At 41.5% G+C, this 56458-nt stretch carries 71 protein-coding genes (2 of these 71 running past the window's edge); 12 read left to right on the plus strand and 59 right to left on the minus strand.

Annotated features, from left to right (window positions below):
• The 3 genes from htpG to fba all read right to left on the minus strand — a co-directional run.
• On the minus strand, positions 1-540 hold the beginning of the coding sequence (gene htpG / locus KGF34_RS07095) for a molecular chaperone HtpG (protein WP_186935494.1). It extends 1344 nt beyond the left edge of the window; 540 of the gene's 1884 nt are visible here — the first part of the coding sequence; the start codon lies at positions 538-540; its stop codon lies beyond the left edge, outside the window.
• A 175-nt stretch (positions 541-715) separates the two neighbouring features.
• The gene (locus KGF34_RS07100; protein ID WP_252558569.1) at positions 716-2158 is read right to left on the minus strand and encodes a CAP domain-containing protein; all 1443 of its coding nucleotides are present in this window, start codon (positions 2156-2158) and stop codon (positions 716-718) included.
• A 226-nt stretch (positions 2159-2384) separates the two neighbouring features.
• A complete protein-coding gene (fba, locus tag KGF34_RS07105) occupies positions 2385-3251 on the minus strand; it encodes a class II fructose-1,6-bisphosphate aldolase (RefSeq protein ID WP_022235575.1) in 867 nt (288 codons plus the stop codon).
• A 336-nt stretch (positions 3252-3587) separates the two neighbouring features.
• Here fba and KGF34_RS07110 point away from each other — a divergent pair, with 336 nt between their 5' ends.
• Positions 3588-5411, plus strand: a complete 1824-nt coding sequence (locus KGF34_RS07110) for a trypsin-like peptidase domain-containing protein (protein ID WP_252558570.1) — start codon at positions 3588-3590, stop codon at positions 5409-5411.
• A 540-nt stretch (positions 5412-5951) separates the two neighbouring features.
• Here the strand turns inward: KGF34_RS07110 and KGF34_RS11760 are convergent.
• The 33 genes from KGF34_RS11760 to rpsJ form a co-directional block, all read right to left on the minus strand.
• Positions 5952-6074 (minus strand): hypothetical protein, encoded by a 123-nt coding sequence (locus KGF34_RS11760; protein ID WP_271229675.1) that lies wholly within the window; start codon positions 6072-6074, stop codon positions 5952-5954.
• Between the two features lie 194 nt (positions 6075-6268).
• On the minus strand, positions 6269-6610 hold the full coding sequence (gene rplQ, locus KGF34_RS07115) for a 50S ribosomal protein L17 (RefSeq protein ID WP_178586622.1): 342 nt from the start codon (positions 6608-6610) through the stop codon (positions 6269-6271).
• A 36-nt stretch (positions 6611-6646) separates the two neighbouring features.
• Positions 6647-7600, minus strand: a complete 954-nt coding sequence (locus KGF34_RS07120) for a DNA-directed RNA polymerase subunit alpha (protein ID WP_022234127.1) — start codon at positions 7598-7600, stop codon at positions 6647-6649.
• Between the two features lie 75 nt (positions 7601-7675).
• Positions 7676-8272, minus strand: a complete 597-nt coding sequence (rpsD, locus tag KGF34_RS07125; protein ID WP_022234126.1) for a 30S ribosomal protein S4 — start codon at positions 8270-8272, stop codon at positions 7676-7678.
• A 32-nt stretch (positions 8273-8304) separates the two neighbouring features.
• Positions 8305-8706 (minus strand): 30S ribosomal protein S11, encoded by a 402-nt coding sequence (gene rpsK / locus KGF34_RS07130; protein WP_022234125.1) that lies wholly within the window; start codon positions 8704-8706, stop codon positions 8305-8307.
• A gap of 15 nt (positions 8707-8721) precedes the next feature.
• Positions 8722-9090, minus strand: coding sequence for a 30S ribosomal protein S13 (rpsM, locus tag KGF34_RS07135; protein ID WP_022234124.1), 369 nt, complete (start codon positions 9088-9090; stop codon positions 8722-8724).
• A gap of 68 nt (positions 9091-9158) precedes the next feature.
• On the minus strand, positions 9159-9272 hold the full coding sequence (gene rpmJ / locus KGF34_RS07140; protein ID WP_015523208.1) for a 50S ribosomal protein L36: 114 nt from the start codon (positions 9270-9272) through the stop codon (positions 9159-9161).
• Positions 9273-9312: 40 nt separating this feature from the next.
• Positions 9313-9531, minus strand: coding sequence for a translation initiation factor IF-1 (gene infA, locus KGF34_RS07145; protein WP_022234123.1), 219 nt, complete (start codon positions 9529-9531; stop codon positions 9313-9315).
• A 14-nt stretch (positions 9532-9545) separates the two neighbouring features.
• Positions 9546-9785, minus strand: coding sequence for a KOW domain-containing RNA-binding protein (locus tag KGF34_RS07150; protein WP_022234122.1), 240 nt, complete (start codon positions 9783-9785; stop codon positions 9546-9548).
• Between the two features lie 9 nt (positions 9786-9794).
• Positions 9795-10547 carry a type I methionyl aminopeptidase gene (gene map, locus KGF34_RS07155; protein ID WP_022234121.1) on the minus strand — a complete coding sequence of 251 codons (753 nt, stop codon included), beginning with the start codon at positions 10545-10547 and terminating at the stop codon, positions 9795-9797.
• A gap of 2 nt (positions 10548-10549) precedes the next feature.
• Positions 10550-11182: an adenylate kinase gene (locus KGF34_RS07160; RefSeq protein ID WP_117705185.1), complete on the minus strand. Its 633-nt coding sequence runs from the start codon at positions 11180-11182 to the stop codon at positions 10550-10552.
• A 36-nt stretch (positions 11183-11218) separates the two neighbouring features.
• Positions 11219-12523, minus strand: a complete 1305-nt coding sequence (gene secY / locus KGF34_RS07165; RefSeq protein WP_022234119.1) for a preprotein translocase subunit SecY — start codon at positions 12521-12523, stop codon at positions 11219-11221.
• The gene (rplO, locus tag KGF34_RS07170) at positions 12524-12967 is read right to left on the minus strand and encodes a 50S ribosomal protein L15 (protein ID WP_252558571.1); all 444 of its coding nucleotides are present in this window, start codon (positions 12965-12967) and stop codon (positions 12524-12526) included.
• Between the two features lie 18 nt (positions 12968-12985).
• Entirely contained in the window at positions 12986-13156 is a 171-nt protein-coding gene (rpmD, locus tag KGF34_RS07175) for a 50S ribosomal protein L30 (RefSeq protein ID WP_022234117.1), read from the minus strand.
• A 17-nt stretch (positions 13157-13173) separates the two neighbouring features.
• Complete coding sequence (rpsE, locus tag KGF34_RS07180) at positions 13174-13671, minus strand: 30S ribosomal protein S5 (RefSeq protein ID WP_022234116.1); 498 nt, start codon at positions 13669-13671, stop codon at positions 13174-13176.
• 17 nt (positions 13672-13688) lie between these two features.
• Positions 13689-14048 (minus strand): 50S ribosomal protein L18, encoded by a 360-nt coding sequence (gene rplR / locus KGF34_RS07185; protein WP_022234115.1) that lies wholly within the window; start codon positions 14046-14048, stop codon positions 13689-13691.
• A 17-nt stretch (positions 14049-14065) separates the two neighbouring features.
• On the minus strand, positions 14066-14608 hold the full coding sequence (gene rplF / locus KGF34_RS07190) for a 50S ribosomal protein L6 (protein ID WP_022234114.1): 543 nt from the start codon (positions 14606-14608) through the stop codon (positions 14066-14068).
• A 13-nt stretch (positions 14609-14621) separates the two neighbouring features.
• A complete protein-coding gene (gene rpsH / locus KGF34_RS07195; RefSeq protein ID WP_022234113.1) occupies positions 14622-15020 on the minus strand; it encodes a 30S ribosomal protein S8 in 399 nt (132 codons plus the stop codon).
• A gap of 21 nt (positions 15021-15041) precedes the next feature.
• Positions 15042-15227, minus strand: coding sequence for a type Z 30S ribosomal protein S14 (locus KGF34_RS07200; RefSeq protein WP_022234112.1), 186 nt, complete (start codon positions 15225-15227; stop codon positions 15042-15044).
• Positions 15228-15239: 12 nt separating this feature from the next.
• On the minus strand, positions 15240-15779 hold the full coding sequence (gene rplE / locus KGF34_RS07205; protein ID WP_022234111.1) for a 50S ribosomal protein L5: 540 nt from the start codon (positions 15777-15779) through the stop codon (positions 15240-15242).
• A 14-nt stretch (positions 15780-15793) separates the two neighbouring features.
• Positions 15794-16111, minus strand: coding sequence for a 50S ribosomal protein L24 (gene rplX / locus KGF34_RS07210; protein ID WP_022234110.1), 318 nt, complete (start codon positions 16109-16111; stop codon positions 15794-15796).
• A 16-nt stretch (positions 16112-16127) separates the two neighbouring features.
• A complete protein-coding gene (gene rplN, locus KGF34_RS07215) occupies positions 16128-16496 on the minus strand; it encodes a 50S ribosomal protein L14 (protein ID WP_022234109.1) in 369 nt (122 codons plus the stop codon).
• A gap of 32 nt (positions 16497-16528) precedes the next feature.
• The gene (gene rpsQ, locus KGF34_RS07220; RefSeq protein WP_022234108.1) at positions 16529-16786 is read right to left on the minus strand and encodes a 30S ribosomal protein S17; all 258 of its coding nucleotides are present in this window, start codon (positions 16784-16786) and stop codon (positions 16529-16531) included.
• Between the two features lie 17 nt (positions 16787-16803).
• The gene (rpmC, locus tag KGF34_RS07225) at positions 16804-17007 is read right to left on the minus strand and encodes a 50S ribosomal protein L29 (RefSeq protein ID WP_022234107.1); all 204 of its coding nucleotides are present in this window, start codon (positions 17005-17007) and stop codon (positions 16804-16806) included.
• Complete coding sequence (rplP, locus tag KGF34_RS07230; RefSeq protein WP_015523195.1) at positions 17007-17426, minus strand: 50S ribosomal protein L16; 420 nt, start codon at positions 17424-17426, stop codon at positions 17007-17009. Before rplP ends, rpmC begins: the two co-directional genes overlap by 1 nt.
• Positions 17426-18097, minus strand: a complete 672-nt coding sequence (gene rpsC / locus KGF34_RS07235) for a 30S ribosomal protein S3 (RefSeq protein WP_022234106.1) — start codon at positions 18095-18097, stop codon at positions 17426-17428. The genes rplP and rpsC overlap by 1 nt, the downstream gene beginning before the upstream one ends.
• 14 nt (positions 18098-18111) lie before the next feature.
• Positions 18112-18450, minus strand: a complete 339-nt coding sequence (rplV, locus tag KGF34_RS07240) for a 50S ribosomal protein L22 (RefSeq protein ID WP_022234105.1) — start codon at positions 18448-18450, stop codon at positions 18112-18114.
• Positions 18451-18470: 20 nt separating this feature from the next.
• Positions 18471-18743 carry a 30S ribosomal protein S19 gene (rpsS, locus tag KGF34_RS07245; RefSeq protein ID WP_022234104.1) on the minus strand — a complete coding sequence of 91 codons (273 nt, stop codon included), beginning with the start codon at positions 18741-18743 and terminating at the stop codon, positions 18471-18473.
• A gap of 22 nt (positions 18744-18765) precedes the next feature.
• Positions 18766-19599, minus strand: a complete 834-nt coding sequence (gene rplB, locus KGF34_RS07250; RefSeq protein WP_022234103.1) for a 50S ribosomal protein L2 — start codon at positions 19597-19599, stop codon at positions 18766-18768.
• Between the two features lie 78 nt (positions 19600-19677).
• A complete protein-coding gene (gene rplW / locus KGF34_RS07255; protein WP_252558572.1) occupies positions 19678-19971 on the minus strand; it encodes a 50S ribosomal protein L23 in 294 nt (97 codons plus the stop codon).
• A complete protein-coding gene (gene rplD, locus KGF34_RS07260; RefSeq protein WP_022234101.1) occupies positions 19968-20591 on the minus strand; it encodes a 50S ribosomal protein L4 in 624 nt (207 codons plus the stop codon). The genes rplW and rplD overlap by 4 nt, the downstream gene beginning before the upstream one ends.
• Before the next feature lie 16 nt (positions 20592-20607).
• Positions 20608-21240, minus strand: coding sequence for a 50S ribosomal protein L3 (gene rplC, locus KGF34_RS07265; RefSeq protein ID WP_252558573.1), 633 nt, complete (start codon positions 21238-21240; stop codon positions 20608-20610).
• A gap of 75 nt (positions 21241-21315) precedes the next feature.
• Positions 21316-21627, minus strand: a complete 312-nt coding sequence (gene rpsJ / locus KGF34_RS07270) for a 30S ribosomal protein S10 (protein ID WP_022234099.1) — start codon at positions 21625-21627, stop codon at positions 21316-21318.
• Between the two features lie 487 nt (positions 21628-22114).
• Between rpsJ and KGF34_RS07275 the strand changes: the two genes are divergently transcribed.
• Positions 22115-22630, plus strand: coding sequence for a cob(I)yrinic acid a,c-diamide adenosyltransferase (locus tag KGF34_RS07275; protein ID WP_178586379.1), 516 nt, complete (start codon positions 22115-22117; stop codon positions 22628-22630).
• A 181-nt stretch (positions 22631-22811) separates the two neighbouring features.
• Positions 22812-23630 (plus strand): hypothetical protein, encoded by an 819-nt coding sequence (locus KGF34_RS07280; RefSeq protein WP_252558574.1) that lies wholly within the window; start codon positions 22812-22814, stop codon positions 23628-23630.
• 116 nt (positions 23631-23746) lie between these two features.
• On the opposite strand, the gene KGF34_RS07285 is transcribed toward KGF34_RS07280, so the two are convergent.
• The 4 genes from KGF34_RS07285 to KGF34_RS07300 form a co-directional block, all read right to left on the minus strand.
• A complete protein-coding gene (locus KGF34_RS07285) occupies positions 23747-24763 on the minus strand; it encodes a type II CAAX endopeptidase family protein (RefSeq protein WP_252558575.1) in 1017 nt (338 codons plus the stop codon).
• A 210-nt stretch (positions 24764-24973) separates the two neighbouring features.
• On the minus strand, positions 24974-25561 hold the full coding sequence (gene thiT, locus KGF34_RS07290) for an energy-coupled thiamine transporter ThiT (protein WP_252558576.1): 588 nt from the start codon (positions 25559-25561) through the stop codon (positions 24974-24976).
• 34 nt (positions 25562-25595) lie between these two features.
• On the minus strand, positions 25596-26438 hold the full coding sequence (gene nadC / locus KGF34_RS07295) for a carboxylating nicotinate-nucleotide diphosphorylase (protein WP_252558577.1): 843 nt from the start codon (positions 26436-26438) through the stop codon (positions 25596-25598).
• The gene (locus KGF34_RS07300; RefSeq protein WP_252558578.1) at positions 26438-27901 is read right to left on the minus strand and encodes an FAD-binding protein; all 1464 of its coding nucleotides are present in this window, start codon (positions 27899-27901) and stop codon (positions 26438-26440) included. Before KGF34_RS07300 ends, nadC begins: the two co-directional genes overlap by 1 nt.
• Before the next feature lie 164 nt (positions 27902-28065).
• On the opposite strand from KGF34_RS07300, the gene hflX reads away from it, so the two are divergent.
• From hflX to KGF34_RS07320, 4 genes are all read left to right on the plus strand, one after another.
• Positions 28066-29316 (plus strand): GTPase HflX, encoded by a 1251-nt coding sequence (hflX, locus tag KGF34_RS07305; protein WP_252558579.1) that lies wholly within the window; start codon positions 28066-28068, stop codon positions 29314-29316.
• 85 nt (positions 29317-29401) lie between these two features.
• Entirely contained in the window at positions 29402-29980 is a 579-nt protein-coding gene (locus KGF34_RS07310; protein ID WP_252558580.1) for a phosphatase PAP2 family protein, read from the plus strand.
• Positions 29977-30195 carry a hypothetical protein gene (locus KGF34_RS07315; protein ID WP_022234089.1) on the plus strand — a complete coding sequence of 73 codons (219 nt, stop codon included), beginning with the start codon at positions 29977-29979 and terminating at the stop codon, positions 30193-30195. The genes KGF34_RS07310 and KGF34_RS07315 overlap by 4 nt, the downstream gene beginning before the upstream one ends.
• A 32-nt stretch (positions 30196-30227) precedes the next feature.
• Positions 30228-30896, plus strand: a complete 669-nt coding sequence (locus KGF34_RS07320) for a hypothetical protein (protein WP_022234088.1) — start codon at positions 30228-30230, stop codon at positions 30894-30896.
• A 381-nt stretch (positions 30897-31277) separates the two neighbouring features.
• Here KGF34_RS07320 and KGF34_RS07325 read toward each other — a convergent pair whose 3' ends face one another.
• From KGF34_RS07325 to trxA, 4 genes are read right to left on the minus strand one after another with little or no spacing between them, the layout of a single operon-like run.
• Complete coding sequence (locus KGF34_RS07325) at positions 31278-32738, minus strand: alanine/glycine:cation symporter family protein (protein WP_252558581.1); 1461 nt, start codon at positions 32736-32738, stop codon at positions 31278-31280.
• Between the two features lie 41 nt (positions 32739-32779).
• A complete protein-coding gene (locus KGF34_RS07330) occupies positions 32780-33451 on the minus strand; it encodes an HAD family phosphatase (RefSeq protein WP_249376982.1) in 672 nt (223 codons plus the stop codon).
• On the minus strand, positions 33448-34365 hold the full coding sequence (locus KGF34_RS07335; protein ID WP_252558582.1) for a DMT family transporter: 918 nt from the start codon (positions 34363-34365) through the stop codon (positions 33448-33450). The genes KGF34_RS07330 and KGF34_RS07335 overlap by 4 nt, the downstream gene beginning before the upstream one ends.
• Positions 34365-34685, minus strand: coding sequence for a thioredoxin (gene trxA, locus KGF34_RS07340; protein ID WP_022234084.1), 321 nt, complete (start codon positions 34683-34685; stop codon positions 34365-34367). The genes KGF34_RS07335 and trxA overlap by 1 nt, the downstream gene beginning before the upstream one ends.
• Before the next feature lie 218 nt (positions 34686-34903).
• Here trxA and KGF34_RS07345 point away from each other — a divergent pair, with 218 nt between their 5' ends.
• Positions 34904-35530, plus strand: a complete 627-nt coding sequence (locus KGF34_RS07345; RefSeq protein ID WP_252558583.1) for a superoxide dismutase — start codon at positions 34904-34906, stop codon at positions 35528-35530.
• 304 nt (positions 35531-35834) lie between these two features.
• Here the strand turns inward: KGF34_RS07345 and KGF34_RS07350 are convergent, their stop codons facing one another.
• The 15 genes from KGF34_RS07350 to hrcA form a co-directional block, all read right to left on the minus strand.
• Positions 35835-37313: a solute carrier family 23 protein gene (locus tag KGF34_RS07350; RefSeq protein ID WP_252558584.1), complete on the minus strand. Its 1479-nt coding sequence runs from the start codon at positions 37311-37313 to the stop codon at positions 35835-35837.
• A gap of 473 nt (positions 37314-37786) precedes the next feature.
• The gene (tuf, locus tag KGF34_RS07355; protein WP_186935510.1) at positions 37787-38989 is read right to left on the minus strand and encodes an elongation factor Tu; all 1203 of its coding nucleotides are present in this window, start codon (positions 38987-38989) and stop codon (positions 37787-37789) included.
• Between the two features lie 135 nt (positions 38990-39124).
• Positions 39125-41224 carry an elongation factor G gene (fusA, locus tag KGF34_RS07360; protein ID WP_022234080.1) on the minus strand — a complete coding sequence of 700 codons (2100 nt, stop codon included), beginning with the start codon at positions 41222-41224 and terminating at the stop codon, positions 39125-39127.
• A gap of 36 nt (positions 41225-41260) precedes the next feature.
• Positions 41261-41731 carry a 30S ribosomal protein S7 gene (gene rpsG / locus KGF34_RS07365; protein ID WP_022234079.1) on the minus strand — a complete coding sequence of 157 codons (471 nt, stop codon included), beginning with the start codon at positions 41729-41731 and terminating at the stop codon, positions 41261-41263.
• Between the two features lie 150 nt (positions 41732-41881).
• On the minus strand, positions 41882-42301 hold the full coding sequence (rpsL, locus tag KGF34_RS07370) for a 30S ribosomal protein S12 (RefSeq protein ID WP_022234078.1): 420 nt from the start codon (positions 42299-42301) through the stop codon (positions 41882-41884).
• 304 nt (positions 42302-42605) lie between these two features.
• Entirely contained in the window at positions 42606-43796 is a 1191-nt protein-coding gene (locus tag KGF34_RS07375) for a leucine-rich repeat protein (RefSeq protein WP_252558585.1), read from the minus strand.
• Between the two features lie 258 nt (positions 43797-44054).
• The gene (locus tag KGF34_RS07380) at positions 44055-45164 is read right to left on the minus strand and encodes a leucine-rich repeat protein (protein WP_252558587.1); all 1110 of its coding nucleotides are present in this window, start codon (positions 45162-45164) and stop codon (positions 44055-44057) included.
• Between the two features lie 254 nt (positions 45165-45418).
• Positions 45419-46243 (minus strand): Mrp/NBP35 family ATP-binding protein, encoded by an 825-nt coding sequence (locus KGF34_RS07385; protein WP_022234075.1) that lies wholly within the window; start codon positions 46241-46243, stop codon positions 45419-45421.
• A gap of 18 nt (positions 46244-46261) precedes the next feature.
• Positions 46262-47113, minus strand: a complete 852-nt coding sequence (locus KGF34_RS07390) for a hypothetical protein (RefSeq protein WP_252558588.1) — start codon at positions 47111-47113, stop codon at positions 46262-46264.
• Between the two features lie 282 nt (positions 47114-47395).
• Positions 47396-47941: a hypothetical protein gene (locus KGF34_RS07395; RefSeq protein WP_022234073.1), complete on the minus strand. Its 546-nt coding sequence runs from the start codon at positions 47939-47941 to the stop codon at positions 47396-47398.
• 105 nt (positions 47942-48046) lie between these two features.
• Positions 48047-48970 (minus strand): 50S ribosomal protein L11 methyltransferase, encoded by a 924-nt coding sequence (gene prmA, locus KGF34_RS07400; protein ID WP_252558590.1) that lies wholly within the window; start codon positions 48968-48970, stop codon positions 48047-48049.
• 32 nt (positions 48971-49002) lie between these two features.
• Positions 49003-50145, minus strand: a complete 1143-nt coding sequence (gene dnaJ / locus KGF34_RS07405; protein WP_117705249.1) for a molecular chaperone DnaJ — start codon at positions 50143-50145, stop codon at positions 49003-49005.
• 177 nt (positions 50146-50322) lie between these two features.
• On the minus strand, positions 50323-52173 hold the full coding sequence (gene dnaK, locus KGF34_RS07410) for a molecular chaperone DnaK (protein ID WP_195410688.1): 1851 nt from the start codon (positions 52171-52173) through the stop codon (positions 50323-50325).
• Positions 52174-52233: 60 nt separating this feature from the next.
• Positions 52234-52782 carry a nucleotide exchange factor GrpE gene (grpE, locus tag KGF34_RS07415; RefSeq protein WP_022234069.1) on the minus strand — a complete coding sequence of 183 codons (549 nt, stop codon included), beginning with the start codon at positions 52780-52782 and terminating at the stop codon, positions 52234-52236.
• A gap of 30 nt (positions 52783-52812) precedes the next feature.
• Positions 52813-53841 carry a heat-inducible transcriptional repressor HrcA gene (gene hrcA, locus KGF34_RS07420; RefSeq protein ID WP_022234068.1) on the minus strand — a complete coding sequence of 343 codons (1029 nt, stop codon included), beginning with the start codon at positions 53839-53841 and terminating at the stop codon, positions 52813-52815.
• Positions 53842-54122: 281 nt separating this feature from the next.
• On the opposite strand from hrcA, the gene KGF34_RS07425 reads away from it, so the two are divergent.
• From KGF34_RS07425 to KGF34_RS07440, 4 genes are all read left to right on the plus strand, one after another.
• Positions 54123-55145 (plus strand): sugar-transfer associated ATP-grasp domain-containing protein, encoded by a 1023-nt coding sequence (locus KGF34_RS07425; protein ID WP_252558591.1) that lies wholly within the window; start codon positions 54123-54125, stop codon positions 55143-55145.
• A 35-nt stretch (positions 55146-55180) separates the two neighbouring features.
• A complete protein-coding gene (locus KGF34_RS07430; RefSeq protein WP_022234066.1) occupies positions 55181-55447 on the plus strand; it encodes a hypothetical protein in 267 nt (88 codons plus the stop codon).
• Between the two features lie 224 nt (positions 55448-55671).
• The gene (locus KGF34_RS07435; protein WP_022234065.1) at positions 55672-56394 is read left to right on the plus strand and encodes an ABC transporter ATP-binding protein; all 723 of its coding nucleotides are present in this window, start codon (positions 55672-55674) and stop codon (positions 56392-56394) included.
• Positions 56387-56458, plus strand: partial view of a hypothetical protein gene (locus tag KGF34_RS07440; RefSeq protein ID WP_252558592.1) — the 5' end (the start) only. 1620 nt of this gene lie beyond the right edge of the window; 72 of the gene's 1692 nt are visible here — the first part of the coding sequence; the start codon lies at positions 56387-56389; the stop codon falls past the right edge of the window. Before KGF34_RS07435 ends, KGF34_RS07440 begins: the two co-directional genes overlap by 8 nt.

Here is a 56458-nt window from a genome sequence, read left to right on the forward strand (position 1 = left end):
TTCCTCTGTATTGTCCTTAATTTCAAGTACAATTGTTGTACCGATTTCGTCCCTCTCTGTTTCGGTGATTTCGTAACCGTCTGCACCGTCCGATTCCCACTTGTAAGCTGTGTCACAGCCGTATTTCTTAGTAACAACGGTAATTTTCTTTGCTACCATAAAAGCGGAGTAAAAGCCGACGCCGAACTGACCGATAATGTCAATATCGTCCTGCTTTTCGCTCATTTCCTGCTTAAACTTGTATGAACCCGAAGATGCGATTGTGCCAAGGTTGTTTTCAAGGTCGTCTTTATCCATACCGATACCGTTATCGGTAATTGTAAGTGTACGGTTTTCCTTGTCGGGCTTTATAAAAATCTTAAAATCATCTCTGCTCATATTAAGCTTATCGTCTGTAAGTGCAATAAAGCAAAGCTTATCAATAGCATCGCTTGCATTTGAAATAAGCTCTCTAAGGAAAATCTCCTTATGAGTATAAATTGAATTAATCATCAGGTCGAGAAGTCTTTTTGACTCTGATTTAAATTCTTTCTTAGCCATAAAATTACTTCCTTTTTAATTAATAATGCGTACTACATTCTTTCGTACTAATATTATATTATACATCATTTTGGTTAAATTTTCAATAGATAAAGTATTGGTTATGTGTAGCATAAATAAAAAGCAATACCGTACATATCATACAGTATTGCTTTTATATTCGTCATATTGCTTTTTAGTCCTTTATAAACAACTGATCCCAATAATATTTATATTTAGAATTATTATCGATATAGCAAGAAACACCGATTTTTTCATAAGTTTTGCTCATAATACTTGCTCTGTGACCTTCCGAATTCATCCATGCATTCACAACATCCTCCGGTGTTGAATATCCTGATGCAATATTCTCAGCCGCATTAGTGTAAGATACATTGTTTTCCTTAAGAATTGTTGACCATTTTGTACCGTTAGGTCGTTTATGATCAAATAAAGTAACTGTTTCTTTTGCACGAATATCAGAAAGACCGTTAAGTGTATCATCTTTTTTCAGCGGTTTCAGTCCCTCTTTGGCACGCTCAATATTTACAAGTTCAATAACCCTGTCAGCAAATTCTCTGTTATAGCTTGTTGTAGGTTCAGGCTCAGGCTCTGGCTCAGGATCGGGCGTGGGATTCGGTTTAACCGGTACAGTTACTTCTGAAATAATCATTTGCGCTTTCGTTACATCCTGAACATCAATTTTGCCGTCGTTGTTATAATCGGCAATTTCTTTCTGCGTATCGTTAAACTGATTTTTTCCCGAAATGCCTAACTGCAAATATGTAACATCCTGTACATCAAACTTACCGTCAAGGTTTATATCATACTCGTCCGAATCGGAAATATCTTGGTAAGCGGTATTAATAACATCAAGAATAGTATTCAGCTTTTTTTCTGCTTCATCATCGTTAAGATAATCAGCTTTTTGTTTATTAATTTTTACTTTAACGCTGTCGATAAGGTCATTTTTCTTAACATTAAGTATTTTTGCAAGGTTGCCTGTTTCTTGGGGATCGACTTCTTCGTAAAAGTATACACATAAATACTCTGCCAAAAGATCGGCATCGGTCACACCGTCAGGTAAAGCAGAACCTATTACCCTGCTTGTTGAAGTAATTGCTTTTACAGGACCACACTCGGGATGATTCTTCCATGCCGCCTCTGTACATGTTTTCCAACTGTCTGCAGGATTTTCCAATAAATTACCTGTAACATAGCAGGTATCGCCAAGGCAGTTGCCGTTCATAATTGTGTTATATGTCTGCATACCTGTGTCTGCACTGAAAATTACGCAATAGTAATTGTGGTCGCCCGACTGCACGATTTCGTCGGCATTGCCAGTTTTTGCAACATCATAGGAGTATAAACCGTTATCTTCTTTAGTGCATATTTCTTTCCTTGTTTGCCAATTTGTCCATTCTCCCGTACCGTCAGCTCTCCAGATATGGCAATAAATCGTAGTATAGTTTTCCCAACCTGTTGAGTCAATATCAAAGTAAATCTTTGTGCCTTCGCCTACATTTTCATCGGTGCTTGCTGCCGACACTGCCAATCCGCCCATAGCAAGCATTGACATAGGCACTGTAAGTGCAAGTGCGGAAGCAGTAATACCTTTTAATAATTTATTATATTTCACATTATCAACCTCTTTGTAATTTTGATTTAATATTCCGCATTTTCTCAAAATATTATATTAATATGTTACAACAGTTAATAATATATGTCAATATTAATTCAAAATTTCACCAACGAAATTTTGTGCATTATTTTGTTGAAAATATGTGAGCAACAAAGTGTGCAGCACAAAAAAGGCTCCGTCAAAAGACGAAGCCTTAAATTTGTGAAAATATTAAGCTATACGATTAAGCCTTACCAACTGAACCGAAGAGTTCCATTTTCTCTTTAACAGTAGCCTTGATAGCCTCTGCACCCGGAGCAAGGAGCTTTCTTGGGTCAAAGCCCTTACCCTCTAAGTCCTTACCTGCCTCAACATACTTTCTTGTAGCATCGGCAAATGCAAGCTGGCACTCTGTATTTACATTGATCTTTGAAACACCGAGTGAAATAGCCTTCTTGATCATATCAGCAGGGATGCCTGTACCGCCGTGGAGAACGAGTGGCATATCGCCTGTAAGCTGCTGAATCGCATCAAGAGTTTCAAAGCTAAGGCCCTTCCAGTTTGCAGGATACTTACCGTGAATGTTACCGATACCTGCAGCGAGCATTGTTACGCCGAGGTCAGCAACCATTTTACATTCCTTAGGATCTGCGCACTCGCCCATACCGATAACGCCGTCTTCCTCACCTCCGATTGAACCAACTTCAGCCTCAAGTGAAAGACCGAGAATGTTACAAGCAGCTACGAGTTCCTTAGTCTTAGCAATGTTCTCTTCGATTGGGTAGTGAGAACCGTCAAACATAATTGAGCTGAAACCTGCCTTAATGCAAGCCTTAGCGCCTTCGTATGAACCGTGATCAAGGTGGAGAGCAACCGGAACAGTAATGTTAAGCTCTTCGAGCATACCGTTTACCATACCAACGACTGTCTTGTAACCGCACATATATTTACCTGCGCCCTCAGATACACCGAGAATTACAGGTGAGTTAAGCTCCTGAGCAGTTAAAAGAATTGACTTTGTCCACTCAAGGTTATTGATGTTGAACTGACCAACTGCATAGTGGCCTGCTTTTGCTTTTGTAAGCATTTCTTTAGCGTTTACTAATGGCATATTAATCTTCCTTTGTAGTAAATTTTCGGAACAAAAAATATAGTCGCTCCGAGTTACTTTTATTATACAATAAATCATTTCAAATATAAAGTCTTTTGCAAAAGTTTTTTGGTTTTTTGAAGAAATTACAGGAAAAATCTTGTAAAATCACCTAATTTTCAATATATACTCACATAAGCGTGATATAATTTTGTTGCTTTTAAAACAATAAAGATATATAATACTTATGAAAGCTATAAATTAGTAATTCATAATTAAAAAGTTTGCAACATATAAGTTTGACTTAATTATTTTATACAAGTACGAATTATGCATTACTAATAAGGAGATATTTTTATGGATAATAATTTCAATTCTAATAATCAGTTTGAACCTGAAAAGCCTTTTACCGAAAAACCGACCGAGCCGCAGACTGCGCCTGTTTTTGAAACCGAAAATTCAGAAAACAACGCAGAAACGACTAACGAACAATCGGTAACACCGCAGTATCGAAATTTTGAGCCTGAAAAACCGTTTGAAAATGGATTTTCTCAACCTCAGCAACCGCAAAATGACTTTGCTCCTCAAACACCGAATTTTGAACAGCCGCAGCAAAACGGATATTATCAAAACAACGGCTGCAACGGACAATACAACCCAAACTTTAATCAGCAGTATAATCCGAATCCGCAATATCAACAGCCGTTTAATCCGCAACCGCCTCAATATCAGCCGTACGGCAATCCGCAGGCTGGCGGCAGACCTGTGTATCAGCCTCAGTATGGACAATACGCTAATACACAGCAGCAATATTCTCAACCGTACGCACCTCAGTATCAACAATATCAACCGCAGTACGGACAGCAGAATTATCAACAGCCAAACTTTAATCAGCAGCCATACGGACAGCCTTATGTACCGCAGCAAAAGCCGCCTGTTGATTATTCAAATACATACGCACAACCGCCAATGCCGAATATGCCACGCAAAAAGATGACACCCGGCATAATTGTAATAATAGTTGTGCTGTCATTGCTTTGTGTAGGCAGTATCTGCGGAATGATTGCCTATGTTGCGTCAAATTCAAACGACAACAAAAATAATACAAATAACAGCTATACATTTACATTACCGAGTGACAGTCCGTACTTTAACAATGATAGTTCAAGCACTCAAGAGCATAATGAATCCGATTACAGCAACAAGACAAATTCTTCTTATGATGGAATTGACTTAAAAGCTAAACCGAGCGATGCCAAAGATTCCAAATACAACACCGAATATGCAAGCAACGAAGTAACAGATTCTATTGTCGGCGTTCTTTGCTATTCAGACGAAATCACAGATGATTCACAGTGCACTTCGCAGGGCAGCGGAATTATAATTACATCAGACGGTTATGTGATTACAAATGCTCATGTAGTCGGCAACAGCAAAACTCTCTACCTTATACAGGTCGTTACTTCCGACGGCAAGCAGTACAAAGCAGGTGTTGTTGGTTACGATACACGCACAGACCTTGCTCTTTTGAAAATGGACGATGCAAGCGGACTTAAGGTCGCAAACTTCGGTAACTCCAAAGATGTTTCACTTGGTGAAAGTGTAATAGCTATAGGTAATCCCGGCGGAGTTAAGTATAACAACTCAATCACTCAGGGTATTGTATCTGCAGTTGACAGACAGAGCAGTATTACGACAAATGTAAAATTCATTCAGACAGATGCAGCCATTAACCCCGGCAATTCCGGCGGCGCTCTTGTAAATATGTACGGTCAGGTAATCGGAGTTTCATCCGCAAAAATCGCCGCTACAGATTATGAGGGTATGGGCTTTGCAATTCCTTCTGCCACAGTAAAAGATGTTATTGATGACATTATGAAATACGGCTATGTGCAGGGCAGAGTAAAAATTGGCGTTACAGGTGAAAATGTACAGAGCAGTGGAAACACGCCTGCGGGCATTGCGATTTACAGCATTGACGAGGACGGTCCTTGCGCAAACACAGACCTTAAAGAAAACGATATTATCACAGGTGCCGACGGTAAAAAGGTAAGCAACTTCGCCGAGTTTTATGATATACTCGAAAGCCATAAAGCAGGCGATACAATTGAGCTTGAATATTACCGCAGCTCAAACGGCAGTACAGATAAAGTTACCATAACTTTGCAGGAAAGCAAGTAATAAAATTATATAATCATAATGACCGCTGTCCGATAATGACAGCGGTCGTTTTTTAAATTATATAACAAGTGGCTTTTCTTGTTGCTGTCGCATTTAAAGGGTAACACCGTTGTGTTTAGGCTGCCAAACAGCTTGCCGTTTGGCTATCGTTAGATTGTGTAAACGCAAAGTATTTGTGGGCTTTACCCACACCAACAACCGTTGAAAAGGTTGACTAAACTTTTATAATTAATTGGCAAAGCAATGGTTAAACCGTAATTTACCAAACCTTTAATAAAAATGGTTCTTTATCAAAAGTTGGGGTAAATTGTGGTTTAGCGGAGTGTCGGTTGGGCATTGAAATTTAGCTAACGCTAAATTATCCTCCTAAAAGCAAAAAAGTTTACTCAATTTTTTCAAAAATTGCGGGTTTGGGCAGCGCCCATAAAATCTTTCGGTATAACAATTTATCAGGCGCAAACAGCCACGCTGTTTGCGTGTTAAGACTTAGTTTGTTAAAACAGGCGACAGCCATTATAAACAGAAACGCTAAAAACATAGTCAACGCATTGCGTTGACTATGAAAAATGAAGTGTATTTTCTTTTGTTGCTCTCGCAAAGGCTTTCGCCTGTTTGGCTATCGTTAGATTGTGTAAACGCAAAGTATTTGTAGGCTTTGCCCACACCCACGACCTTTGAAAAGGTCGACCAAACTTTTATAATTGCCTTGTGAAGTATTCCGCTAAACCATAATTTATTATTGTTACCCCAACATTTAGAACAAAACCATAAAAATCTAAGCATAACATTAAAGCAAACGCAAAAACGCTCTCAACCGAAGTTGAGAGCGTATATCAGCAAATATTATTACCGAAAAATCAGATTAACTCGATAACAGCCATCTCTGCACCGTCACCACGACGAGGACCGATCTTTGTTACTCTTGTATAACCGCCGTTTCTGTCAGCATACTTTGGAGCGATTTCAGTAAAGAGCTTTACTGTAACCTCTTCCTTAGTAACAAAACCTAAAACGAGTCTTCTGTTGTGAAGGTTATCTTCTTTTGCTGTAGTAATCATCTTCTCTGCCATAGCCTGAACTTCCTTGGCACGAGTAAGAGTTGTTTCGATTTTGCCGTTTTCGAGAAGGAATGTAACCATTGCACGGAGCATAGCTGTTCTCTGAGCAGTTGTTCTTCCTAATTTTCTTGTACCTGGCATTGTGTTCACTCCTTTACCGTTGGGTTTTTAAAGTGTTTATTCGTCTTCCTTCTGAAGACTAAATCCGAGAGAATTGAGTTTCTGGATTACTTCCTCGAGAGATTTTCTGCCGAGGTTTCTTACCTTCATCATATCCTCTTCTGACTTGTTGATCAAATCTTCTACCGTATTAATACCGGCACGCTTTAAGCAGTTGAAAGAACGAACTGACAAATCGAGATCCTCAATTGTCATTTCAAGGATTTTCTCCTTGCCCTTATCGTCTTTTTCAACCATAACCTCTGCGCTTGAAGCCTTATCCGAAAGGTTTACAAAGAGGTTTAAGTGCTCGGTAAGCACCTTAGCTGCAAGTGAAACAGCCTCCTGTGCATTGATAACACCGTTTGTCCAAACATCAAGTGTGAGTTTGTCATAGTCAGTAATCTGACCTACACGAGTGTTGTCAACTGTGTAATTTACCTTTAATACGGGAGTATAAATAGAATCAATAGGTAAAACGCCAATAACATTATTGCCGCTAATAAGCTTGTTGCGTTCAGCAGGGATGTATCCTCTGCCCTTGTCAATGGTGATTTCCATATTGAGCTTTGCATCCTCACCGAGAGTTGCAATGTGCTGCTCAGGATTGAGAATCTCAACCTCGCTGTCACATTTAATATCTCCGGCAGTTACTACGCAAGGACCCTGTGCTGAGATTTCAACAACCTTTGGGCTTGTTTCGTAAAGCTTTGCAACAACGCTTTTCATATTAAGAACAATTTCCGTAACGTCTTCCTTTACGCCGGGAATAGTTGAAAATTCGTGAAGAACTCCGTCAATCTTGATAGATGTAACGGCACAGCCTTCAAGAGAAGAAAGCAAAACTCTGCGCAGGCTGTTGCCCAATGTGTTGCCAAAGCCACGCTCGAGCGGTTCAACAACAAATCTGCCGTGCTTTCCATCCTCGGTTAATTCCTCGGTTTCAATTCTTGGCTTTTCAATTTCGATCATTCGCGAATCCTCCTAAACATTATGCGGCTGCATAACGCAGCCAATGCGTGTGTAACCTGCCTGTGAAAAAAGGGATTACTTGGAGTACAACTCAACAATAAGGTGAGGAGCTACTTCGTAGTCAATGTCCTCAAGACTTGGCAAAGCAACAACCTTTGCTGTGTATTCATCCTTATTTACCTCGAGCCACTTTGGTGAGAGTCTGCCGCTTGTCTTGTCAAGAATTTCTTTAAACTTAACGCTGTTCTTGCTCTTGTCTCTGATTGTGATAACATCGCCAACCTTAACTCTGTAAGATGGGATATCAACTCTCTGACCATTTACGAGGAAATGACCGTGAGTAACAACCTGTCTTGCATCTCTTCTTGTCTGAGCCATACCCATTCTGAAGATGATGTTGTCAAGTCTTGTTTCAAGACAAACGATGAGGTTAGTACCTGCCTGACCTTCCATTTTTGTAGCAATTTCATAGTAGTGATAGAACTGCTTCTCAAGAACGCCGTAGATAAACTTTAACTTCTGCTTCTCTTTAAGCTGTAAGCCGTATTCTGAAACCTTCCTTCTACCATTTGCATTTGGCTTTCTGAAAGATTCCTTGTTTATGCCTACAACAGTAGGGCTAATGCCCAGGTATCTGCATCTTTTTAAGATAGGATCTCTGTTTACTGCCATTTTATTTTCACTCCAATAGAATATTTTAAATACTATACACGTCTTCTCTTAGGAGGACGGCATCCGTTGTGAGGAATTGGAGTTACATCCTTAATCATAGTAACCTCAAGACCTGCTGACTGTAAAGCTCTGATTGCAGCTTCACGGCCCTGTCCCGGACCTTTAACATATACTTCAACGGACTTCATACCGTGTTCCATTGCAGCCTTTGCAGCTGTCTCTGCTGCTGACTGTGCGGCAAACGGAGTTGACTTCTTTGAGCCTCTGAAGCCGAGTTCGCCGGCACTTGCCCAAGATACAGCGTTGCCCTGTGTATCGGAAATAGTAACGATTGTGTTATTAAAAGTTGACTGAATATGTGCTGCGCCTTTTTCAATATTTTTGCGTTCACGGCGACGGCGAATAACTTTCTTACCACCCTTTGGTGCTGCCATAATCCATTGCCCTCCTTACTTCTTCTTGTTAGCCATGGTTTTGCGTGGGCCCTTACGGGTACGAGCGTTAGTCTTAGAACGCTGACCTCTTACCGGAAGACCTTTTCTGTGACGAACGCCACGGTAACAACCAATATCAATAAGTCTTTTTATATCATAAGCTATGTCACGGCGAAGGTCACCTTCAACACGACAATGATGCTCAATATATTCTCTGAGCTTTGATACATCCTCTTCTGTTAAATCTCTAACACGAGTGTCAGGATTTACACCTGTTGCAGCAATAATGTCGCCTGCAGTTTTACGGCCGATACCGTAGATATAAGTTAAACCGATTTCAACTCTTTTATCTCTTGGTAAGTCAACACCTGCTATACGAGCCATTCAGTTGCACCTCCATCAAAAATCAATAAATTAAATTAGTAGTCTGTGTTTTAATGTTTTTAAGGTAATTAACCCTGACGCTGTTTGTGCTTAGGGTTTTCGCAAATAACTAAAATCTTACCTTTTCTTTTGATTACTTTGCACTTATCGCACATTTTCTTTACTGAAGGTCTGACTTTCATTAGTTAATCATTCCTTTCTAAAAAGTCGTATTGCCCCGGCTTATTTAGAACGCCAGGTAATTCTTCCTCTTGTCAGGTCATACGGTGACATTTCCACCGTTACCTTGTCGCCCGGCAAAATGCGGATAAAATTCATACGCAATTTGCCTGAAATAACAGCTAAGATCACGTGACCGTTAGGCAGCTCAACCTTAAACTGTGCGTTAGGGAGAGCCTCCCTTACAATACCCTCGATTTCAATTACATCCTGTTTGGACATATCATAAACCTCCGTTAGTCGTTTTTTAAATCACTTAAAATTCGTTTTATCTGCGGATTGGTTTCTGCTGAACCTGTATAAACTACAGTTGTAGCCGCAAGATGAAGTAAATTTTTCTTCTTCGGTTTTTCAAGCTTACGGGTTTTACCGTCTGCTATAAACGCAAAATGACCCTCAACCGAGAGTACAAGGAAAAATTTACCTTTGTCACGCCCTGACTTTGCTCTGACTATGCTACCCTTTTGAATGTTCATAAATCACCTTTAATCACAAAGAGTCATAATCTTAGGACCGTCAGGAGTAATTGCTACTGTATGTTCAAAATGTGCGGCAAGCTTACCGTCAACCGTAACGGTAGTCCACTCATCATCAAGAACACGCACCTCATAGGAGCCCTGAGTTACCATAGGTTCAATAGCGATTGTCATACCCGGCAACAGTCTTACGCCTCTGCCCGGTGTGCCGTAATTGGGGATACTTGGGTCTTCGTGTAATTTCGCACCTACGCCGTGGCCGACAAAATCTCGTACCACCGAGTAACTGCGAGCTTCGACATACTTCTGAACAGCGCTGCCTATATCGCCTACACGATTTCCGGCAACAGCCATTTTAATTCCCTCAAAAAGGCCTTCTTTAGTTGCGTCAAGCAAACGCTGAGCTTCGTCACTGATTTTACCGCAGGCAAACGTATAGGCATTATCGCCGTGAAAGCCTTCGTAAAATGCGCCGACATCAACGCTTACAATGTCGCCCTCTTTAAGAATCTGTTTTTTACTCGGTATGCCATGGATAACCACATTATTTACGGAAATGCAAGCACTTGCAGGAAAACCGCCATAACCGAGAAACGAGGGTGTAGCACCCTGTTTCTCGATATATTTGCGAACTATAGTATCAATTTCGTAAGTGGTGATACCCGGCTTTACAGCCTCACCTGCAACACGGAGTGCCTCCGCTGATATTCTGCATGCATCTTTCATTTTAGAAATTTCCCGTGCTGTTTTTACAATAACCATACTTAAGCCTCGATTGCTTCTAAGATAAGCTTTGTAGTAGAAACTACATCGTCTTTACCCTCTACATTAATGAGCTTGCCCTGCTTCTCGTAATAAGCTGCGAGAGGCTCAGTCTCTTTGTGATATACAGCAAGGCGAGCAAGTACAGTATCTGGGTGGTCGTCCTTGCGCTGAACAAGGGTGCCGTTACAATCATCGCAAACGCCCTCAACCTTTGGTGGAAGGTTAGTGAGGTGATAAGGCTTGCCACAATTTTCGCAAACACGGCGTCCGGACATACGCTTGATAATTCTTTCGTCGGCAACATCAATGTTGATAACATACTGAATTTCAACGCCCATTTTATCCAGAGCCTCAGCCTGAGGAATGGTTCTTGGGAAACCGTCAAGGATAAAACCCTTAGAGCAGTCATCCTGTGAAAGTCTTTCCTTTACGATGCCGATAACAACCTCGTCGGGAACGAGTTTGCCTTCGTCCATAAAAGACTTAGCTTTCAAACCCATCTCAGTGCCGTTTTTCAGCGCTTCACGGATCATATTTCCGGTTGAAATAGTGGGAATTCCAAAATGCTCACAAAGTACAGCTGCTTGAGTACCTTTACCTGCACCCGGAGCACCTAACATAATAATGTTCATTTTATTATACTCCTTTTATCTCAATAAGTCAAGAAATTAGTCAAGAAAACCTTTATAATGTCTCATCATCATCTGTGACTCAAGCTGTTTTACTGTTTCAAGTGCAACACCAACGAGAATGATGATTGAAGTACCGCCGATAGCCATACGACCCATGCCTGTAGCAGAACCGTAAATACTTGGAACAAGTGCGATTACTGCGAGGAAGAGAGCGCCGATAAGAGTAATTCTTGAAAGAATATTTCTTATGTAGTCAGCTGTCGGTGCGCCCGGACGAATACCCGGAATTGTACCGTTGTTTGACTTAAGGTTGTTTGCCATTTCAATCGGATTGTATTGAATAGTAGTATAGAAATATGCGAACATTATAATTAAGATAAAGTACAATACATTATAAAGCCAACCGCTTGTATCAAATGCATTGAAGAAAGCACCCCAGAAACCGTCTTTAACCTTTGCGAAAAGATTAATAGTACCCGGGATAGAAAGAATTGAGCTTGCAAAGATGATTGGAAGTACGCCGCCGAGTGCAACCTTGATTGGAAGGTGACTTGACTGACCGCCATACATCTTTCTGCCAACAACTCTCTTTGCATACTGGATCGGAATTCTTCTTTCGCTGTCCTGCATAAATGTGATAACCCATACAATGGCAACAAAAATAACAATCCAAAGCGGAACGAGGAAATAGAACTGAGTTGAACCCTCGCCTGCAAGTTTCCAGAACTGACCGAGCATACTTAATGTGTAAGGAAGCTGAGCAACGATACCTGCGAAAAGGAGAATTGAAATACCGTTTCCGATACCGTTTGTGTTAATCTGCTCGCCAAGCCACATCATAAGTGCTGTGCCGGCTGTGAAAACAAGAATAATTACAATAGCAGAGAACCAGAGTGAGAAACCCTCTGTGTAAACTGTAACACCGGATCTGTGGAGATAGAACCAATAAGCAAAGCCCTGAACAAGACCAAGACCAACTGTTACATAACGGGTAATAGTACCGATTTTTCTTCTGCCTGCCTCTCCCTCTTTTGCCATTCTCTCAAGAGGAGGAATTGCAACAGTGAGGAGCTGCATAATAATTGAGCTGTTGATGTAAGGTGTAACGCCCATTGCAAAAAGTGTTGCATTTGCAAAAGCGCCGCCTGACAATGTGTTAAGATATGCAAGCATAGTATTGCCCTCGTTCATACCGTTCATGGCGGTAGCGAGTGCACTCATATCCAGAAACGGAACAGGAATAACTGAACCGATTCTGAATACGATGATAATCATAAGTGTAAATAAAAGTTTCTTACGAAGGTCAGGTATTGACCAGGCATTTCTAATTGTTTTTAACAATTATACCACCTCTGTCTTTCCGCCTGCCGCCTCAATGGCTGCTTTAGCAGATTCGGAGAAAGCAGATACCTTTACTGTAAGTTTTTTGTCGATTTTACCGTTGCCGAGAACCTTTACTGTGTCAAAACCGTTCTTAATAACGCCGGCATTTACTAAAGCTTCTACGTCAACTGTAGCACCGTTTTCAAACTTTCTGTTTAAAGTACTGAGGTTAATTGCAACAACATTCTTAGCGAAAATGTTATTGAAGCCTCTCTTTGGAACTCTACGCTGAAGTGGCATCTGACCGCCTTCAAAACCCGGACGAATACTGCCGCCTGAACGAGCCTTCTGGCCCTTGTGTCCCTTGCCTGCAGTCTTACCCCAGCCTGAGCCGTGACCTCTGCCAATTCTCTTTGAGTCCTTCTTTGAGCCCTCAACCGGTGAAAGTTCATGTAACTTCATAAGTACGCACCTCCTTGCTTATGCTTCGATAACCTCTACGAGGTGAGAAATTTTTGCTACCTTGCCTTTTGTCTGAGCGTTATCAGGCTGAGTTGTTACATCGCCGATTTTCTTCAGACCTAAAGCCTGGGCGGTTGCGATCTGTGGTTTTGTACAGCCGATGAGGCTCTTTACTAACTTAATTGTCATAGTTTACAACCTCCCTGTTATACGATTTCCTTAACGGATTTACCACGTACAGCGGCAACTTCTTCAGCAGTTCTGAGAGCTGCAAGACCTGCAAGTGTTGCTCTTACAACATTGCAAGGATTGTTTGAACGAAGAGCCTTTGTTCTGATATCCTTAATACCTACTGCCTCTATAACGGCACGAACCGGACCACCTGCGATAACACCGGTACCGGGAGCTGCAGGCTTCATAAGAACTCTGCCTGCACCAAATTCACCAACGATTTCATGAGGGATTGTTGTACCTCTAAGTGAAACCTTCATAAGGTTTTTCTTTGCATCCTCAATGCCCTTACGGATAGCATCAGGAACCTCACCAGCCTTGCCGATACCAAAGCCTACTACGCCGTTGCCGTCGCCTACAACTACGAGAGCTGCAAACTTAAAAATACGACCGCCTTTAACCGTTTTTGATACACGGTTGATAGTAACTACTCTTTCTTTTAATTCGCCTGTTACTTCTACTGTTTTAGCCAAAGTTATTCCTCCTATCCTTAGAAATTGAGTCCGCCCTCACGAGCGCCTTCGGCCAATTCCTTAACACGGCCGTGATAAATGTTACCGCCTCTGTCAAATACAACATCAACGATATTCTTTTCAGCTGCACGCTGTGCAATAAGCTTGCCTACTGCCTTAGCTGCTTCTTTGTTTCCGCCATTGCCTTCAATGCTCTTGTCAAGGCTTGAAGCCTGAGCAAGAGTAACACCAGCTACGTCATCAATAAGCTGAGCATAGATGTTGTTTGTGGAGCGGAATACGCATAAACGTGGACACTGAGCAGTACCGCTGATCTTGCTGCGGATTCTCTTATGACGCTTAATGCGTGCTTTTTTTGTTTCAGGTCTGCTTACCATAGTCATTCACTCCTTAATTATTTACCCTTACCTGCTTTACCTTCCTTGCGGCGGATAACTTCATAATCGTACTTAATACCCTTGCCCTTATATGGCTCCGGTGGACGCTTTTCTCTAACCTCGGCAGCAAACTGACCAACCTTTTGCTTGTCAATGCCTGTGATTATGATTTTGTTTGGATCAGGAACTTCAATCTTGATGTCGTCTGTATCCTCAACGATAACCTGGTGTGAATAACCAAGGTTCATAACGCACTTGTTACCCTGCTTCTGAACACGGTAACCAACGCCGTTTACCTCAAGAGTCTTCTTGTAGCCCTCTGTAACACCGATAACCATATTGTGGATAAGTGTTCTTGTAAGGCCGTGAAGTGAGCGGTTTTCTTTTGTGTCGTCAGGGCGGGTAACTTCGATTACATCGCCCTTAACTTCTACTGTCATAGCCGGGTTGTACTTGAAATCAAGTGAGCCCTTCGGTCCCTTAACAGTGATAACGCCGTCAGCAATTGAAGCTGTAACTCCGGCGGGAATATTTATAGGTTTTCTTCCAATTCGAGACATTTATCGTACCTCCTTACCAAATGTAAGCAAGAACTTCGCCGCCAATATGTTCAGCACGAGCCTGACGATCTGTCATTACGCCCTTTGATGTTGAAATAATGGCAATACCGAGGCCCTTCATAACCTTTGGCATATCTTCTACATTGCTGTAAATACGTAAACCGGGCTTAGATACACGGCGAAGACCTGTAATAACAGGAGTCTTGCCGTCAACGTACTTAAGAGTAACCTTAATAACGCCCTGCTTACCATCTTCTATAACTGTGAAATTCTTGATATAACCCTCGTCAAGAAGAATCTGACAGATTGACTTCTTAAGGTTTGAAGAAGGAATTTCTACAGTATCGTGCTTAGCTGAGTTAGCATTACGGATTCTTGTAAGTAAATCAGCAATTGTATCTGTAATCTGCATTAGATGTTACCTCCCTTGTCCTTACCAGCTTGCTTTCTTTACGCCCGGAATTTCGCCCTTGTAAGCGAGCTCACGGAAGCAAATACGGCAAATACCAAACTTACGGAGGTAGGCGTGTGGTCTACCACAGATGTTACATCTTGTGTACTCTCTTGTTGAGAACTTCTGCTCTCTCTGCTGCTTAACTTTCATTGAAGTCTTAGCCACAACAATCCCTCCTTACTTTGAAAACGGTGCGCCCATAAGTGTTAAAAGCTCACGAGCCTCTTCGTCTGTAGTTGCAGTGGTAACGAAACAAATGTCCATACCACGAACCTTGTCAACCTTGTCATACTCAATTTCAGGGAAAATGAGCTGTTCTTTAAGACCCATATTGTAGTTGCCTCTGCCGTCAAAAGAGTTAGGGTTAATACCTCTGAAGTCTCTTACTCTCGGAAGTGCTACATTAAAGAATCTGTCGAGGAACTCATACATTCTCTCGCCTCTAAGTGTTACCTTACAGCCGATCGGCATACCCTCTCTGAGCTTAAAGTTAGCAACTGACTTTCTTGCACGGCAAACAAGTGCCTTCTGACCTGTGATAATACCAAGGTCCTTAGAAATAGCGTCGATAACCTTTGAATTTTCTCTTGCTTCGCCTGCACCAACATTGATAACAATCTTGTCAAGCTTTGGAATCTGCATTGTGCTCTTATAGGAGAACTTGTTCATAAGAGCAGGTGCAACTTCTTTTGAATAATATTCTTTAAGTCTTGCCATATCTTATATCCTCCTTAAAGTGCTTCGCCACATTTAGCGCAAACACGGCCCTTAGAACCGTCTTCGTAAATCTTGTGAGCAACTCTTGTCTGCTTCTTGCAACGAGGGCAAACGATCTGAACCTTAGATGCATACATAGCGCCTTCAGCCTTAACGATGCCACCCTGCTCGCCCATTTTTCTTGGCTTAACATGCTTAGAAACCATGTTTACCTTCTCAACAATAACTTTGCCTTCTTTTGGGCTGACAGCAAGAACCTGACCCTGCTTGCCCTTATCCTTACCGCTGATAACGATAACGGTGTCGCCTGTTTTTACATGAACTTTACTCATATTGTGACACCTCCAATTAAAGTACTTCAGGAGCAAGTGATAAGATCTTCATATAATCCTTATCACGGAGCTCTCTTGCTACTGGTCCGAAGATACGAGTACCCTTAGGGTTCTTATCTTCCTTAATAATAACAGCTGCATTCTCGTCAAAACGGATATAAGTACCGTCCTCACGTCTTACGCCCTTTGCAGAACGAACTACCACAGCCTTAACAACGTCGCCTTTTTTAACAACACCGCCGGGTGCTGCTTTTTTAACTGAAGCAACGATTACATCGCCAATGTTGGCATATCTTCTTCTGGTACCGCCGAGTACACGAATGCACATAAGTTCTTTTGCACCTGTATTATCGGCAACCTTGAGAAGTGTCTGCTGTTGAATCACAGTGTATTCCTCCTTTTCTCAAAAGCCGCAACTTATTTTGCTTTCTCAATAATCTCGACGAGTCTCCATCTTTTATCCTTAGAAAGAGGACGGGTCTCCATAATCTTTACACGGTCGCCAATGCCACACTCGTTATTCTCGTCATGTGCCTTAAAACGAACTGTACGCTTAACAATTTTGTTATAAAGCTTATGCTTTACGCTGTCCTCGACTGCTACAACAATAGTCTTGTCCATCTTGTTGCTTACAACCTTACCGACAACAACTTTTCTCATATTTCTCTCACTCACTGTTAAGTCCTCCTCTCTTAAGCCTCAGCGCCATTGAGTTCACGCATACGAAGAATTGTAGAAACTCTTGCGATGTCTTTCTTTACGGCGCCAATTCTGGATGAGTTTTCAAGCTGATTAACAGCAAGCTGGAAACGAAGGTTAAATAACTCTTCCTTGAGGTCTGCGAGCTTTAACTCGAGCTCTTCTACAGACATTTCTCTAATTTCTGATGCTTTCATTACTGCTCACCCTCCTCTTTCTTTACAAACTTGCACTTAATTGGAAGCTTATTTGCAGCAAGGCGAAGAGCCTCTCTTGCAGTAGCTTCATCTACACCGCCAAGCTCAAACATAACTCTGCCCGGCTTAACAACGGCTACCCAATACTCAGGTGAACCTTTACCTGAACCCATTCGAGTTTCTGCAGGCTTTGCAGTAACAGGCTTGTCAGGGAAAATTTTGATCCATACTTTACCGAATCTTTTGCAGTAACGAGTCATAGCAACACGGGCAGCTTCGATCTGGTTTGAAGTAATCCATGCAGGCTCTGTAGCCTGAAGACCGAAATCACCGTAAGTAACCTTGTTACCACGAAGAGCCTTACCTGTCATACGACCTCTGTGTACTCTTCTGTACTTAACTCTCTTTGGTAATAACATTACTTTCTGCCTCCTTCTCTGCGTGGCTTTCTTGACTTAACTTCGTTTAAAACCTCGCCCTTGTAAAGCCATACCTTAACGCCAATCTTACCGTAAGTAGTGTTAGCCTCGGCAAAGCCGTAGTCGATGTCGGCACGAAGTGTCTGAAGCGGAATAGTACCCTCGTGGTACTGCTCTGAACGAGCGATTTCAGCGCCGCCAAGACGACCTGAACACATAATTTTAATACCCTTAGCGCCACGACGCATTGCGTTACCGATTGACTGCTTCATAGCACGACGGAATGAAATTCTCTTTTCGAGCTGCTGAGCAACATTTTCAGCAACAAGCTGAGCGTCAAGCTCAGGAGCTTTAACTTCTACTATATTGATAGCAACAGGCTTCTTAAGCATAGCTTCGCACTGAGCCTTGAGCTTCTCAATCTCTGCGCCGCCCTTACCGATAACAAGGCCCGGCTTAGCACAGTGAATGCTAATCTTAACCTTTTTGCCGTCACGCTCAATTTCAATTTTTGCGATACCGAAGTTGTAGAGCTGAGCCTTGAGTGTTTTACGGAGGTTATAGTCCTCAACGAGTGTTGCACCAAAGTTCTTCTTGTCTGCAAACCAACGGGAATCCCAATCTTTAATTACACCGACACGCAAACCGTGCGGATTAACTTTCTGACCCATATTTAAACCTCCCCTTAGTCTTCTTTTTCCTTGAGGACAAGGCTGATGTGAGATGTTCTCTTGTTAATTCTGAACGCTCTGCCCTGTGCTCTCGGACGAATTCTTTTAAGGATGGGGCCTGCTGTTGCGTTGCATTCAGCAACATACAGTCTTGATACATCCATATCATGATTATTCTCAGCGTTAGCCATAGCTGAATTGAGCAACTTTAAAAGTGGCTCGCTAGCGGCCTTAGGAGTGTGCTTGAGAACAGCTTCCGCATATTTAGCGTCTTTACCTCTGATAAGGTCAAGAACAACGCCTACCTTGCGGGGTGAGATACGAACAAATTTTGCAATTGCTTTAGCTTCCATCTGCAATACTCTCCTTCCGCTTACTTAGATGTCTTAGATCCTGCGTGTCCCTTAAATGTTCTGGTAGGAGCAAACTCACCGAGCTTGTGACCAACCATATCTTCTGTAACATATACAGGAACATGCTTACGACCGTCGTGAACTGCGAATGTGTGACCAACGAATTCAGGGAAAATTGTTGAGCTTCTTGACCAAGTCTTAAGAATTCTCTTTTCACCCTTTTCGTTCATCTCCTGAACCCTTTTGAGCAATACAGGCTGTACAAAAGGGCCTTTTTTAGTACTTCTACTCATAATTTAAGCTCCTTTCTCTGCCTTACTTACCGTTTCTTCTGCGAACGATAAGCTTGTCGCTGCTCTTGTTGTTCTTACGAGTCTTGTAACCGAGTGCAGGCTTACCCCAAGGAGTAACAGGTCCCGGACGACCAACAGGAGATTTACCTTCACCACCGCCGTGCGGGTGATCGTTAGGGTTCATTACAGAACCACGAACTGTAGGTCTCCAACCCATATTTCTCTTACGACCGGCTTTACCGATCTTTACATTCTCGTGATCAACGTTACCTACCTGGCCGATTGTAGCCATGCAGCTTTCAGGAACATTTCTGAGCTCGCCTGAAGGAAGTCTTAAAAGTGCAAGACCGTTTTCCTTAGCCATGAGCTGTGCCATATTACCTGCTGAACGAGCAAGCTGAGCACCTCTGCCTGGATAAAGCTCAACATTATGAATGAATGTACCTACAGGAATAGCAGTAAGAGGTAATGCATTACCCGGCTTAATATCTGCGTTCTCACCTGCTGTAACTTTGTCGCCTACCTTAAGTCCTTCCGGAGCAATAATGTAAGCTTTATCGCCGTCAGTGTACTCAATAAGAGCGATGAATGCTGAACGGTTTGGATCGTACTCAAGTGTCTTAACTGTGCCTTCTACATCAAATTTCTGACGCTTGAAATCAATGATACGATATTTTCTACGGTTACCGCCGCCTCTGTGACGAACAGTAATTCTGCCGTAGCTGTTACGACCTGACTTTTTGTTTAAAGGAGCGAGTAAGCTCTTTTCAGGTGCAACCTTTGAAAGAACAGAAAAATCTGTTACCGACATATTTCTTCTGGAGTTAATGGTCGGCTTAAATACTTTAATTGCCATTTGGTTTCACTCTCCTCATGATGGCTTTGCGGGAAAATGGCTCTTTCCCATACATTCTGCCTGAATAATTTTTCAGGCTTACATCATGCCTTCAAAAAATTCGATAGGCTTGCTGTTTTCTTTAAGTGTTACGATTGCTTTCTTCCAGCTCTTTGAGTAACCGCCGTTGTTTCTGCCCTGACGGCGGAACTTACCACGAACACTTACTGTATTAACCTTAGCAACCTCAACCTTGAAAAGCTCTTCGCAAGCTTTTGCGATTTCAATTTTATTAGCCGATTTAGCAACTTCAAAGGTATATACCTTGTTTAAAACACCTGACATACTCTTCTCTGTAATAATCGGACGAATTACGATATCCTGAGCAATCATGCATATACCTCCTCAATCTTGCTTACAGCATCCTTTGCGATTACGAGTGTGCCTGCATTAAGAATATCGTAAACATTAAGTGTGTTTACCTGTGCAGTCTTAACACCCGGAATGTTAGATGCTGACTTAACGATCATGCTGTTATTCTCAGGAAGAACGATGAGAGCTTTCTTCTCTGCACCGATAGCCTCGAGCATAGCAGCGATTTTCTTTGTTTTGTACTCTGTCATTGCGATTGAATCAACAATGATGATTCCCTTATCCACAGCCTTAGCTGAGAAAGCTGACTTCATAGCAAGTCTTCTTACTTTCTTGTTTACAGTAAATCTGTAGCTTCTTGGCTTTGGAGCAAATACAATACCACCGTGTGTCCACTGTGGTGAACGAGTTGAACCCTGTCTTGCACGGCCTGTACCCTTCTGTCTCCATGGCTTTCTGCCGCCACCTGAAACTTCAGCTCTTGTAAGAGCAGACTGTGTGCCGTGACGCTGGTTAGCAAGATAGTTTACAACCATCTGATGCATAACTGCTGTGTTTGGCTCAATACCGAATACGGACTCGCTAAGGTCGATAGAACCAACCTGCTTGCCTTCCATATCTACTACTGCAAAATTAGGCATTTATAATCCCCCTTCCTTAAGCCTTTACGGAATCTTTGATTACAACGATTCCCTTATTTGGGCCTGGAACAGCACCCTTGATAGCGATAAGGTTGTTTTCAACATCAACCTTAACAACTGTGAGGTTCTGTACTGTTACCTGCTCAGTGCCGAGATGGCCTGCCATTCTCTTGCCCTTCCATACTCTTGAAGGAGATGAACAAGCGCCGATTGAACCGCCGTGACGAACGCAAGGACCTGTACCGTGAGTTTCCTTAAGACGCTGGAAGTTCCAACGCTTAATTACGCCGGCTGTACCCTTACCTTTGCTCTTGCCGGTAACATCGATCTTGTCACCAGGGGTGAATACGTCTGCCTTTACGAGATCGCCTACATTGTAAGCGTCTGTGTCAGCAAAACGGAATTCTTTAAGAGTTTTCTTTGGTGCTACACCGTTCTTGTCAAAAAAGCCCTTCATTGGCTTTGTAACCTTGTGTGGCTTTAAATCGCCATAGCCAAGCTGAACTGATGCGTAGCCGTCGTTTTCAACTGTCTTCTTAGCTGTAACCACACATGGGCCTGCTTCGATAACAGTTACGGGAACGAACACTCCCTTTTCATCGAAAATCTGTGTCATACCGATTTTCTTACCGATGATTGCTTTCTGCATAAAATGTATCCTCCTTGTTAGGTTATTGGTTGGTTTTCACCAACTTGACCCTGTCTGCTTGTAGGTTGGTACGGATTATAACTTAATCTCGATATCAACGCCGGCAGGGAGCTCTAAGCTCATAAGAGCTTCGACTGTCTTGTTTGACGGTCTTAAGATGTCGATAAGACGCTTGTGAGTTCTCATCTCAAACTGCTCACGGCTGTCCTTATACTTATGAACAGCACGAAGAATTGTAACAACCTGCTTCTCTGTTGGAAGCGGTACAGGACCTGAAACTCTTGCGCCTGTACGCTTTGCTGTTGCAACGATTCTCTCAGCTGACTGATCAACGAGCTGATGATCGTAACCCTTTAATCTTATTCTAATCTTTTCCTTGACTGCCATTATCGTCGCCTCCTTAAAAATTTTGCCGAACCGTTTTTGCGGTTCTTCGTTAGTTGGCGGGCGTTCGCTTTAGAACTTTTTTAATAACACAGCCGGGTGTTTCACCACCCTGCATTAAAAAACCCGTTTAACTATTCAGTTAACCGGGACGTTCTGAAAGCTTCTTGAGCATAGCTATAGACACAGCAACCCCTATGTCAAAGTATGTTCAGTGTTTCATTGTAAATCGCCCGGTTTAAAATCGGACATACTCCACGGAAAAACCGACCTGTTTCAGCCGCAACCTCCCGCTTCATCGCATATCTATATTGCAGTCACGCAAGCATTATTATACAATATGTTCCCCTATTTTGCAAGCTTTTAGCAAATATAGCGTTATAGAACTTTCAAGAAATTTTAAATATATTTTTGTGCAATTTGACATTATTGTCAAATCAGCGCTAAACATATATAATTATACTCATACAAAGTTTTGGAGTTGATTTTTGTGAAACACATTTATTACGGCGACGGCAAGGGCAAAACCACAGCTGCAATAGGTCTTGCGGTCAGAGCGGCAGGCAGTAAAATGAAAGTGCTGTTTGTACAATTCTTAAAAACAGAATTTTCGGGAGAAAGGCATATACTGAGCCATACCGAAAATGTTACTCTTACATTCTGCCCGCTTGAGCTTAAATTTACTTTTGATATGGACGATAAAGAAAAGGCACAGGCTGCAAAAATATTTAAAGGTATTTTCGACAACGCCGTTACAACCGCTCTTACCGAAAAGTATGATATGGTTGTGCTTGACGAGGTGTTTGAGGCAATCAATGCCCATATGCTTTCCGAGAGCGAGGTTTACGAATTTATAACAAACGCACCGTCAAGTATGGAAATAGTTATGACAGGACACAATCCTCCGCAAAAATTTATGGATTGCGCAGATTATATTACCGAGTTCAAAAAAATCAAGCACCCGTATGACAGGGGAATTACAGGCAGAATAGGAATTGAGTTTTAACGGACAGCTTCGGCTGTCTGTTTTTCTTTATATAATGTAACACTTTATCTTCATTATCATACTATATACCGAGGGACAAGTAAAGTTTCTCGCAAAATAAATGAAGTAAAAAATAAAAAAGCAAATAAAATTTAAGATGATAATTTTACGGATTTCACCAAAAAGGCAAGGAGGTGAAAATATGGCAATTATCACAAACTCCGCTTCACTTACCTTTAATAATGAACGCACTGCAAGTTCAAACGAAGTCGATACAGAAGTTCGTGAGTCGCAATCCGTCGCTATTGTAAAAGACGCTCTGCTCACAAACTATGTACCGGGAGAGCCTGTAGGTTATGTTATAACAGTAACAAACACAGGAACAGGCAATCTTACCGACATTACAGTGTCTGATAACCTCGGAAGTGAAACCACCGCCAAACTGCTTAGCTATGTAGATAACTCAATAGTTGCTCGCCAAGGGGCAACAGCGCTTTCGCCAAGTGTTACAAGAACCGCCGATTCTCTCGTGATTTCAAATCTCGGCACACTTGCGGCAGGACAGTCGATTACAATAGCACTGTCACTTCTTCCTTCTGCCGCACAGGCTAACGAAATCACAAATACAGCTACGGTAACGGCAACCACTCCTCTTGCCACAACAGTTACCGCATCTGATACAGCAACAATAACACCCGCACAGCAGGAACTTGTAACCTTGCTTAAGGCCGCTCCGTCAACCGTTGCTTCGGGAGGAGTGCTTCCTTACACTCTGATAGCTCAAAACGAAGGTACGGTTGCCGCAGAAAATATTGTATTTACCGACACTCTGCCTACAGGCTATACAGTAACGGGAATTGAGCTTACCGTAAACGGTCAGCCTACAATTATTTACACCGCAGACCAATGGACGCAGGTTGGCAATACCCTCACCTTCCCTACAGGCACAGCCGAACCTGTTACAATCCCGGCAGGTTCATTCGCAACAGCAATTATTACAGGTACAGCACCGACAGTTTAAAATTAAGCATATTAAAAAGCGGTGACATTCACAAGATGTCACCGCTTAACTTTATCGGTTCTTTATTAAAAACGGAAATTACAATCAAAAGAAAGTTCGGCATTTATTTTATATTTTTATCCGCCGTACAAAGCATTTGCTATTGTTTCAAAAATCAGCACTGCATATGCAACAACAGTTACAGGAGCCGAAAAGTACACACCGAGTTTTTTACCGAGCGACATATTATATCTTCCTTTATATAAAGGAAAGCGGCCACGGTGTTTTACAAGCTCAATTATAGAAAGAACTATTGCCGCAATAATTATTCCAAACACAGCAAGTTCCATAAGGCCTATAAACATAATCTGTCCGTAATGGTTCATAATGTATTCTCTATTTGCGTCCTTAAGTATATCGGTATCAAGTCCGTTCATACAAAGCTGTTGAAGCGCCCCTATTGAATTAATAACAAAATGCACTATCATTGACGGAATTATTGAGCGTGTTTTAGCATAGAGTGCGCAGGCAATAATTCCCATACCCGCTGCATAAACAGTCTGAACACAGTTTGTATGCCACAGTCCGAAAGCCGCACCGGACACAATGATTGCAAACCACTGTCCCATCGGCTCATTATTTCTGTAAATACTTCCTCTGAATAAAAGCTCTTCAAAGAAAGGAGCGAACAAAGGCAAAGCCACAACCGTTGCAATTACTCCGAAAGGCGAATTACCGAATGAAATATCCGATGTATTTAGCTTTATTCCGAACGACTCAAGGATTGCACTTATAATAGATGACGAAACAGCAATCAAATATGTCAGACCGATTGCTATTATTACATACTTACACACCCAACCGGCAGGCTTTGCAGGTTTTACAAAACAAGTTTTCAGCGAAAGCCTTACCCGTTTGCCCCGCAGTTCAGAGAAAATCAGCAGAATAAGCGGCATTACAACAAGGTATATAACGCAGTAGCTTATAAGCATTTTAAAGCCGTAGTCATCGTAAAGTGCCGTGCCTTTAAGCAGGTCAAATATAAAATATACAAAGTACGAGCTCACCTGCGATAAAATCACAAAACACAAAAGCGGCAGAGAGCTGTAATTTGACAGCGTGCGTATCTCTCGGTTAATAAGTTTGTTGTTCATTTAGTTATCCTTTCATTCTGTAACTGTTACATTAAAGTTTCCGCAAATATTTTTAAACGGATGTTTTCCTAAGCGAAGATAATTAAGGTTTATCAAAATACTTTTATAATTACCCGACAATGAATTATGCTAAACCATAATTTACTCCAACTATCGAAAAAGAACCTTTTAAACAAGCCTCCCTCATAAGAGGAAGGCCTATGATTGAAATTATTTTTTGTTTCTTTTAATTGCTCCGAGTTTTTCGCTTCTGAAATCAACCAAAAGTCCCAAAGCAATAGCCGCTACAATCAAAATGCCAAATTCGGGGAGCATATACAAACCGTTGTATATAAGCGAATACAGCCACACAGGCATACCGTCCGCAAAACCTGCCCACACGGTAATACCGCTTAAGAAATGGCACAAAAATCTCAACACGCTTGCAAGCAATGCGCCCAAAGCAAGTCCAACTGCCTGATTTTTAATACCTCTGAAAACTCCGCCCAGACCGATTACGCCAAAGGCAATAAGGTAGTCGAAGAAGAGAATCATAAGAGCTGCCTGCCAAGAAGTTGCATACGCAAAGTTTGACATACCGAAAAGCATCTGAATAAGTCCGTAGACAACACCTGTCAGACAACCTACCAACGGCTTGTAACGATAACCGATAATTAAAATCGGCAGCATACTGCAAATCGTAATACTTCCGCCGTACGGGAACTCGATTTTTATCAGGCTCAATACAGTTGCAAGCGCAACCATAACTGCACATTCGCAGAGCATAATCACATTTTTATTTATTCCTGTTTTCTTCATTCTACCCTACTTTTCTTTATTATGTGTATAAAAATTATTTTGCGATTTTAAGCGAAATATCAAATGCCTTTACAGAGTGGGTAAGCGCACCCATTGAAATAATGTCAACGCCTGTTTCGGCAATTTCTCTTAAAGTTTCGTCTGTAATACCGCCGCTTGCCTCAAGCAACGCTTTGCCGTTTGTAATCTCAACAGCCTCTTTCATAAGAGCAGGGCTCATATTGTCAAGCATAATTACATCAACATCAGCCTCAAGCGCCTGTCTTAACTCGTCAAGGTTTCTTACCTCAAGTTCAATCTTTGTCATATGGCCGAGCTTTGTTTTGAGCTTGGCAACAGCATTTGCAATGCCGCCGCCTGCATCAATGTGATTGTCCTTAAGCATAGCAGCGTCCGAAAGGTTGTAACGATGATTTCTGCCGCCGCCTACTGTAACAGCGTACTTCTGCAAAGCACGAAGTCCCGGAAGAGTTTTTCTTGTATCTGCAATAGATGCGTTGGTACCCTTTACGATTTCAACCGCATTGTGCGTTGCGGTAGCAATACCGCTCATATGCTGAATAAGGTTAAGCGCTGTACGCTCGCCTTTTAAGATTGTACGGGTTTTGCCGTAGATTTCCGCAATAATATCGCCCTTTTTGAGCAAATCGCCGTCTTTTTTATAAACCTTAGCCTCAAAACCTGTCGGCTGTAAAATCTCAAAAACTCGCAGTGCAATCTCAATACCGCAAAGCACACCGTCGCTCTTTGCAAGGAATTTAGCGGTATCTTCCTGTTCCTCGTCAATGAGGTAGTCGGTTGTGGTATCAAGGTAGTTAATATCCTCAAGCAAAGCTGTTTTTATAATGTTATCTGCATAAATACTGTTGATTAGCATTATTTAATGCCCTCCTTAAATTCTTCAAGAATAATACTTGCAACGATTGCAATACTTCTTGCCTCTACATAGTCGGGTGTAATTGCAAAATCGTCCGATACAAGGTCAGAGAGAATTTTCTCAACCTTGTTGTAGCTTTCCTCCGCTTTCTCGGGCTTTGGAAGTACAAAATATGTATCCTGTAAAATCTCTCTTATCTGTGAACGGTAGCCATGCGGCAACGCCTTGCCCTCAATCGGCTTTTTAATGGGTTGTCTGCCGAGCGGTTTGCGCTCTTTTCTGAGTCTTTCCGTCATTACATTTGCGGCAGTTCTTGAGAACACAAGCGCCTCAAGCAATGAGTTACTTGCAAGACGGTTAGCGCCGTGCACACCTGTATGCGAACATTCGCCGGCCGCAAAAAGGCCCTCAATAGAAGTTTCCGAGTTGGTATCAACATCAATACCGCCCATAAGGTAGTGCTGACATGGGAATACGGGAATCTTGTCGACCGTAATGTCAACGCCCTCTTCAAGACAGCGCTCGTAAATCATAGGAAATCTGTTTTTAACAAATTCAGCAGGCTTGTGTGTAATGTCAAGATAGAACTTCTCGCTGTGTGTTTTGATAGACTCTCTGATAACCGCATTAGACACAACATCTCTCGGAGCAAGCTCGCCTCTGCTGTCATAATCCGAGGCAAATCGTCTGCCCTCGCAGTTAAGCAGAACAGCACCCTCGCCACGAACAGCCTCACTTATCAAAAATCTTTCTCTGTCCTTTTCAGCCGCAAAAGCAGTCGGGTGGAACTGAATTCTTGAAAGGTGCTTGATTTTTGCACCCATCATATATGCGAAAGCAATGCCGTCACCTGTGGCAATAGCCGAGTTTGTGGTGTATTTATAAACTCTGCCTATACCGCCTGTGGCAAGCAGGCAGAAGTTACAGCCGTAGGTCTTGCTTTCGCCGTCCTTAACAACACTTACATAAAAGCCGTTAAGCACCTTATCAATCGCATACACAAGGCAGTTGTCAAGAATTGTAATATTTTTGCGTGTCTTAACTACCTCAATAAGTGCGTCAACAATCGCCTTACCCGTTGAATCCTTATGATGCACAATTCTGTGTCTGCTGTGACCCGCCTCAAGAGTTTTGCACATTGTGCCGTCCTCGTTAAGGTCAAAGTCAACACCAAGCTCCTTGATGTTCAGTACATCCGACGGGCCCTCCGTAACAAGTTTTTCTACCGCATCAAGAGTATTCTTGTATTTACCTGCAATAAGTGTATCGGTAATATGCAACTTGTAACTGTCGTGAACAGTATCAAGCACTGCTGCCACACCGCCCTGTGCCAACGAGGAGTTGGAAAGCGTAAGCTCTTTTTTTGAAACGAGCAAAGCGTTAATATCCTCCGGCAGATTGAGTGCCGCATAAAGTCCGGCAGCACCTGTACCTACAATTATTACATCAAATTTTTTATCCATTTGTAAAACCCCGATTATATCCGATTATATAAATTTAATTTGCAAATAATTAATAGTAAAAATGTTGTTTACAAATTTATACCGATATATTATACTACTTATTAAAGGAATAGTAAATAAAATGTAAACAAAATCTTTTATTTTCTGACAAAAACGGAGAAATTATGGAAATGATAAGTAACGAAGAAAAAATTACGCAGGCTGTACTTGTCAGCGTTGACACAGGCGACTATGACGCAGAGGCTTCTCTTGCCGAACTTAAAGAGCTTGTAAAAAGTGCGGGTGCAGAACCTGTATTTACTGTCACGCAAAATCTAAAGCGCCCCGAAACAGGCACTTATGTGGGCACAGGCAAATTGCAGGAAATTTCGGATATTTGCAAACAACAGGAAATCGACTTGCTCGTGTTTGACTGCGAGCTTTCCCCTACTCAAATACGAAATATAGAGGCAGAAACCGACACACGAACCATTGACCGCACAATGCTTATTCTCGATATATTTGCTCTCCGTGCAAGGTCAAAAGAGGGCAAACTGCAGGTAGAACTTGCACAGCTAAAGTACCTGATGCCCCGACTTACAGGTAAGGGCGTGGCAATGTCACGACTTGGCGGCGGCATAGGCACAAGAGGCCCGGGCGAAACAAAACTTGAAACCGACCGCCGACACATCAGCAGAAGAATGGAAACTTTGAAATCCGAACTTGCCGAAGTGGAGCAGCACCGCTCAATGTTGAGAAAGCGCAGAGAAAAAGACGGAGTAATCACCTGTGCAATTGTCGGTTACACAAACGCAGGAAAATCCACCCTTATGAATTATCTTACCGATGCGGGTGTGCTTGCTCAGGACAAACTTTTTGCAACTCTTGACCCTACATCAAGGGCGCTCAAACTGCCGAGCGGCGTTACGGTTATGATGATTGACACGGTAGGACTTGTACGCAGACTTCCGCACCACCTTGTTGAGGCTTTCCGCTCAACTCTTGAAGAGGCGGCTCTGTCAGACATTATTTTGAATGTATGCGATGCCTCGAGCGATGAGACAAGAGTGCATATGCAGGTTACAACCGACCTTTTAAATTCACTCGGCTGCGGCGACACTCCTATCATTACCGTGCTCAACAAATGCGACCTTTTGGAAGAAGAGAGTTTTCCGCAGGAGATAGGCTCATATGTCAAGATAAGCGCCAAAAACGGCACAGGCATTGACGACCTTTTAAAAGCTGTTGACGATAACCTCCCCGTAAGAGTAAAGAAAGTTTCTCTGCTTATTCCTTTTTCCGATGCCGGACTTGTGGCAGAAATCCGTAAAAACGCAACCCTGATTAACGAAGAATATGTTGCAGAGGGAATTAAGGTTGAGGCAATCCTTGACGAAAAGCTGTATTCTAAAGCAGAAAAATATATTGTTGATTAATATTTATTGAAAAAACAACCGCCGTTTGCTATAATATGTATATAAACATATCAGCAAGCGGCATATAACATTAATAGGAGAAATTATGTCTTTTTTTGAAACAATCACTCCGTGGGACGCATCGGTTTTGCAGTCAATACAAGGCATAAAATGTGATTTTCTTGATACATTTATGGCTGTAATGAGCTTTCTCGGCGAAAAAGGCCTTATCTGGATTATACTCGGACTTACGCTCTGCCTTTTCAAAAAGACAAGGGCAACGGGAGTTATAATGCTTTGCGCAATGACTTTGGGATTGCTGCTCGGTGAGTTTGGCATAAAAAATATTATCTGCCGTCCCCGTCCGTTTGTAACCTACGACTTTACCGTAAACGGGCATATTCCGTCGGGCTACAGTTTTCCGTCGGGACACACAACCTCGTCGTTTGCCGCTGCAACGGTAATTATCATACGCAAAGAAAAATTCGCCGTTTTTACGGCTGTACTCGCTTTTCTCATTGCGTTTTCAAGGCTTTACAACTGTGTACACTATCCTACAGATGTAATCTGCGGTGCTGTACTCGGTATTGCGCTTGCAATAATAACTTGTCTTATATTTAAAAATTTCGGCTGGGATAACCGTCTTAACAAAAAGATTATTTGTAAAAAAGGTGATGTAAAATGACCGAACACAGATATTTAGGCAAAACTTCAAAAGACTACTTTGTAATAAAGGGCATCAATGTATTTAACGAAAGATGGTGCGGCACGGGCAACTGTGTTACCGTCACCTCTCCGCTTGACAAAAAGAACTATGTTTTTTCGGAATACACAAGTGACGGTGTAAAATTTATTGCAGGTAAAGACACTCACGGATATTGGCTGTTTTTTGCAGCATAATTTGATTTTAAACCGAAAGGAAATAATACATAATGAATGAAAAAATGCTCATAAAAAATCTTTATGACCTCGACAAAACAATTGCAAAACCACTTCTTGAAAAACTCGACTATCCTTGGGAGGCACTTCCTAAAATCAAAGATTTTATAATCGAGCTCGGCAAAACTCTTGACCCCGAAATCTACGAACAGCGTGGCGAAAATATATGGGTTGCAAAAAGTGCGACTGTTTATCCGTCCGCACATCTCGGCGGCCCTCTCATCATCTGTGAGGATGCAGAGGTAAGGCACTGCGCTTTCATCAGGGGCTGCGCAATCGTCGGCAAAGGCGCAGTTGTAGGCAACTCAACAGAGCTTAAGAACTCTATCCTCTTTGACGGTGTTCAGGTTCCGCACTACAACTACATCGGCGACAGTATCTTGGGCTATAAGTCGCACACAGGCGCAGGTACAATTACCTCTAACCTCAAGAGCGACAAGTCGCTTGTTACCGTTAATTGCGATAACGAAAAGATAGAAACCGGCGTTAAAAAATTCGGCGCAATGCTCGGTGATCATGTTGAGGTAGGCTGTAACAGTGTACTCAACCCCGGTTCGGTAATCGGCAGAAACACAAACATCTATCCGCTTTCATTTGTAAGAGGTTATGTAGAGGCTAACAGCATTTACAAGCGCCTCGGTGAAATTGCAGATAAAATCTGATAACTTAAAATTCTTACTTAAGCAGTCGCCGAGCCGACTGCTTATTTTATATTTTGATTCCGACATTTTTTACCGTTTGTGTTGTTCTGTTTACGGAAAATCTCCTTTATAATTAAATCATCAAATAAAGGAGGTTCAATTATGAACACATTATATGATTAAAAATAATATGATTCCATATGTTATGATTTTGTAAAATCACAACACTGCACTTGGTTTACAAGCAAAAACAAACACTTCCTTTGCAAAAACGAATTTTTTTGCTAAAGGGTCATATATTTTTTATTGATTTAAGCTGTTTGATTATAAAACTCTCAATGTAATTTTATATCTTCAAAGCAAAAGCCCGACCTTAGTTTTATGCTAAAGTCGGGCAAAATTTTACTTTCTTCTTTTAACAAACGGAACAGGAGTTTTATCGTACTCATCAAGTCTGTTGCCGTAAAGATAATAATTTGTTTCCTTTGTAATAACAGGTGCGAGCACCACCATTGCAAATATATTCGGCAATGTCATAAAAGCGTTAAAAATATCTGACATTGTCCATACAATATCAAGAGATGTAATCGGAGCAATAAGAAGAATAACTATAAACAGCACCTTGTAAGGGATAATTCCATTTGGGCCGAAAAGATAATCAACACAGCTCTCGGCATAGTAACTCCAACCGAGAATTGTTGAAAATGCAAACAATACGATACCGACAACAAGAATCGGTGTGCCTATGTACGGAATCTGTGCAAATGCGGCAGATGTAAGTTCGCCGCCCTCAACCGAAGCTGTATCAATGTTCGGGTTCTTAATACATGAACTTACAATTACAAGACCTGTCATAAGACATACAACAACAGTATCCCAAAATGTACCTGTCGATGAAATAAGCGCCTGACGAACCGAGTTTCTTGACTGGGCTGCAGATGCAACAATCGGAGCAGAACCCATACCTGATTCGTTGCTGAAAAGGCCTCTTGCAACACCGTAACGAGCCGCAAGCATAATGCCTGTACCCGCAAGTCCGCCGCCTAATGCCTTAAAGCTGAAAGCCGACTCGCAAATAAGTGTAACTGTCTGCCAAAGCACATCAAAGTTAATTGATAAAATAATGATACAACCGATAACATAGAGTATTGCCATAAGAGGTACGAGTTTTTCGCATACTCTTGAAATAGACTTAATACCGCCGAAAATAACAAGAGCAACGCAAATTGCAATTACAACACCCGAAATAAGCGCAACAGTCGAAATATCCATTCCGAAGAAGTGGAGCATATATGTTTTGTCAGGATTAAAGGTTGTATCCATAATCTTTGCAATCGCATTTGTTTGAACACCGCAGCCAACGCCGAATGAAGCAAACAACGCAAATATCGCAAACAATACGGCTACCCACTTAAAGTTAATTCCTGTTTTCTTTGATACGCCGTTTTCAATAGCATACATTGCGCCGCCGCGCATTTTACCGTCTCGAGTTTTTACACGGTATTTCACCGCAATAAGCGACTCCGCATACTTTGTGGCAATACCAAACACGCCTGAAATCCAGCACCACAGCACCGCACCTGCACCGCCAAGCGCAATAGCCGTACCTACACCGATAATATTACCTGTACCTATTGTAGAGGCAAGTGCTGTAGTAAGCGCCTGAAACGGGCTGATGTCGCCGTCTGAATCAGGGTCTTTTGTAACAGAAAGCTTAATCGCTTTAAATGTTTTGCGCTGAACAAACTTTGTTCTGACGGTCATATAAATGTGTGCGCCAAGCAAAATTACTATCATTGGCACACCCCATAAAATGTTGTCAAACTTTGTAAAAAAGTCATTCAGCATTTGTAGAAAATCCATCGAGTTCAATCCCTTCTTCTTTTTTGCTCAATTGCTCAAGGTTACTGTATATTACAATCCTCAAGCTCCCTCAAAATCCTTTTCACATCACTTAGTCCGTCTGCAACACCGTGCAAAAGCGGAATTATATCATTACTCGGCTTGTCAAGGTCAGGCACCATTACTGTTACACAGCCTGCCGAGCTTGCCGATTTAATGCCGTTTGGAGAATCCTCAAGCGCAACGCAATTTTGCGGAGAAAGTCCGAGCATTTCCGCCGCCTTGAGGTAGATGTCGGGTGCAGGCTTGCCAACGCTTACCATTGACGCACTCACCGTAACATCAAAATATTTATATAAATCATGTGCCTTAAGGTATCTCTCTGCCCTCTGCGGAGGAGTTGCCGTTGCAAGAGCGACTTTATAGCCGTTTTCTTTCAGAAAAGAAAGCAATTCTTTTGCGCCGCTCTTAACTTCAATACCGTTTTTCTCAACATAGTTGTCCATAAGCTCAACTCTTTTTGAGCGCACAGCCTCATAATCGAAACCGTCGCCGAATATTCCCTTGAGCTTAGCCGAGGCAAGCGGCCGAGCCATACTCCTTATTGACAAAGCGTGTTTTTCTTCCATAGGAAATCCGTAAAATCTTCCTGCCTCGCACCAAAAGCGAACATAAAGTTTTTCGGAGTCGAGAATAACTCCGTCCATATCAGATATTACACCTTGAATTTTCACCGCTCACACCTCTTTTTTATCTGCATATTAGATATAAATATACCTGCGCAAATCAATACTACCGATACAATTGTTTCTATGCCAAAAACACTTTCGCCCAGCATAATGCCGGAAAGCAAAGTGCCGAACACAGGCACAAGCAAATTGAAAACGCAAATTCTGCTTGCAGGGTGATGTTTTAGCAAAGCCGTCCAGATTGCGAATGCGGCGGCAGATACAAAAGCAAGCCACAAAAGCACAAGCAATGCTTTTATGCTTGAAAAATCAAGTTTTCCGCCTGTAACAAAACCCGCAATTAAAAGCAGTATTCCGCCGAACAGCAATTGAAATCCCGTGACCGAAATCGGTTCTCGGTCACGGACTATTCCCTTAGAAATAAAATTACCCGCGGCCGCCGACAAAGTTGACATCAATATCATAAAATCGCCGAACAGCGTGTCGACAGTCACACCGCCGCCGCTGTTTACACACAAAACTCCGCAAAAGCCGAGCACGCAACCGATTATTTTACAAATGTTCAGTTTGTCCGACTTAAAAAACAGCGGAGCAAAAAGCACGGTAAAAAAAGTTGCACAGGCGGTTATAACCGAGGTGTTGGCACCGCTTGTAAATCCTATGCCGATATATGTAAAAATATACTGCCCGAAAGTCTGCACCGAACCGAGCAGCATAACAGGCATAATGCCGTTTTTCTCAATTTTAGGCAAGTGCTTGTTCTTGACTAAAAAAATGAAAAGCACCATTATTCCTGCAAGGGTAAACCTTGCACCTGCAAAAAGCAGCTTTGAGCCTATGTCGTTTCCCTCTATGCCAAACTGCGCATAGCCTACTTTTATAAAAGGAAACGCAGTACCCCAAAGCAAAGTGCAAAATATTGCAAGTGCAGCGGCTACCTTGTAATTTTTTATGCTCATCAGCTTAAATAAGGCTTTAATTCTTCAAGCATAGCTTCTTTTTTGCGAAGGCCCGTAAGTCTGAGCACTTCTTCACCGTTTTTAAAAAGGATAAGTGTAGGAATACTCATAACGCCGTAGTAATCGGCAACCTGACGCTCGGTTTCCACATTAAGCTTAAAAAATTTCATCTGTGAGCCAATCTCTGTAGAGAGCTCCTTAAAAACAGGACCCATCATTCTGCAAGGACTGCACCACTCTGCCCAAAAATCAACAAGCACAGGCACATCTGCACCAAGAACTTCGGATTCAAATTCTTCTGCAACAATTTCTTTAACCATAGCAATACCTCCTGCTTTTATTATTATCACATATAAACTCATTATCAATAAAATAAAAAAATTTACTGCTATTTTACATTATAACAGAACATACGCCGTTTTTCAACTTTTTTTACATTTCATAAATTCAATTATATGAATAAAAAATCATTTTTGCATACTCAACCGGTAACTATAGCAATGCTGAGGCATAAAATAATCTGAAAGGATGATTTGCTATGGACAATAAATACCCGTTTGAAAACACGCCGTTGCGCTATCCATACAATGCGCTTGAGCCGTACATTGATGAAAAAACAATGATTTTGCATCACGACAGACACCTGCAAGCATATATTGACAAGTTAAATTTGCTGATGAGCGAATGCAGACAGCTTCAAAAATTAAGTTTGCAGGAAATATTAAAAAATCCCTGCCGTATTCCCGATGAAAAACGCAGAGATGTTATAAACAATGCGGGCGGCGTATATAATCACAGATTTTATTTTAACGGTATGAGCCCCGATTGCCATGGGCTTGAGCGTGGTGCTCTGCACAGAAAAATGAGCGAAAGTTTCACAAGTTTTGAAAATTTCAAAAATGAGTTTACCGATGCGGCGATGTCTGTCTTTGGCTCGGGATATGCGTGGCTTGTATATGACGGCAAAAAACTGAAAATTATTACTACCAAAAATCAGGATACACCGCTTTGCAGAGGATTTATACCGATACTTAATATTGATGTTTGGGAACACGCATACTACCTAAAGCACTACAATGACCGCAAAGCCTATATCGAGGATTTTGTAAAAGCAGTAAATTGGGCAATGGCAGAAAAACGACTTTGCAACCAGAAAAGTTTTTAACATTTTTGTGTGGTGAGTGTTGAAATTTTATATTTATTATAATTTGAGTAACATATTCAGAAGATTATCTTCTGAATATTGTGGATAATAAAAAGGTTCTTTAATTATGAATTAGGATTAATCGTTGTTTAGCTCACGGTTTAGTGTAATAAATTTAAAATTTAGGTCAAGACTTTTTAAAGGTTGACCAAACTTTTATAATACTTGGCAAAATTATTTTTCTAAAGCATAATTTACCCAAACTTTTGATAAAAAGCAAAAAAACCGAGTGTTGAATTAACAGCACTCGGTTTTAAATATAAATTTACTTTTTCTTCTCTTTCGGATCAACTTCTTTTTCAAAGTTAGCGGCGTCGGAGGCATTTGCAGTATTAAATTTATAATCCTTGCCCGGGAAAATCGCATTGAGGACAATACCGGCGATTGATGCAACGGCAAGCGGTGAAAGTGTAATTGTTGCACTGCCGATTGCAAAACTTACTGTATCGCTTGAAAGTCCGAGCGCACACACAAGGATTACAGCGGCAACAATAAGGTTACGGCTTTTTGTAAAGTCAACCTTATTTTCCACAACATTTCTTACACCGATTGCAGAAATCATACCATAAAGTACGAATGAAATACCGCCGATAATACAGCTTGGAATTGAACCGATAATTGCAGATACAATCGGGAAGAATGATACACCTACAGCAAAGAAAGCGGCAATTCTGATTACTCGTGGGTCATAAACCTTTGTAAGTGCAAGTACGCCTGTATTTTCGCCATATGTTGTGTTTGCAGGGCCGCCAAAAAGTGAAGCAACAGTTGTTGCTAAACCGTCACCGGTAAGAGTTCTGTGAAGACCCGGATCCTGAATATAATTGTTTCCTGTTGTTGAACTGATAGCACAAATGTCACCGATATGCTCCATCATTGTGGCAAAAGCGATTGGAACAATGGCAATAATTGATGATGCGATAAGAGCGGTGTTAGAATAGTCGATACCGCCGAATACGGTTTTCTCCAAATGAATCGGAATACCGATAAGACCTTCACTGCCAAAAATATTGCCCTTAGCAATATTATCGCAAATTGTGTTTACACTTGTGAAATCGAAAATAGGCTGATAAACACCGTTTGCGTCTGCACCGCCTGAGAATAACCACGGTACATTCTGAATAAGGTCAGGGTTTGCCTGCGAAATAAAGTAAAGGACAAGTCCTACACCGTAAGAAATAAGCAATCCGAGAATAATCGGAATGATTTTTGCCATTCCCTTGCCCCATATGTTAAATATAACAATTCCGGCGAGAGCAACAAAGGCAAGCAGCCAGTTAGTCGTACAGTTTGAAACGGCAGACGGAGCAAGTCCAAGACCAATAGCAATAATGATTGGACCTGTAACAACAGGAGGGAAAAATCTCATAACTTTTTCAATGCCGACAGCTTTGATAATTGCGGCAAGAATGAAATAAACCAAACCTGCACACGCTACACCGAGGCAAGCATACGGCAACATACTGTTAGGGTCATCGGGTGCAAGCGCTTTGATAGCGGCATAACCGCCAAGAAAAGCAAATGAAGAACCGAGAAAAGCAGGTACTTTAAACTTTGTTATGCAGTGAAACAACAGAGTACCGAGTCCTGCCATAAGCAAGGTAGTCGAGATGTCAAGTCCTGTGATAATCGGAACAAGAATTGTTGCGCCGAACATTGCAAACATATGTTGAATACCAAGGATTATCATCTTTGGTTTGCCAAGTTTGCGGGCATCATAGATTGCGCCATTGTTTTTATCCATTTTAATTCCTCTTTCTCTTTTTTTGAGTTTTTATCCGTAAAAACCCCATTCTTTTTAATTATACTGTCTTGAAATAATAAAAGCAATATATTTTTATTATTACATAAAATAATGCATTTTAATTTGATAATTAAATAAATAATTAAAATAATGATTAATGAATAACTTATCAAACTGTTGTGACTAAATAATTTGAAAAGTTTGGTCAACCTTTTCAAAGGTTGTGGGTGTGGGCAAAGCCCACAAATACTTTCCGTTTATGCAATCTAATGATAGCAAAACAGTTTGCTGTTTTGCGGCTTGAAAACAACGGTGTTAGCCTTGAAAAGTGAAAGCAACAAGAAAAGGAAATCATACTTTTCCACATTTTACAAATAGTCAAAACCCAAATTTACTTTTCAATAAACACAAAAAGAGCCGACTCTTACGAATCGGCTCAATTATTTAAGAAAGTGTTATAAATTCAAAGTGAATTACTCGTTAATAGCGATAACTGCACCTGAACCTACTGTTCTACCACCCTCACGGATAGCGAAACGAAGACCTACTTCGATAGCGATTGGAGTGATAAGCTCAACATCCATCTCAACGTTATCGCCAGGCATACACATCTCTGTACCCTCTGGGAGTGAGATTGTACCTGTAACGTCAGTTGTTCTGAAGTAGAACTGTGGACGGTAGTTGTTAAAGAATGGAGTATGACGGCCACCCTCGTCCTTTGTAAGAACGTAAACCTGACCACGGAACTTTGTGTGTGGGTGAATTGTACCTGGCTTAGCAAGTACCTGACCTCTCTGGATTTCATTTCTCTGAACACCACGGAGAAGTACACCTACGTTGTCACCAGCCTCAGCATAGTCAAGAGTCTTTCTGAACATCTCAAGACCTGTAACAACAACTTTTCTCTTCTCATCTGTAAGACCAACGATCTCAACTTCCTCAGAAGTTCTGATCTGACCTCTTTCAACTCTACCTGTAGCAACTGTACCACGACCTGTGATTGTGAATACGTCCTCAACAGGCATAAGGAATGGCTGGTCAGCCTTACGGTCAGGAGTTGGGATAAACTCGTCAACAGCATCCATAAGCTCGTGGATGCAAGCATACTCAGGAGCATTAGGATCCTTAGAATCGCTTGTAAGTGCGAGGTAAGCTGAACCCTTGATGATTGGTGTTTCATCGCCCGGGAAGCCATACTCGTTGAGGAGGTCACGGATCTCCATCTCTACGAGCTCAAGAAGCTCAGGATCGTCAACCTGGTCTGTCTTGTTCATGAATACTACGATGTAAGGTACACCTACCTGACGAGAAAGAAGGATGTGCTCTCTTGTCTGTGGCATAGGACCGTCAGCAGCTGATACAACGAGGATAGCGCCGTCCATCTGAGCAGCACCTGTGATCATGTTCTTTACATAGTCAGCATGGCCTGGGCAGTCAACGTGTGCATAGTGACGCTTTTCTGTCTCGTACTCAACGTGAGCTGTGTTAATTGTGATACCACGCTCTCTCTCTTCAGGAGCCTTATCGATGTTAGCGTAATCAACGAAGTCAGCGTCGCCTTCTAAGTTGAGAACCTTTGTAATTGCAGCTGTAAGTGTTGTTTTACCATGGTCAACGTGGCCGATTGTACCAATGTTTACATGGGGTTTATTTCTTTCGAATTTTTCTCTTGCCATTGGAAATTTCCTCCTTAAATATGGTAATTCATTGTAATTTACATTACAATAGATTTAATGCTATTGTACCAACAAATCAGCAAAAAATCAAGAGGTTTTTATAAAAAACCTAATATATTCAGCAAAAAGGATTAATTAGTCCTTCTTAGCTCTCTCGCTCATAATCTTTTCAGCAATGTTCTTCGGAACTTCTGCATAAGTATCAGGCTCCATTACATACTGACCACGGCCCTGTGTCTTAGAACGCATATCAGTAGCATAACCAAACATTTCTGAAAGCGGAACATGAGCTGTTACTCTCTGTGCACCGTTCTCTGCTTCCATGCTCTGGATCATACCACGACGAGAGTTAAGGTCGCCGATAACATCACCGAGGTATTCGTCAGGAACGATAACTGTAACCTTCATGATAGGCTCAAGGAGAACAGGGTCAGCTTTTCTCATAGCCTCTTTGAATGCCATAGAACCGGCAATCTTAAATGCCATTTCTGATGAGTCAACCTCGTGGTAAGATCCATCATAAAGCTCAACCTTAACGTCAACTACATTGTAACCTGCGAGTACACCGCTGAGCATTGCGCCCTGGATACCCTGGTCAACAGCAGGAATATATTCCTTAGGAATAGCACCGCCGACAATGTTATTAACGAACTCGTAACCCTTGTCCTTGTTAGGGAATACATTAATCTTAACATGACCGTACTGACCCTTACCACCTGACTGACGAGCATACTTCTCATCAACAGAAGCCTCTTTACGGATTGTTTCTTTGTAAGCAACCTGTGGAGCACCGATATTAGCCTCTACCTTAAACTCACGGAGAAGACGGTCAACGATAATCTCAAGGTGAAGCTCACCCATACCTGCGATAATTGTCTGACCTGTTTCTTCATCAGTATAGGCACGGAATGTTGGGTCTTCTTCTGCAAGCTTTGCAAGAGCAATACCCATCTTTTCCTGACCGGCTTTAGTCTTAGGCTCGATAGCTACTCTGATAACAGGCTCCGGGAACTCCATAGACTCAAGAACTACAGGATTCTTTTCGTCGCAGAGTGTGTCACCTGTTGTTGTATTCTTAAGACCAACAGCAGCAGCAATATCACCTGCATAGCAGCAGTCGATATCTTTTCTGTCGTTAGCGTGCATCTGAAGAATTCTGCCCATACGCTCGTTGTTGTCTTTTACAGAGTTGTAAACTGTATCTCCGGCCTTAACAATACCTGAGTAAACTCTGAAGAAGCAGAGCTTACCTACGAATGGGTCAGTTGCAATCTTAAATGCGAGAGCCGCAAATGGCTCTGTATCAGAAGAATGTCTTTCAACTTCTTCGCCTGTTTCAGGGTTTGTACCCTTGATAGCAGGAACATCGGTTGGAGCAGGCATATAATCGATAATAGCGTCAAGGAGCATCTGAACGCCCTTGTTACGGTATGAAGAACCGCAAGTTACAGGAACCATTGTATTGTCGATTGTAGCTTTTCTGATAACTTTCTTAATTTCATCTATAGAAATTTCCTCGCCGCCGAAGTATTTCTCCATAAGATCCTCGTCAAGCTCAGCAACTGACTCGATGAGTTTCTCGTGATACTCATTAGCAAGATCCTGCATGTTCTCAGGAATTTCTTCCTCACTGTAATCTGTACCGTCTTCATTGTGGTAAATCTCGGCCTTCATAGTAACGAGGTCGATAATACCTGTGAAGTCGCTTTCGGCACCGATTGGGAGCTGAATCGGAACAGCGTTACATTTAAGTCTGTCCTTCATCATCTGTACAACATGGTAGAAGTTAGCACCCATGATGTCCATTTTATTTACGTAAACCATTCTTGGTACACCGTAGTTGTCAGCCTGACGCCATACGGTTTCAGACTGAGGCTCAACGCCGCCCTTAGCACAAAGAACTGTTACAGAACCGTCAAGTACACGGAGTGAACGCTCAACTTCAACGGTGAAGTCAACGTGACCAGGTGTGTCGATGATGTTGATTCTGTGTTTCTTGTACTGATGCTTGCTACCGAACCAAAATGCTGTTGTTGCAGCAGAAGTGATTGTGATACCACGTTCTTTCTCCTGAACCATCCAGTCCATAGTTGAAGCACCATCGTGTGTTTCGCCGATTTTATGGTTTACGCCAGTGTAATACAGGATACGCTCTGTTGTTGTAGTTTTACCGGCATCGATGTGAGCCATGATACCGATGTTTCTTGTCTGTTCAAGTGAAACCTGTCTTGGCATAAAATCCTCCTCTAAAAATTACTCCGGTAATAAAAATTACCATCTGTAATGAGCGAAAGCCTTGTTTGCTTCAGCCATCTTATGAGTGTCTTCACGCTTTTTGAAGGCACCGCCTGTGCTGTTAGTAGCATCAAGAATTTCTCCTGCAAGTCTTTCCTTCATTGTTCTTTCATTTCTGGCTCTTGAGTAAGTTGAAATCCAACGAAGACCGAGTGTCTGTCTTCTCTCAGGACGAACCTCCATAGGAACCTGATATGTGGCACCACCTACACGGCGAGCCTTTACCTCGAGAACTGGCATTACATTTTCCATAGCCTGCTCGAAAACCTCAAGTGGGTTATTACCTGTCTTATCAGCAATGATTTCAAATGCACCGTAAACAATCTTCTGAGCAACGCCCTTTTTACCGTCATACATAATGTTATTGATAAGACGAGTTACAAGTTTTGAATTATAAAGCGGATCCGGTAATACGTCACGCTTCGCAATAGAACCTCTTCTTGGCACTTTGCTTCCCTCCTTCACAATAATTGAGATATCATAGGTACTCGAAAGCGACAAACTCCCGTATGCCAACAAGAAATCCATAAATATATATAGAAATCCTGCCGCATAGCAGAACTTAAAATCAATTTAAGCCGAAGTTATGTCAATTCCTTATTTACCTGCCTTTGGACGCTTTGCGCCATACTTAGAACGGGACTGCATTCTTCCTGCAACGCCCTGTGCGTCGAGTGTACCACGAACAATGTGATAACGAACACCAGGCAAGTCCTTAACACGGCCACCACGAATAAGAACAACGCTGTGCTCCTGAAGGTTGTGACCAACACCTGGGATGTAAGAACTAACTTCGATACCGTTAGAAAGTCTTACTCTGGCAATCTTTCTGAGAGCTGAGTTAGGCTTTTTAGGTGTAGCAGTCTTTACGGCTGTGCACACACCTCTCTTCTGTGGTGAGCTCTGGTTGATAGCAACACGCTTCTTAGAGTTCCAACCCTTTAAGAGTGCAGGAGCCTTAGCTTTCTTTTCGGAAACCTCTCTGCCCTTTCTTACCAACTGGTTAAATGTAGGCATATTTTTCCTCCTTTCCAAAATATTAAGAAATTGATTAACCGCTCTGACAAGCAGAGCCGATTGGCGAGCAAGGTGCAATTACACATTGCTCTGCAATTTAGTATTATAACCCAACAAATATCATTTTGTCAAGCATTTTTATCCCGATTTTACGGCATTTTTACTTGAGTTTTTTTAATTTGTGCCGCAGCAGATACTATTTTACCCCAAATTTTTCTTTATATACCGAAAAAGCCGCCCTCCGTAAAAGCAGAGAGCGGTTTTTGTTAAAATTTTAGTTTGTTAATAAGCAAAAATGTTAAAATCAGTTGTTTTCGACTTTGAAATTGTTTTCCTTTGCAAACTGTTCCGCAACTGAATTTTTCTTTGCAACTACTACGAGATCTTTTGCAGGAGTGTAGTCAGAGCTCATACCGTCAGAGCTTAAGAAACCGAATGCATATTCGCCGAGAATTGTTGTGGATTCAGGAACTGTAATTTTCTTTAAGTTCTCACATTCTACAATAGCCTCGTTCTCAAGTTCTGTTACACCGTCTTCAAGAACGAGCTCTGTAAGGCTTTCGCAATTGAGGAAAGCATATGCCTGAATAGTTTTTACACTGCCCGGAACGGTAACCTTGATTTCAACATCTTTGTCATCGTTGTTTGTAGGATTGTAGATATAAGCGTTGTAAATATCTGTTACCTTTTTGCCTTCAATTTCACTCGGAAGTGTAAATTCAATGTGCTTTGTTGTGTAATCTCCGTCAACGACATCATACATATTTACACCTGTGACAGAAACTTCGTTGCCGTTAAATACCTTGTAAAAGCAACAGGTGCTTTCATCATAAATTTCACCGTCATTGTCTGTAACTTTTGACACATCGGAATCTCCGTCTGATGTTTCCCAATTATAATATGAACTTTCGTTGTTATAATTGCTTACAAATGTACTGATATTATCTTTTAATCCGCTTTCAAGAGACTTATATGCATGGCAAGCAACAGCACTGATAATGATGCCAAGAATGAGAATGATACCGAGAATAACGCTGATTACAATAGCTGCAATCTTACCGCCGCTCATACCTTTTTTAGGCTGATTAGGCATATTGTTGTTAGGAACATTTGTAAACTGCTGACCTGTGTAACCGTTATTTACAGGCATACCGTTTGGCTGATTAGCAGATGAATTATACTGATACGGCTGTGGTGCAGGCTGTGCATTGTTTGCGTCGGCACCAAAACCCGAAGGTGAATTATATGCGTCCGGACCGAAATTGTTTGGCTGTGTGTTGTAATTATCCGCACCGAAGCTGTTTGGCTGTGAATTGTTGTCAGCAACATTCTGCTGTGCAGGTTCGGAATTATAATTGTTTGCCGCAAAATTATCCGACTGTGCAGGCTGTGTTTGAGTTTCCTGCTCTTTTACAGGCTCTTCGACAGGAGCGGGTGTGCCGCAGCTTGTGCAAAACTTACCTGTGATTTCATTTCCGCAATTAGGACATTTCATTTACTATACCTCTCCTTAAATAAGCAAAATATATTTGCCATACTATTGCATAATTATACCATTTTGTTTATGCAAAAATCAATTGCTTTTATTTACATATAAAAAGCAATATATTGTATATTTTTATAATTTCATAACAAAAAGGTTCTCCGCAGCAGAGAACCTTAAGTTTATTATTTTACATAATTTCATCTAAGCAATTATCTCAGCCTTCAATAAAAGCCTTTAGAATTTATGCGCTCACGATTAATCAAAGCATCAGTTGTATTTAATGTACAAATCGTTATCCTTAGCGTATCTGTCGGCAGCCGAGCCTTCTTTAGTGTATATGTAAGTAAGCGGAGAACGGGTATATTCTCTTTTGCCGACAGGCTCTGAAAATGTATCTCCCGCAATATAAAAGCCTACCGCATGCTCGCCTATAACAGTCACCGATTCCGGAATATTAACCCTATCAAACGAATAGCAATCCACAATAGCGTCAGGCTCAAGAGTTTCAACACCGTCTTCAAGGGTAATTTCACGCACATATTCCGACAGGTTAAAAGTATCGCTCTGTATTGTCTTTACTGTACCCGGTATTGTAATATGAATATGGAGAATACCCGAGGAAAGAGGATTGGACGGATTGATTTTTTCGACAGCAGTTACGGTTTTGCCGTTAATTTCACTCGGAATATTAAAATAAAAATTGTAAGTATCATCTACAACTTCATCCGTAAAATTATGGTAGTAATCCCAGGTGTCAATGCCTGTGACTGTAACAGTTCCGTCATCGTTTTCAGTGTAAAAGCAATACGAGTTTTCGTCAAAATCAATACTCACGGACGAAACGGCAGCAGAGTCATCCGCACCCGTAAGCTCACCTGTTCCCATATTAAATTTATTGTTTTTGATTACATTCGTTATGACGGTATATCCGATAACACAAAGGCTGATAATCAATACACTTGCAATAACAAGAACAACTATGAGAGTTGTTTTTGATTTTTTCTTTTCACGGGCATTTACAACATCTGAAAACGGCTGATTTTGATTAGTATAACCGCTCGGCATTGCGCTGTTACTGTAATTAGGGTTTCCGTAACTATGCTGTGAATTGTAATTTTTTTGAGCATAGTTGTTTACAGGCTGTGTGTTGTAACCGTTTTGTGCGTATTCGTTTACAGGCTGAACACCGGCACTGTTTAAAGCAGTATTTTCAACTGCAGATTTCGACATTTCTTCAGAATTATTTATATTTGCCTGTTCGTCGGATTTTTCCTGAACGGCTTTTTCCTGTTCTAATTCTTCTTGCGGTACGGATCTGCCGCAAAAGGTACATATATTACCCTCAAATCTTTCTCCGCAATCCGGACATCTGTGCATTTTTCTGTTCCTCCAAATTTATATCAATTACATTCCATAGAACAGCATAATTATACCATTTTAACGCATATAAATGCAAGCATATTTTTGGATATTATAATAAAGCATAAAATTACAATTTATTTAACTAAAGTGCATAACAAAAGGCTCTCCGTTCAGAAGAGCCTTAGCTTTAAAATTATGTTTCAGAAAAACATTTCGTAAAACGATTATAAGATTTTATCTTAAATTTGCGCAAAGTCATAACTTATTATTCACGCAAGTGCTTTTTCGATTTCCTGTGCGGCATCATCAAGGTAGTTGCCCTCAAAGAGTTCTACTCTGCCCTCGTCAACACACTTGGCAAGGTCGCTGTCAATAGGAAGCTTTGCAAGTACCTTTGTATTGTAACGCTCGGCAATTTCATCAATATGGCTTTCACCGAAAATATTATGCTTTTTGCCGCAATCGGGACATACAAAATAACTCATATTCTCAACAAGACCGAGAATCGGCACATTCATCATATTTGCCATTTTTACCGCCTTTTCAACAATCATGGAAACAAGCTCCTGCGGAGATGCAACTACAATGATTCCGTCAATCGGCAAACTCTGGAATACGGTAAGCGGAACATCTCCTGTTCCCGGAGGCATATCAACAAACATATAGTCCTCGTTTTCCCAGATAACATCTTTCCAAAACTGCTTTACCGTGCCTGTAATGACAGGCGAACGCCATACAACAGGGTCGGTCGGATTTTCAAGCAAAAGGTTTACTGACATAATATCAATTCCCGTTTCGGTTGTAACAGGAATAATTCCGTATTCATTGCCCTTTGCTCTTTCGTTAATGCCAAAAGCCTTTGGAATTGACGGGCCTGTAATATCTGCGTCAAGAATAGCCGTTTTTTTACCAAGACGATTGAAAGTTACCGCAAGAGTTGAAGTAACAAGGCTTTTGCCTACTCCGCCCTTGCCCGATACTACGGCAATTACTTTCTTTACACTGCTGTATTGATTAAGGCTTTCACGCAAACTTTCCGAATTTTTTGACTTGCAGTCAGAGCTGCAAGATGAACAATCATGACTACATCCCATATTTTTTACATCTCCATTTTATACAATTTGTGTTGTTTCGTCGGGAACATACTCCGTTACAGGTTCTGTATCCGGGGCAGATTCGTAAGTTTCGGGTTCGGTATATTCTTCTGTGTAAGGCTCTGTTTCCGGCTCGGTGTACTCCTCTGTGTAAGACTGTTCTGTGGTTTCCTCCACATTCTCCGTGTAATCGGGAACATACTCCGTTTCGGTTTCAGGCTCGTAATGCTCGGTTGTCGGCTCTTGAGTTGTGGCAACAGTCGCTTTCGTGGTAGGTGCATTTGTCACCGTCGGTTTTTTATTGCCAAACGAACATTTTGAAAGCACAAAAGCAAGCACACATACTACTATAACCGCAACGGCTACCACTACGCATACCATAGCCGCCTTACTGTTTTTCTGCTTTTGTTTTTTCGCTTTTTTCTGCTTTTTCGGCTTTCCCGAATAATCGTCCGTATCTGCATTATTCTCATAATAGTCGTCATTATTCGGTTGTCTGCGCTTAAATTCGTGTCTGTCCTCACCCGTTTGAGCGTCAAAACCGTCACCGTAATCTCTGTTGCTTTTTTTCGGATTATCCGACGGTATATGATTTTTGCTTGCTATCGATTGACAGTCAAAATCATCGCCGTAATTATCGCTGTGAACATCAAAATTCTCTGCGCTGTCTATGGCAGGCTCATTATTCGGTACATCGTTTGAATTTTTTTCAACTTCTTTATTTTCAACAGTTTCGGTATTATCAACATCAAAATTTTCAATATCCGCAAATCTGTCCTCTTCATCTTTTTTTGCGTGACGGGCAATATATACTTTTTCTTCTTCCTCTTCAATTTTTTCTGTTCCGTCAAACTTATCCTTTTCGTCCATAAATTCACCCTCTTTAATTCGGTTCTAAATGTTGGGGTAACAATAATAAATTATTGTTTGGCTCACGGTTTAGTGTAATAATTTAAAAATTTAGGTCAAGCCTTTTCAAAGGTTGACCAAACTTTTATAATTACTTGGCTGAAGTATTACGCTAAACTATAAATTACCCAAACTTATGATAAAAAGCCTTTAATTCTTAAATAACCGTATAAGGCACCGCTTAAATAATAAAACAGCGGCTCGATTTTGTCAAGTCGCTGTCAAATTAATAAGTAAAACAAATTATTCTTCTGTGTTTTCTTCGCTTGTTTCGGTTTCTTCGGCATTTTCGGAAGTTTCCTCTGATTCTTCTTCATTTTCAACATCCTGAATGTCAGCTTCTATACCGCCCTCAACGAATTTTTTCTCGCTTTCGTTCTCTTCCTCGGCAATTTCAAAACCGCTTAAGAATGTGTATGGAATACCGTAACCGAATACAACGGCTGCAAGTGTTGTTACAATGCTGATTGAACTGTCATTTATAACAAATGCGCTGTGGAGCGGCATACCGCTTGCTATGCTTGCAATCATTATGTAAAGCGCAGGCAATACCATAATTATTAATGTAATCGGTGAAAAACGCTTTACAGGCTTTCCGTCGCCGACTCTTGTTGCATAGAACAAAAGCAGACCGAACACTGTGTAAACAAACAACTGAATTACATTTGAAAGCACCTGATTCTGTCCAAGTGCAAAATTAGAGAAAAAGTGTGCGCATACTACAAACGCAAGAATAAGGAATGCAGAGAAAAACAGATTTACTGTATTCTTTTTATTTGGTTTTTTCATAATCGTGCCTCCGAGCATCAAAATTATTTAGATTTTATCACACTATTGTGACAGTTTTATGACAAATGTTCAGTAAATATCGCACTATACAGCACATTTATTACCTTATTTTTTTGCTTTTGCGGCAAGGCACACCCAACCTTTTTCAAGGTGTTCTTCTATAATGTCAAAATCCTTGCCGATTGATTCCTTTACCTCTTCGGCACGGGTATCAATAATACCGCTCATAATATAAACCGCATCGTCTTTCATAAAGTCTTTTACACCTTTTGAAAGGAACATAATTGCGTCTGCTACAATATTTGCAAGTACAATGTCATACTTACCTGTTACTTTATCTGTAAAGCTGCCGCAGATTGCAGTAAAGCGGTCAGCCACATTGTTAATTTCGGCATTTTCTTTTGCGGTTCTTACCGCAACATCGTCAATGTCAACTCCGACGGCACTTTCTGCACCCATAAGCAAAGACGCAATACCGAGCACACCGCTGCCACAACCCACATCAAGCACTTTGTCGCCTTTTTTCATATACTTTTCGCACATTTCAAGGCAAAGTCTTGTGGTTTCGTGACTGCCTGTGCCAAACGCAAGACCCGGGTCAATATTCAAAACTATTCTGCCCTGCGGATCGTAATCATCTCTCCAACTCGGGCAAATAAGGAGCTTTTCTCCAACGGCAATCGGATTAAAATACTTTTTCCAATTGTTTCTCCAATCCTCTTCGGCACAGTCGAGCAATTCAATTTTATGCTCAATGCCCTCTGCATTATACCTTTCGGACAAAAAGGCTACAGCCTCGTTCGGAGAAACATCAGGCTCAAGGTAAATATGAACATAGGCAACGCTCCTGTCTTTCTTGAGCAAATCCTCATCTATAAGGTCAATGTGTGCAATCTCCTGCACTTCCTGCTCAAGAGCAGTGTAGTCCTCAATATAAATTCCGTAAGGCACTACAACATTCGCAATGTCGCCTGCCCTGTCTATATCCTTTGCGTTTACCGCAATTTTTATTTCTGTCCAAGACTCCATTTGTTAAGCCCCTTTATATACTATTATCAGAATTATTCGTTGAACATTCTCTTTATTTTCTCAAAAAAGCTGTTGCGCTGTGCGTAGTTCTTTTCGTTTGTAACATTCTCAAATTCTTTTATAAGATTTTTCTGCTTAGCGTTAAGATTCTTCGGAACTTCAATGGTTACACGCACATACTGGTCGCCTTTTCCTCTGCCGTTAAGACGCTGAATGCCTTTGCCCTTAAGCTTAAATACATCGCCCGGCTGTGTACCCTCGTGAACCTGATACGAAACCTTGCCGTCGAGAGTAGGAACAACCACCTCTGCGCCGAGAGCAGCCTGTGCAAATGTGAGAGGAAGATTGCACCATACATCATCGCCTCTGCGTTCAAATACAGGATGCGGCTGAACATTTACATATACATGAAGGTCACCCGACGGGCCGCCGTTGTAACCTGCGTTGCCTCTGCCGCCGACATTAAGAATCTGCTGGTCTTTAATGCCTGCCGGAACTGTAATATCAACAGTTTTAGTCCTGCGCTTTCTGCCCGAACCGCCGCACTTAGGGCAAGGACTGTCAATAATCTTGCCTTTACCGTGACAAGCGTCACAGGCACGCTGTGTCTGAACAACTCCGAAAGGTGAACGCTGGCTGATTGTAACTCTGCCCGAGCCTCCGCACACAGAGCAGGTCTTAGGCTGAGTACCGGGTTTTGCGCCCGTACCGTGACATTCGTCACAAGAAGAAACGCAATCGTAGCTTACGGTCTTTTTACAGCCCTTTGCAGCCTCTTCAAATGAAATATAAATGCTTGCCTCAACATCGCTGCCTCGGCTCGGAGCATTAGGATTATTGGAGCGTCTGCCTCCGAATCCGCCGAAAAAGCTTGAAAAAATATCATCTATATCAATGCCCTGACCGTATGCACCGTAACCGCCTGCGCCGCCCGCACCGAAGTTAGGGTCTACGCCTGCGTGACCGTACTGGTCATAGCGGGCTTTTTTATCTTTATCTGAAAGTACCTCGTAAGCCTCGTTGACTTCTTTGAATTTTTCTTCACATTCCTTATCTCCCGGATGGAGGTCAGGGTGGTACTTTTTAGCGCTCTGACGGTAAGCCTTTTTAATTTCATCTTCGCTTGCTCCCTTAGAAACGCCAAGCACCTCGTAATAATCTCTTTTATCTGCCATCATTCTCACCTTTTAATAACTTGTTATCAGCTGTATAAAGGTTATCTATATACGCTGTCAAAAATCCATACAGTGCTAAAGGAGCCGTTGCAAAAAACAGCCCCTTTAACAAATTTTAACAGGAAAAACAAATGAAGTCAATCATTGTGTAAATCTATTTATAGGTGCCGTTTTTAATCAGTTGCCGTCAACATCCTTAAAATCGGCATCATATACGTTAGGGTCACCGTTTGAGCCGCCCTGTGTGCCCTGCTGTGGGTCACCCTGCGGAGCCGCACCCTGTGCACCCTGCGGATTTGCCTGCTGATAAAGTTTTGCGGAAACTTCGTAAACAGCTTTCTGTAAATCCTCCTTAGCAGTGTCAATCATAGACTTGTCGTTCTTAGCGATAGCGTCCTTAACTGCAGCACACTTTGTATTGATTGTATTCTTTTCGTCCTCTGAAATCTTGTCGCCGCTCTCGTTTACGAGCTTTTCAGCCTGATATACAAGGTTCTCTGCTTCGTTCTTAGCGTCAACCTCTTCACGGTGCTTCTTATCTTCTGCGGCGTACTGCTCTGCTTCCTTAACAGCCTTGTCGATATCTTCCTTGCTCATTGAGGTTGAGTTCTGAATCTGAATCTTCTGCTCCTTGCCTGTACCGAGGTCTTTTGCAGATACATTAACAATACCGTTTGCATCAATATCAAATGTTACTTCAATCTGTGGAATACCACGCATAGCTGGAGCAATGCCTGTGAGAGCAAACAAACCGAGCTGCTTGTTATCTCTTGCAAATTCACGCTCACCCTGTAAAACATTGATTTCAACCTGTGTCTGGTTATCAGCGGCAGTTGAGAAAATCTGGCTCTTCTTTGTAGGAATTGTTGTGTTTCTCTCAATAATCTTTGTCATTACGCCGCCCATTGTTTCAACACCGAGTGAAAGAGGTGTAACATCGAGGAGAAGAAGTCCCTCTACCTCGCCGCCGAGAACGCCGCCCTGAATAGCAGCACCTACAGCTACGCACTCATCAGGGTTAATGCCCTTGAACGGCTCTTTGCCGATAAGTTTTTTAACAGCTTCCTGTACAGCAGGAATTCTTGAAGAACCGCCGACCATAAGAACCTTGTCAATCTGACTGATCTGTAAACCTGAATCAGAGAGAGCCGAACGAACCGGACCCATTGTAGCCTCTACAAGGTCTGCTGTAAGTTCGTCAAACTTAGCTCTTGTAAGTGTTAAGTCAAGGTGCTTAGGACCTGTCTGGTCTGCTGTAATGAACGGGAGGTTGATTGAAGATGTTGTAACGCCCGAAAGCTCTATCTTAGCTTTCTCTGCAGCCTCTTTGAAACGCTGCATAGCAACCTTATCTGATGAAAGGTCAATACCTGTTTCGTTTTTGAATGATGTTACCATCCAGTCGATAATTCTCTTATCGAAGTCATCACCACCGAGGCGGTTGTTACCTGCTGTTGCAAGAACTTCCTGAACACCGTCGCCCATCTCAATGATAGATACATCGAATGTACCGCCGCCGAGGTCATATACCATAACCTTCTGGTCTTTTTCTTTATCTATACCGTATGAAAGAGCAGCTGCTGTAGGCTCGTTGATAATTCTCTTTACATCAAGACCTGCAATCTTACCTGCATCCTTAGTAGCCTGACGCTGTGCGTCTGTAAAGTAAGCAGGAACTGTAATAACTGCCTGTGTTACCTTTTCGCCGAGGTATGCTTCAGCGTCTGCCTTTAACTTTGAAAGAATCATAGCTGAAATTTCCTGCGGTGTGTACTGCTTGCCGTCAATTGATACTTTATATGATGTACCCATTTCTCTCTTAATAGAAGAAACTGTCTTGTCAGGGTTTGTGATAGCCTGGCGCTTTGCAACCTGACCTACCATACGCTCACCGTCTTTTGAGAAAGCAACAACGGAAGGAGTTGTTCTTGCGCCCTCGGCGTTAGGAATAACTACAGGCTCGCCGCCTTCGATAACTGCTACACATGAGTTTGTTGTACCTAAATCTATACCTATTGTCTTTGCCATAATGAATTCCTCCTGAATATATTTGTTTTACTTTTATACTGATTTATTTATATAAAGGTCTTAGTCGCAATTTGCAACCTGAACCATTGCATGACGAATAATTTTATCACCGATTTTGTAACCTGTCTGGAACACCTGTGAAATACAGTTCTTTTCAAAATTCTCATCGTCAATCTTTGAGATTGCGTTGTGAATTTCCGGATTAAACTCCTCACCCTGCGCACCGAAAGGCTCAACCTTGAGCTTTTCAAGCGACTTTGCAAGCTGATTTGAAATAAGCTCAATGCCCTTTAAAATTTCGGGGTCACAATCTTTTAAATTTGTAATAGCCATCTGAATACTGTCTGCTACAGGCAAAAGCTCTGTAACCGCCTTTGCTGTTGCGTCATCATAAATAGAAAGCTTTTCGTTTGCTGTACGCTTGCGGTAGTTGTCATACTCGGCACAAAGGCGAAGATATTTGTCTTTCTGTGAGTTGAGCTCCTCCTCAAGTTCAGCTATTTTTTTGGCGGTTTCATCAATTTCTTCCGTAACCGCTTCAGCTGTCTGTTCGGATGTATTCTCGTTTACAACAGCTTCGTCTTTTGTCACTTCTTTTTTCTTTGACATATTACCTTTCCTTTCTATATTAATTCTATATTAATGCTCTATAAGCTCGCTTATTATTTTACTTACACATTCGCTTATACATTCTATAATCGAAATCACTCTGCCGTAATCCGTTCGTATCGGAGCTATTACGGCAAGCGTACCGGACGGTGTATCTTTTACGCTATAGCTTGAAGAAATTACCGAGCTGTACGCAAGTTCTATACGGCTGTTTTCTGTACCTATACTTACCGAAGTACCTATCGGCAGGCTTGTAAGAACACCTGCAAGATCTCCTTTCCTTGAAAGAAGTTCAATTACATTTCTTGCCGCAAGAAAATTTACATTCTGCATAAACAACGGCTTTGTCTGACCGCTCAAAAAGATTCCGACTTCGTTTGCCTTGTCTGCCGCATCTTTTATCGCCGTAAGCACACTTGGCATAAAGAGCGATAACTCGCCAAATCTTGCCGCTGCCGTCTGTATAAACGGACGATTTATCGAAGAAAGCCTTACTCCGTCAAACAATTCGTTAAGCGCTTTGTCAAACACTTCAAGAATTTCGGGAGTGATTATAAATTCGCATCTGAAAAGCTGATTTTTTATAATGCCGTTTGAGGCAATTACAACAGTCATTGCCGTGTGCGAACCCGTCTGCACAAAGCTGATTTTGTGAATCCTGCTTTCTGCGGAATTCGGTGCTGTGGCAACTGCGGTAAGTCCTGTCAGCTCCGAAAGAAGATCTGCCGCCGATTTTAAAATATTTTCGGGTGATTCGGCATTTCTGTAAAGTTTATCCTCCACAAGTTCTCTGCCCCGCTGTGACACCGCCACAATCTTCATAAGATTGTCAACATAGTATCTGTAGCCCTGCTGAGTAGGTATTCTGCCTGCCGATGTATGCGGCTGAACAAGATAACCCTTTTGTGTGAGGTCTGCCATATCATTTCTTACCGTAGCCGATGAAACTTTTAAATCCGTTTCGTCTATCAGAGTTTTTGAACCTACAGGCTCACCTGTCTTTATAAAGTTTTCAACAACAGCCGAAAGAATTTTTTGCTTTCTTTCCGCAAGCTCCATAGGTATCACCTCTCTGCCTGCGTTTTTTGTTGTTTTAGCACTCTCTGTGTGTGAGTGCTAACTCTTATGCTTATACTATAATCTTAAAGTCAGCAAAAGTCAAGAGTTTTATCAGAAAAATTTTACTTTTCAAAAACTTTTCACAAATCCGTCACCATTATTGACATTTCAGCGCAAAATATACTATAATGGAAGTTATATTGACAAATACACCCTTAACTACACAAAATGGCTTAAATTAGCCGTAATTTTGATACAACTAAGATACAAAAGAGGTTATTATGAGAATCGGTTACTTTTTCAGAGTTTGCTCCGGCGCAACATTCAGCAAACTTTCCGGCGCAATAAATACCGTTCACACAAAATCCGGCAAAAACAAAGCCGGCATTTTCTTTGATATGGTAGGTTGCTTTTTTAAATACAGAGCGGGATATAATGACTATGTTCTGTTTGAATACTACAATATGACTGCAGACCAACGCAAAACGTATATGACACGCTTTAAAAACAAGCGTTTTATGTTAATGCAGAACGATCTTACAAGTGCCGAAATATTTAACGATAAAAGATTATTTGATACCAGATTTGCAAAATATCTTGGCAGACGGGTACTTGTAATTGAGGAAAAGATTACTTTGGAGCAATTCAGCGAATTTATTAAGCCTTGGGATGTTTTCATTGCAAAGCCTGCTTTCGGCGAATGCGGCAAAGGCATTGAAAAACTTGTTAAAGCGGACTTTAAGAGTGACGAAGAATTTTATAATTATGTTTTTGACAAAGAAAACGAATTCGGTGTACTTGAAGAGGCAATAAAACAACACCCCGATGTTTCAAAAATTTATCCTCACTCAATTAACTGCTTAAGAATTGCCACACTTGTGGTAGACGGCAAGCCGAATATTTTGTATGCGGTGTTTAAAACAGGAAATAACGGTAAATTTGTAGATAATCTTGAAAACGGCGGTTTTGCCTGTCACTTTGACCTCGATACAGGTACGGTAACAGGGCCGGGACATACTTCCGATATGGAAATTGCATACGAACACCCGTATTCGGGAATAAAATTTAAAGGTTTTAAAATTCCTTACTGCGAAGAGGTCAAGGAGCTTGTTAAAAATGCGGCACTGGAAGAACCCGAATTTAAGTATTGCGGTTGGGATGTATGCATTTCGGAGAACGGACCTGCGATTATCGAGGGCAATGACTATGCGGCATATGACTTTCCGCAGTTACCCGACGAAGATACTCCAAAGGTCGGATTAATTTCAATTATAAAGCAGTATATTCCCGACCTTAAACTTTAAATCATTAATACATTAGATTTATAGGAGATCAACAAATGGAAACCATAAAATCCTTTTACTTTATATTATGGGCAATAATCGCTCTGTATATGTTCGTATCGGCAAAAAAGCTCGGTTCTTTGTGCTACATCATCGGGGGTTTTTTCAGCTTTATGACTGTATGGTACGCTATGAACAGTTTTTCGGGAATTGCAATGTTTGACGGTGTGCTCGGCATTGTGTTTAAATGTGTAGTAGGCGCTTTCCTGCTCGGCTTTGTACTGATTTATGTAATCGGTAAACTAAAAAAGAATAAGAAATAAAATTTTAAATCAATTACAGGCTTAAAAGCATAACCCCTCCGGCAACGCTGTTAATATGCGTTGTCGGAGGGGTTATTGTTGTTGCCAAACTTTGCATATACAAAAAGCTTTTCAAAATATGTCGCATTAGAACAAATTTTAAAAACAATGTAAAAATAATTGACAGGGACTATATCTGATTTTATAATATTTATATAAATACATTCATATAAAGGACTGATATTATGATAAAATTCAATAATGTTACAAAGGTATTTAACAACACTTTAAAAGCAGTAGACGACCTGTCTTTTACTGTAAATAAAGGCGAAATTGTAGGTTTTATCGGACCGAACGGTTCGGGCAAAACCACCACAATCAAAATGCTTACAGGTATTCTCTCAAGTGACAGCGGTGAAATAAGCATCAACGGTCACGACATAAAAAAAGAACCGCTTGAGGCAAAGAAAAGTATCGGTTACATTGCCGACAGTCCCGATATGTTCTTAAGGCTCAAAGGAATTGAGTTTCTCAATTTCATCGGTGACATCTACAAAGTTCCGTCAGATGTGCGCAAAAAGAGATTTACCGAAGTTTGCGACAGATTCGGACTTACCGACAGCTTAAACGCACCTATGCTAAGCTACTCGCACGGTATGCGTCAGAAAATTATGGTTGCCGCCGCACTTGTGCACAATCCCGATGTATGGATTCTTGACGAACCGCTCATCGGTCTTGACCCTAAGAGTGCTTTTGAACTGAAAGCTATGATGCGTGAACACGCAGATGCGGGTAACTGCGTATTTTTCTCCACCCACATACTTGAAGTTGCCGAAAAACTCTGCGACAAGGTTATCATAATAAAAAAGGGCAAATCGCTTTATGACGGCACTCTCGATAATCTTTGTAGTCAGAACACAGGCAAATCACTTGAACAAATCTTTTTGGAGCTGACTGAAAATGAGTAATTTTTTTAATTTATTAAAAACCTTTATAAAAACAACCGAGCTAACCTCCGCAGAAAAAAAGCGT

This window comes from Ruminococcus sp. FMBCY1 (assembly GCF_023921805.1).
Lineage (GTDB): Bacteria > Bacillota > Clostridia > Oscillospirales > Acutalibacteraceae > Ruminococcoides > Ruminococcoides intestinale_A.

Bases quoted from the DNA above. Each gene is read 5' to 3' on its own strand.
- rplO (WP_252558571.1), bottom strand. From the start codon at position 12,967: ATGAAGTTACATGAACTTTCACCGGTTGAGGGCTCAAAGAAGGACTCA.
- KGF34_RS07380 (WP_252558587.1), bottom strand. From the start codon at position 45,164: ATGCACAGATGTCCGGATTGCGGAGAAAGATTTGAGGGTAATATATGT.
- dnaK (WP_195410688.1), bottom strand. From the start codon at position 52,173: ATGGCAAAGACAATAGGTATAGATTTAGGTACAACAAACTCATGTGTA.
- rplR (WP_022234115.1), bottom strand. From the start codon at position 14,048: ATGGTAAGCAGACCTGAAACAAAAAAAGCACGCATTAAGCGTCATAAG.
- map (WP_022234121.1), bottom strand. From the start codon at position 10,547: ATGGTTATTGTAAAAACAGCACGGGAAATTTCTAAAATGAAAGATGCA.
- KGF34_RS07320 (WP_022234088.1), top strand. From the start codon at position 30,228: ATGAATGAAAAAATGCTCATAAAAAATCTTTATGACCTCGACAAAACA.
- KGF34_RS07280 (WP_252558574.1), top strand. From the start codon at position 22,812: ATGGCAATTATCACAAACTCCGCTTCACTTACCTTTAATAATGAACGC.
- KGF34_RS07385 (WP_022234075.1), bottom strand. From the start codon at position 46,243: ATGGGATGTAGTCATGATTGTTCATCTTGCAGCTCTGACTGCAAGTCA.
- rpsK (WP_022234125.1), bottom strand. From the start codon at position 8,706: ATGGCAGCACCAAAGGGTGGTAAGAAAGTTATTCGCCGTCGCCGTGAA.
- rplQ (WP_178586622.1), bottom strand. From the start codon at position 6,610: ATGCCAGGTACAAGAAAATTAGGAAGAACAACTGCTCAGAGAACAGCT.
- rplE (WP_022234111.1), bottom strand. From the start codon at position 15,779: ATGGCAAGACTTAAAGAATATTATTCAAAAGAAGTTGCACCTGCTCTT.
- prmA (WP_252558590.1), bottom strand. From the start codon at position 48,970: ATGGAGTCTTGGACAGAAATAAAAATTGCGGTAAACGCAAAGGATATA.
- grpE (WP_022234069.1), bottom strand. From the start codon at position 52,782: ATGTCAAAGAAAAAAGAAGTGACAAAAGACGAAGCTGTTGTAAACGAG.
- KGF34_RS07160 (WP_117705185.1), bottom strand. From the start codon at position 11,182: ATGAACATTATTATGTTAGGTGCTCCGGGTGCAGGTAAAGGTACTCAA.
- KGF34_RS07390 (WP_252558588.1), bottom strand. From the start codon at position 47,113: ATGGACGAAAAGGATAAGTTTGACGGAACAGAAAAAATTGAAGAGGAA.
- rpsL (WP_022234078.1), bottom strand. From the start codon at position 42,301: ATGCCTACATTTAACCAGTTGGTAAGAAAGGGCAGAGAGGTTTCCGAA.
- rplV (WP_022234105.1), bottom strand. From the start codon at position 18,450: ATGGAAGCTAAAGCAATTGCAAAATTTGTTCGTATCTCACCCCGCAAG.
- KGF34_RS07430 (WP_022234066.1), top strand. From the start codon at position 55,181: ATGGAAACCATAAAATCCTTTTACTTTATATTATGGGCAATAATCGCT.
- KGF34_RS07425 (WP_252558591.1), top strand. From the start codon at position 54,123: ATGAGAATCGGTTACTTTTTCAGAGTTTGCTCCGGCGCAACATTCAGC.
- KGF34_RS07345 (WP_252558583.1), top strand. From the start codon at position 34,904: ATGGACAATAAATACCCGTTTGAAAACACGCCGTTGCGCTATCCATAC.
- KGF34_RS07375 (WP_252558585.1), bottom strand. From the start codon at position 43,796: ATGAAATGTCCTAATTGCGGAAATGAAATCACAGGTAAGTTTTGCACA.
- trxA (WP_022234084.1), bottom strand. From the start codon at position 34,685: ATGGTTAAAGAAATTGTTGCAGAAGAATTTGAATCCGAAGTTCTTGGT.
- rplD (WP_022234101.1), bottom strand. From the start codon at position 20,591: ATGCCTAATTTTGCAGTAGTAGATATGGAAGGCAAGCAGGTTGGTTCT.
- KGF34_RS07335 (WP_252558582.1), bottom strand. From the start codon at position 34,365: ATGAGCATAAAAAATTACAAGGTAGCCGCTGCACTTGCAATATTTTGC.
- fusA (WP_022234080.1), bottom strand. From the start codon at position 41,224: ATGCCAAGACAGGTTTCACTTGAACAGACAAGAAACATCGGTATCATG.
- rplF (WP_022234114.1), bottom strand. From the start codon at position 14,608: ATGTCTCGAATTGGAAGAAAACCTATAAATATTCCCGCCGGAGTTACA.
- rplP (WP_015523195.1), bottom strand. From the start codon at position 17,426: ATGTTATTACCAAAGAGAGTTAAGTACAGAAGAGTACACAGAGGTCGT.
- rplW (WP_252558572.1), bottom strand. From the start codon at position 19,971: ATGATTGCTCAGGATATCGTAATTCGTCCGATTATTACAGAGAAGAGT.
- KGF34_RS07285 (WP_252558575.1), bottom strand. From the start codon at position 24,763: ATGAACAACAAACTTATTAACCGAGAGATACGCACGCTGTCAAATTAC.
- KGF34_RS07435 (WP_022234065.1), top strand. From the start codon at position 55,672: ATGATAAAATTCAATAATGTTACAAAGGTATTTAACAACACTTTAAAA.
- rpsJ (WP_022234099.1), bottom strand. From the start codon at position 21,627: ATGGCAGTCAAGGAAAAGATTAGAATAAGATTAAAGGGTTACGATCAT.
- KGF34_RS07300 (WP_252558578.1), bottom strand. From the start codon at position 27,901: ATGGATAAAAAATTTGATGTAATAATTGTAGGTACAGGTGCTGCCGGA.
- infA (WP_022234123.1), bottom strand. From the start codon at position 9,531: ATGTCCAAACAGGATGTAATTGAAATCGAGGGTATTGTAAGGGAGGCT.
- rpmJ (WP_015523208.1), bottom strand. From the start codon at position 9,272: ATGAAAGTCAGACCTTCAGTAAAGAAAATGTGCGATAAGTGCAAAGTA.
- rpmD (WP_022234117.1), bottom strand. From the start codon at position 13,156: ATGACAATTAAGTTAGTAAAGAGCCTCATCGGCTGTACAAAACCACAG.
- fba (WP_022235575.1), bottom strand. From the start codon at position 3,251: ATGCCATTAGTAAACGCTAAAGAAATGCTTACAAAAGCAAAAGCAGGC.
- rpsM (WP_022234124.1), bottom strand. From the start codon at position 9,090: ATGGCTCGTATAGCAGGTGTTGACTTACCAAGAGATAAAAGAGTTGAA.
- rpsH (WP_022234113.1), bottom strand. From the start codon at position 15,020: ATGCAGATTACAGATACAATTGCTGATTTACTTACAAGAATCCGTAAT.
- KGF34_RS07325 (WP_252558581.1), bottom strand. From the start codon at position 32,738: ATGGATTTTCTACAAATGCTGAATGACTTTTTTACAAAGTTTGACAAC.
- rplB (WP_022234103.1), bottom strand. From the start codon at position 19,599: ATGGCAATTAAAGTATTTAAGCCGACCATTAACTCCAGAAGAAATATG.
- dnaJ (WP_117705249.1), bottom strand. From the start codon at position 50,145: ATGGCAGATAAAAGAGATTATTACGAGGTGCTTGGCGTTTCTAAGGGA.
- rplC (WP_252558573.1), bottom strand. From the start codon at position 21,240: ATGCAGAAAGCAATCATCGGTAAGAAAATCGGTATGACACAGATTTTC.
- rpmC (WP_022234107.1), bottom strand. From the start codon at position 17,007: ATGAAAGCATCAGAAATTAGAGAAATGTCTGTAGAAGAGCTCGAGTTA.
- KGF34_RS07315 (WP_022234089.1), top strand. From the start codon at position 29,977: ATGACCGAACACAGATATTTAGGCAAAACTTCAAAAGACTACTTTGTA.
- KGF34_RS07310 (WP_252558580.1), top strand. From the start codon at position 29,402: ATGTCTTTTTTTGAAACAATCACTCCGTGGGACGCATCGGTTTTGCAG.
- rpsS (WP_022234104.1), bottom strand. From the start codon at position 18,743: ATGAGTAGAAGTACTAAAAAAGGCCCTTTTGTACAGCCTGTATTGCTC.
- KGF34_RS07120 (WP_022234127.1), bottom strand. From the start codon at position 7,600: ATGATCGAAATTGAAAAGCCAAGAATTGAAACCGAGGAATTAACCGAG.
- rpsC (WP_022234106.1), bottom strand. From the start codon at position 18,097: ATGGGTCAGAAAGTTAATCCGCACGGTTTGCGTGTCGGTGTAATTAAA.
- KGF34_RS07150 (WP_022234122.1), bottom strand. From the start codon at position 9,785: ATGAACATTCAAAAGGGTAGCATAGTCAGAGCAAAGTCAGGGCGTGAC.
- hflX (WP_252558579.1), top strand. From the start codon at position 28,066: ATGGAAATGATAAGTAACGAAGAAAAAATTACGCAGGCTGTACTTGTC.
- rpsD (WP_022234126.1), bottom strand. From the start codon at position 8,272: ATGGCAGTAAACAGAGATCCTATCTTAAAAAGATGCAGATACCTGGGC.
- KGF34_RS07395 (WP_022234073.1), bottom strand. From the start codon at position 47,941: ATGAAAAAACCAAATAAAAAGAATACAGTAAATCTGTTTTTCTCTGCA.
- rplX (WP_022234110.1), bottom strand. From the start codon at position 16,111: ATGAGTAAAGTTCATGTAAAAACAGGCGACACCGTTATCGTTATCAGC.
- tuf (WP_186935510.1), bottom strand. From the start codon at position 38,989: ATGGCAAGAGAAAAATTCGAAAGAAATAAACCCCATGTAAACATTGGT.
- thiT (WP_252558576.1), bottom strand. From the start codon at position 25,561: ATGAAGAAAACAGGAATAAATAAAAATGTGATTATGCTCTGCGAATGT.
- hrcA (WP_022234068.1), bottom strand. From the start codon at position 53,841: ATGGAGCTTGCGGAAAGAAAGCAAAAAATTCTTTCGGCTGTTGTTGAA.
- KGF34_RS07110 (WP_252558570.1), top strand. From the start codon at position 3,588: ATGGATAATAATTTCAATTCTAATAATCAGTTTGAACCTGAAAAGCCT.
- KGF34_RS07350 (WP_252558584.1), bottom strand. From the start codon at position 37,313: ATGGATAAAAACAATGGCGCAATCTATGATGCCCGCAAACTTGGCAAA.
- nadC (WP_252558577.1), bottom strand. From the start codon at position 26,438: ATGCTAATCAACAGTATTTATGCAGATAACATTATAAAAACAGCTTTG.